55 protein-coding genes, 1 pseudogene and 1 riboswitch (2 of these 57 running past the window's edge) are annotated in these 54698 nt (G+C 72.5%); of the genes and pseudogenes, 27 read left to right on the top strand and 29 right to left on the bottom strand.

Annotated elements, in window-relative coordinates:
• The 3 genes in view from ACZ7DE_RS16835 to otsB are tightly spaced (at most 34 nt apart) and all read left to right on the top strand, a layout consistent with a single transcriptional unit that may run on beyond the window.
• Positions 1–1037, top strand: partial view of an ABC transporter substrate-binding protein gene (locus tag ACZ7DE_RS16835; RefSeq protein ID WP_470761780.1) — the 3' portion only. It extends 253 nt beyond the left edge of the window; the window shows 1037 of its 1290 coding nt (coding positions 254–1290); its start codon lies beyond the left edge, outside the window; it ends in the stop codon at positions 1035–1037.
• Between the two features lie 34 nt (positions 1038–1071).
• Positions 1072–1317: a DUF3263 domain-containing protein gene (locus tag ACZ7DE_RS16830; protein ID WP_470761779.1), complete on the top strand. Its 246-nt coding sequence runs from the start codon at positions 1072–1074 to the stop codon at positions 1315–1317.
• Positions 1318–1346: 29 nt separating this feature from the next.
• Positions 1347–2225, top strand: a complete 879-nt coding sequence (gene otsB, locus ACZ7DE_RS16825; RefSeq protein ID WP_470761777.1) for a trehalose-phosphatase — start codon at positions 1347–1349, stop codon at positions 2223–2225.
• Here otsB and ACZ7DE_RS16820 read toward each other — a convergent pair.
• A complete protein-coding gene (locus ACZ7DE_RS16820) occupies positions 2213–3628 on the bottom strand; it encodes an alpha,alpha-trehalose-phosphate synthase (UDP-forming) (RefSeq protein ID WP_470761775.1) in 1416 nt (471 codons plus the stop codon). The two genes, otsB and ACZ7DE_RS16820, sit on opposite strands and share 13 nt — an antisense overlap.
• Positions 3629–3757: 129 nt before the next feature.
• Positions 3758–4702 (bottom strand): glucosyl-3-phosphoglycerate synthase, encoded by a 945-nt coding sequence (locus tag ACZ7DE_RS16815; RefSeq protein ID WP_470761773.1) that lies wholly within the window; start codon positions 4700–4702, stop codon positions 3758–3760.
• A gap of 166 nt (positions 4703–4868) precedes the next feature.
• Positions 4869–5034, top strand: a riboswitch (SAM riboswitch).
• Positions 5035–5052: 18 nt separating this feature from the next.
• Here ACZ7DE_RS16815 and thrC point away from each other — a divergent pair.
• From thrC to groL, 4 genes are all read left to right on the top strand, one after another.
• Positions 5053–6354: a threonine synthase gene (gene thrC, locus ACZ7DE_RS16810; RefSeq protein ID WP_470761772.1), complete on the top strand. Its 1302-nt coding sequence runs from the start codon at positions 5053–5055 to the stop codon at positions 6352–6354.
• Positions 6351–6626 (top strand): MoaD/ThiS family protein, encoded by a 276-nt coding sequence (locus tag ACZ7DE_RS16805; RefSeq protein WP_470761771.1) that lies wholly within the window; start codon positions 6351–6353, stop codon positions 6624–6626. The genes thrC and ACZ7DE_RS16805 overlap by 4 nt, the downstream gene beginning before the upstream one ends.
• Positions 6627–7077: 451 nt before the next feature.
• Entirely contained in the window at positions 7078–7284 is a 207-nt protein-coding gene (locus ACZ7DE_RS16800; protein ID WP_007493268.1) for a cold-shock protein, read from the top strand.
• Positions 7285–7618: 334 nt separating this feature from the next.
• Positions 7619–9241, top strand: coding sequence for a chaperonin GroEL (gene groL / locus ACZ7DE_RS16795; RefSeq protein WP_079661499.1), 1623 nt, complete (start codon positions 7619–7621; stop codon positions 9239–9241).
• 135 nt (positions 9242–9376) lie between these two features.
• On the opposite strand, the gene ACZ7DE_RS16790 is transcribed toward groL, so the two are convergent.
• From ACZ7DE_RS16790 to ACZ7DE_RS16775, 4 genes are all read right to left on the bottom strand, one after another.
• Positions 9377–9685, bottom strand: coding sequence for a type II toxin-antitoxin system Phd/YefM family antitoxin (locus ACZ7DE_RS16790; RefSeq protein ID WP_470761769.1), 309 nt, complete (start codon positions 9683–9685; stop codon positions 9377–9379).
• Between the two features lie 22 nt (positions 9686–9707).
• Positions 9708–10559, bottom strand: a complete 852-nt coding sequence (locus ACZ7DE_RS16785; RefSeq protein ID WP_470761767.1) for a hypothetical protein — start codon at positions 10557–10559, stop codon at positions 9708–9710.
• Between the two features lie 278 nt (positions 10560–10837).
• Complete coding sequence (locus tag ACZ7DE_RS16780) at positions 10838–11029, bottom strand: DUF397 domain-containing protein (protein ID WP_470761766.1); 192 nt, start codon at positions 11027–11029, stop codon at positions 10838–10840.
• Positions 11010–11852: a helix-turn-helix domain-containing protein gene (locus tag ACZ7DE_RS16775; RefSeq protein ID WP_470761765.1), complete on the bottom strand. Its 843-nt coding sequence runs from the start codon at positions 11850–11852 to the stop codon at positions 11010–11012. Before ACZ7DE_RS16775 ends, ACZ7DE_RS16780 begins: the two co-directional genes overlap by 20 nt.
• Positions 11853–11964: 112 nt before the next feature.
• Here ACZ7DE_RS16775 and ACZ7DE_RS16770 point away from each other — a divergent pair, with 112 nt between their 5' ends.
• Positions 11965–12192 (top strand): hypothetical protein, encoded by a 228-nt coding sequence (locus tag ACZ7DE_RS16770; RefSeq protein WP_470761764.1) that lies wholly within the window; start codon positions 11965–11967, stop codon positions 12190–12192.
• Positions 12189–12413 carry a hypothetical protein gene (locus ACZ7DE_RS16765; protein WP_470761763.1) on the top strand — a complete coding sequence of 75 codons (225 nt, stop codon included), beginning with the start codon at positions 12189–12191 and terminating at the stop codon, positions 12411–12413. The genes ACZ7DE_RS16770 and ACZ7DE_RS16765 overlap by 4 nt, the downstream gene beginning before the upstream one ends.
• A 16-nt stretch (positions 12414–12429) precedes the next feature.
• Here the strand turns inward: ACZ7DE_RS16765 and ACZ7DE_RS16760 are convergent, their stop codons facing one another.
• A complete protein-coding gene (locus ACZ7DE_RS16760; protein WP_470761762.1) occupies positions 12430–13338 on the bottom strand; it encodes a glycerophosphodiester phosphodiesterase in 909 nt (302 codons plus the stop codon).
• 275 nt (positions 13339–13613) lie between these two features.
• On the opposite strand from ACZ7DE_RS16760, the gene ACZ7DE_RS16755 reads away from it, so the two are divergent.
• Positions 13614–14789 carry an NADH:flavin oxidoreductase gene (locus ACZ7DE_RS16755; protein ID WP_470761761.1) on the top strand — a complete coding sequence of 392 codons (1176 nt, stop codon included), beginning with the start codon at positions 13614–13616 and terminating at the stop codon, positions 14787–14789.
• Between the two features lie 563 nt (positions 14790–15352).
• Here the strand turns inward: ACZ7DE_RS16755 and ACZ7DE_RS16750 are convergent.
• The 5 genes from ACZ7DE_RS16750 to ACZ7DE_RS16730 all read right to left on the bottom strand — a co-directional run bounded on the left by ACZ7DE_RS16750 (position 15353) and on the right by ACZ7DE_RS16730 (position 19675).
• On the bottom strand, positions 15353–15922 hold the full coding sequence (locus tag ACZ7DE_RS16750) for a hypothetical protein (RefSeq protein ID WP_470761760.1): 570 nt from the start codon (positions 15920–15922) through the stop codon (positions 15353–15355).
• Between the two features lie 66 nt (positions 15923–15988).
• Entirely contained in the window at positions 15989–16321 is a 333-nt protein-coding gene (locus ACZ7DE_RS16745) for a hypothetical protein (protein WP_470761759.1), read from the bottom strand.
• 15 nt (positions 16322–16336) lie between these two features.
• Entirely contained in the window at positions 16337–17740 is a 1404-nt protein-coding gene (locus ACZ7DE_RS16740) for a PTS transporter subunit EIIC (protein ID WP_470761757.1), read from the bottom strand.
• Positions 17741–17756: 16 nt separating this feature from the next.
• On the bottom strand, positions 17757–18692 hold the full coding sequence (murQ, locus tag ACZ7DE_RS16735) for an N-acetylmuramic acid 6-phosphate etherase (protein ID WP_470761756.1): 936 nt from the start codon (positions 18690–18692) through the stop codon (positions 17757–17759).
• An 89-nt stretch (positions 18693–18781) separates the two neighbouring features.
• The gene (locus ACZ7DE_RS16730) at positions 18782–19675 is read right to left on the bottom strand and encodes a MurR/RpiR family transcriptional regulator (RefSeq protein WP_470761754.1); all 894 of its coding nucleotides are present in this window, start codon (positions 19673–19675) and stop codon (positions 18782–18784) included.
• 55 nt (positions 19676–19730) lie between these two features.
• Between ACZ7DE_RS16730 and ACZ7DE_RS16725 the strand changes: the two genes are divergently transcribed.
• Both ACZ7DE_RS16725 and ACZ7DE_RS16720 read left to right on the top strand, forming a co-directional pair.
• The gene (locus tag ACZ7DE_RS16725) at positions 19731–20111 is read left to right on the top strand and encodes a hypothetical protein (protein WP_470761753.1); all 381 of its coding nucleotides are present in this window, start codon (positions 19731–19733) and stop codon (positions 20109–20111) included.
• Positions 20112–20118: 7 nt separating this feature from the next.
• A complete protein-coding gene (locus ACZ7DE_RS16720) occupies positions 20119–20391 on the top strand; it encodes a DUF4031 domain-containing protein (RefSeq protein WP_470761752.1) in 273 nt (90 codons plus the stop codon).
• Here ACZ7DE_RS16720 and ACZ7DE_RS16715 read toward each other — a convergent pair.
• The 3 genes and pseudogenes from ACZ7DE_RS16715 to ACZ7DE_RS16705 form a co-directional block, all read right to left on the bottom strand.
• Positions 20381–21175, bottom strand: a complete 795-nt coding sequence (locus tag ACZ7DE_RS16715) for a hypothetical protein (protein ID WP_470761750.1) — start codon at positions 21173–21175, stop codon at positions 20381–20383. The genes ACZ7DE_RS16720 and ACZ7DE_RS16715 overlap by 11 nt on opposite strands.
• A 112-nt stretch (positions 21176–21287) precedes the next feature.
• Positions 21288–21782 (bottom strand): annotated as a pseudogene (locus ACZ7DE_RS16710) (GNAT family N-acetyltransferase); the annotation flags it as partial.
• 29 nt (positions 21783–21811) lie between these two features.
• Positions 21812–22456 carry an HD domain-containing protein gene (locus ACZ7DE_RS16705; RefSeq protein ID WP_470761748.1) on the bottom strand — a complete coding sequence of 215 codons (645 nt, stop codon included), beginning with the start codon at positions 22454–22456 and terminating at the stop codon, positions 21812–21814.
• 88 nt (positions 22457–22544) lie between these two features.
• On the opposite strand from ACZ7DE_RS16705, the gene ACZ7DE_RS16700 reads away from it, so the two are divergent.
• The gene (locus ACZ7DE_RS16700; RefSeq protein ID WP_470761747.1) at positions 22545–23255 is read left to right on the top strand and encodes a copper homeostasis protein CutC; all 711 of its coding nucleotides are present in this window, start codon (positions 22545–22547) and stop codon (positions 23253–23255) included.
• Here the strand turns inward: ACZ7DE_RS16700 and ACZ7DE_RS16695 are convergent, their stop codons facing one another.
• Positions 23256–25307, bottom strand: a complete 2052-nt coding sequence (locus ACZ7DE_RS16695; RefSeq protein ID WP_470761745.1) for a HelD family protein — start codon at positions 25305–25307, stop codon at positions 23256–23258.
• Positions 25308–25585: 278 nt separating this feature from the next.
• Between ACZ7DE_RS16695 and ACZ7DE_RS16690 the strand changes: the two genes are divergently transcribed.
• Both ACZ7DE_RS16690 and ACZ7DE_RS16685 read left to right on the top strand, forming a co-directional pair.
• Positions 25586–25765 (top strand): hypothetical protein, encoded by a 180-nt coding sequence (locus ACZ7DE_RS16690; protein WP_470761743.1) that lies wholly within the window; start codon positions 25586–25588, stop codon positions 25763–25765.
• Between the two features lie 97 nt (positions 25766–25862).
• The gene (locus tag ACZ7DE_RS16685) at positions 25863–26222 is read left to right on the top strand and encodes a hypothetical protein (protein WP_470761741.1); all 360 of its coding nucleotides are present in this window, start codon (positions 25863–25865) and stop codon (positions 26220–26222) included.
• A 25-nt stretch (positions 26223–26247) separates the two neighbouring features.
• Here the strand turns inward: ACZ7DE_RS16685 and ACZ7DE_RS16680 are convergent, their stop codons facing one another.
• The gene (locus tag ACZ7DE_RS16680; RefSeq protein ID WP_470761739.1) at positions 26248–27894 is read right to left on the bottom strand and encodes a DNA repair helicase XPB; all 1647 of its coding nucleotides are present in this window, start codon (positions 27892–27894) and stop codon (positions 26248–26250) included.
• Positions 27895–28077: 183 nt separating this feature from the next.
• Between ACZ7DE_RS16680 and ACZ7DE_RS16675 the strand changes: the two genes are divergently transcribed.
• Positions 28078–28632 (top strand): hypothetical protein, encoded by a 555-nt coding sequence (locus ACZ7DE_RS16675; RefSeq protein ID WP_470761737.1) that lies wholly within the window; start codon positions 28078–28080, stop codon positions 28630–28632.
• Positions 28633–28674: 42 nt separating this feature from the next.
• Here the strand turns inward: ACZ7DE_RS16675 and ACZ7DE_RS16670 are convergent, their stop codons facing one another.
• On the bottom strand, positions 28675–31323 hold the full coding sequence (locus ACZ7DE_RS16670; RefSeq protein WP_470761736.1) for a helicase-associated domain-containing protein: 2649 nt from the start codon (positions 31321–31323) through the stop codon (positions 28675–28677).
• Positions 31324–31437: 114 nt separating this feature from the next.
• On the opposite strand from ACZ7DE_RS16670, the gene ACZ7DE_RS16665 reads away from it, so the two are divergent.
• Both ACZ7DE_RS16665 and ACZ7DE_RS16660 read left to right on the top strand, forming a co-directional pair.
• The gene (locus ACZ7DE_RS16665) at positions 31438–32430 is read left to right on the top strand and encodes a hypothetical protein (protein WP_470761734.1); all 993 of its coding nucleotides are present in this window, start codon (positions 31438–31440) and stop codon (positions 32428–32430) included.
• Between the two features lie 195 nt (positions 32431–32625).
• Positions 32626–33243 (top strand): HAD family hydrolase, encoded by a 618-nt coding sequence (locus ACZ7DE_RS16660; RefSeq protein ID WP_470761732.1) that lies wholly within the window; start codon positions 32626–32628, stop codon positions 33241–33243.
• On the opposite strand, the gene ACZ7DE_RS16655 is transcribed toward ACZ7DE_RS16660, so the two are convergent.
• Positions 33240–33491, bottom strand: a complete 252-nt coding sequence (locus ACZ7DE_RS16655; RefSeq protein WP_470761730.1) for a hypothetical protein — start codon at positions 33489–33491, stop codon at positions 33240–33242. The two genes, ACZ7DE_RS16660 and ACZ7DE_RS16655, sit on opposite strands and share 4 nt — an antisense overlap.
• 186 nt (positions 33492–33677) lie before the next feature.
• On the opposite strand from ACZ7DE_RS16655, the gene ACZ7DE_RS16650 reads away from it, so the two are divergent.
• Positions 33678–34061, top strand: coding sequence for a cold-shock protein (locus tag ACZ7DE_RS16650; protein ID WP_470761728.1), 384 nt, complete (start codon positions 33678–33680; stop codon positions 34059–34061).
• Positions 34062–34081: 20 nt separating this feature from the next.
• Here the strand turns inward: ACZ7DE_RS16650 and ACZ7DE_RS16645 are convergent, their stop codons facing one another.
• The 4 genes from ACZ7DE_RS16645 to ACZ7DE_RS16630 all read right to left on the bottom strand — a co-directional run bounded on the left by ACZ7DE_RS16645 (position 34082) and on the right by ACZ7DE_RS16630 (position 37664).
• Positions 34082–34945: a 1,4-dihydroxy-6-naphthoate synthase gene (locus ACZ7DE_RS16645; protein ID WP_470761727.1), complete on the bottom strand. Its 864-nt coding sequence runs from the start codon at positions 34943–34945 to the stop codon at positions 34082–34084.
• Positions 34932–35633 (bottom strand): futalosine hydrolase, encoded by a 702-nt coding sequence (locus ACZ7DE_RS16640; protein WP_470761725.1) that lies wholly within the window; start codon positions 35631–35633, stop codon positions 34932–34934. Before ACZ7DE_RS16640 ends, ACZ7DE_RS16645 begins: the two co-directional genes overlap by 14 nt.
• 23 nt (positions 35634–35656) lie before the next feature.
• A complete protein-coding gene (locus ACZ7DE_RS16635) occupies positions 35657–36169 on the bottom strand; it encodes a DUF2771 domain-containing protein (RefSeq protein ID WP_470761723.1) in 513 nt (170 codons plus the stop codon).
• Positions 36170–36230: 61 nt separating this feature from the next.
• Positions 36231–37664: an MFS transporter gene (locus ACZ7DE_RS16630; RefSeq protein WP_470761721.1), complete on the bottom strand. Its 1434-nt coding sequence runs from the start codon at positions 37662–37664 to the stop codon at positions 36231–36233.
• Positions 37665–38382: 718 nt separating this feature from the next.
• Here ACZ7DE_RS16630 and ACZ7DE_RS16625 point away from each other — a divergent pair.
• The 4 genes from ACZ7DE_RS16625 (at position 38383) to ACZ7DE_RS16610 (ending at position 44815) form a co-directional block, all read left to right on the top strand.
• The gene (locus tag ACZ7DE_RS16625) at positions 38383–39345 is read left to right on the top strand and encodes a DUF3027 domain-containing protein (RefSeq protein ID WP_470761719.1); all 963 of its coding nucleotides are present in this window, start codon (positions 38383–38385) and stop codon (positions 39343–39345) included.
• A gap of 299 nt (positions 39346–39644) precedes the next feature.
• On the top strand, positions 39645–42815 hold the full coding sequence (locus tag ACZ7DE_RS16620; RefSeq protein WP_470761717.1) for a sacsin N-terminal ATP-binding-like domain-containing protein: 3171 nt from the start codon (positions 39645–39647) through the stop codon (positions 42813–42815).
• 198 nt (positions 42816–43013) lie between these two features.
• Complete coding sequence (locus ACZ7DE_RS16615; protein WP_470761715.1) at positions 43014–43943, top strand: hypothetical protein; 930 nt, start codon at positions 43014–43016, stop codon at positions 43941–43943.
• A gap of 68 nt (positions 43944–44011) precedes the next feature.
• Positions 44012–44815, top strand: coding sequence for a hypothetical protein (locus ACZ7DE_RS16610; protein ID WP_470761713.1), 804 nt, complete (start codon positions 44012–44014; stop codon positions 44813–44815).
• Positions 44816–44899: 84 nt separating this feature from the next.
• Here the strand turns inward: ACZ7DE_RS16610 and ACZ7DE_RS16605 are convergent, their stop codons facing one another.
• Positions 44900–47266 (bottom strand): HAD-IC family P-type ATPase, encoded by a 2367-nt coding sequence (locus tag ACZ7DE_RS16605; RefSeq protein WP_470761712.1) that lies wholly within the window; start codon positions 47264–47266, stop codon positions 44900–44902.
• 152 nt (positions 47267–47418) lie between these two features.
• Entirely contained in the window at positions 47419–47685 is a 267-nt protein-coding gene (locus ACZ7DE_RS16600) for a DUF2530 domain-containing protein (protein WP_470761710.1), read from the bottom strand.
• Positions 47686–47802: 117 nt separating this feature from the next.
• On the opposite strand from ACZ7DE_RS16600, the gene ACZ7DE_RS16595 reads away from it, so the two are divergent.
• The gene (locus tag ACZ7DE_RS16595; protein ID WP_470761708.1) at positions 47803–49254 is read left to right on the top strand and encodes an NCS2 family permease; all 1452 of its coding nucleotides are present in this window, start codon (positions 47803–47805) and stop codon (positions 49252–49254) included.
• Positions 49255–49410: 156 nt separating this feature from the next.
• Here the strand turns inward: ACZ7DE_RS16595 and ACZ7DE_RS16590 are convergent, their stop codons facing one another.
• On the bottom strand, positions 49411–49593 hold the full coding sequence (locus tag ACZ7DE_RS16590; protein ID WP_057600791.1) for a ribbon-helix-helix protein, CopG family: 183 nt from the start codon (positions 49591–49593) through the stop codon (positions 49411–49413).
• Between the two features lie 152 nt (positions 49594–49745).
• Here ACZ7DE_RS16590 and ACZ7DE_RS16585 point away from each other — a divergent pair, with 152 nt between their 5' ends.
• Entirely contained in the window at positions 49746–50183 is a 438-nt protein-coding gene (locus ACZ7DE_RS16585; protein WP_328481230.1) for a MarR family winged helix-turn-helix transcriptional regulator, read from the top strand.
• Positions 50184–50207: 24 nt separating this feature from the next.
• Positions 50208–51566: an MFS transporter gene (locus ACZ7DE_RS16580; RefSeq protein ID WP_470761705.1), complete on the top strand. Its 1359-nt coding sequence runs from the start codon at positions 50208–50210 to the stop codon at positions 51564–51566.
• 159 nt (positions 51567–51725) lie between these two features.
• Here the strand turns inward: ACZ7DE_RS16580 and ACZ7DE_RS16575 are convergent, their stop codons facing one another.
• Complete coding sequence (locus tag ACZ7DE_RS16575) at positions 51726–52244, bottom strand: GNAT family N-acetyltransferase (RefSeq protein ID WP_470761703.1); 519 nt, start codon at positions 52242–52244, stop codon at positions 51726–51728.
• A 51-nt stretch (positions 52245–52295) separates the two neighbouring features.
• Between ACZ7DE_RS16575 and thpR the strand changes: the two genes are divergently transcribed.
• Entirely contained in the window at positions 52296–52868 is a 573-nt protein-coding gene (thpR, locus tag ACZ7DE_RS16570) for an RNA 2',3'-cyclic phosphodiesterase (RefSeq protein WP_470761701.1), read from the top strand.
• Positions 52869–53259: 391 nt separating this feature from the next.
• Here thpR and ACZ7DE_RS16565 read toward each other — a convergent pair whose 3' ends face one another.
• Positions 53260–54252: an aldo/keto reductase gene (locus ACZ7DE_RS16565; protein ID WP_470761699.1), complete on the bottom strand. Its 993-nt coding sequence runs from the start codon at positions 54250–54252 to the stop codon at positions 53260–53262.
• 48 nt (positions 54253–54300) lie between these two features.
• Positions 54301–54698: the 3' portion of a Uma2 family endonuclease gene (locus tag ACZ7DE_RS16560; RefSeq protein ID WP_470761697.1), read on the bottom strand. Its footprint extends 166 nt past the window's final position; 398 of the gene's 564 nt are visible here — the last part of the coding sequence; its start codon lies off the right edge, out of view; the stop codon is at positions 54301–54303.

Raw genomic sequence — 54698 nt, 5'->3', positions numbered from 1 at the left:
ACGTCGACGCCAAGGTCAAGGCGCTGGTCGACGCGGGCGACGCCCCCGACATGGCGCAGATCGGCGCGTACTCCGACTACGCGGCCGCCGACCAGCTCTACAAGGTCGGCGACGTGGTCTCCATCCCCGTCGAGGCCGACTTCGTGCCCCGGCTCGCCGACGCGGGCAAGGTGCGCGGCGTGCAGTACGGCATGCCGTTCGCCTCCTCCACCAGGCTGCTGTTCTACAACAAGACCCTGTTCGAGAAGGCCGGCCTCACCCCGCCGACCACCTGGGCCGAACTCGCCAAGGACGCGAAGGCGCTCAAGGCCGACGGCGTGAAGTACCCGTACGCGCTGCCCCTCGGCCCCGAGGAGGCGCAGGCCGAGACCCTGCAGTGGCTGCTCAGCGGCGGGGGCGGCTACACCCAGACCGTCAGCAGCTACAGCCTCGACTCCGTCCAGAACGTCGACACCTTCACCTGGCTGAAGGACGAGCTGGTCGGCAAGGGCCTCACGGGGCCCACCGCGCCCGGCAAGCTGAACCGGGCCGCCGCCTTCGCCGCGTTCGCCGCCGGCGACGTGGGCATGCTCAACGGGCACCCCTCGCTGATGAAGACGGCCGAGAGCAAGGGCGTGAAGTTCGGCATGGTGCCGATGCCCGGCCTCGACGGCCCCAGCAAGACCTCCCTGGGCGTCGCCGACTGGATGACGGCCTTCAAGCAGAACGGTCACGGCGAGCAGATCGGCGACTTCCTCGACTTCGTCTACAGCGAGGAGAACGTGCTCGACTTCTCCCGCGAGTACGACCTGCTGCCGGTCACCAACTCCGCCTCCCTGGTGATGGGCGCGGCCGAGCAGGACGCCGACCTCCAGCCGTTCCTGCAGGAGCTCCCGCTCTCCGAGAGCTACCCCGTCGGACGGACCTCCTGGGCGAACGTCAGCGCGGAGATCAAGAAGCGCATCGGCCGGGCCGTGGCCGCGAACGGCAGCCCGGCCGACGTGCTGGGCGACCTGGAGACCAAGGCCGTGGCACTGGAGAGCGCCTCCGGCGAATGAGCCGGATGTCGGTGGCGGGCGCTACCGTGCGGGCATGGAGCGGCGAGCGGAAGCGGACGGGCTGGGGGCGCGGGAGCGGGGCGTCCTCGCCCTGGAGCGACGCGGGTTCCCCGGACCCGGCGCGAAGGAACGGGCGATACGCGAGGAACTGGACCTGTCGCCGGTCCGCTACTACCAGCTCCTCAACGCCCTGCTCGACGACCCCCGGGCGCTGGCCCACGACCCGGTCACGGTGAACAGGCTGCGCAGAGTGCGTGAGGCACGGCGGGCGGAGCGGTAGCCGGACCGCCCGTTGGCTATGGTCGCCGTATGGGCACCCAAGAGACGCACCACGAGACGCACTCCACGGCACCCGGACCCCTCCCCGTCCCCGTCACGGCGGCGGGCCGCGCCGCACTCGACGCGATCCTCGGGCGGCCGTCGACCGCCCTCGTCGCCCTCGACTTCGACGGCACCCTCGCCCCGATCGTCGAGAACCCCGAGGACGCCCGGGCGCACCCCGACGCCGTCCCCGCGCTCGCGGCCCTCGCGCCGAAGGTCGCCGCGGTGGCCGTCGTCACCGGGCGGCCCGCCGAGGTCGCCGTGCGCCACGGCGGGTTCGCAGGGGTCGACGGACTGGCGCACCTCGCCGTCCTCGGCCACTACGGCGCCGAACGCTGGGACGCCCGCACCGGCGCCCTCAGCGCCCCCGCCCCGCACCCGGGGGTGGCCGCCGTCCGCGCCGAGCTCCCGCAGGTCCTGGCGGCGGCCGGGAACCGGCCGGGGGTGTGGATCGAGGAGAAGGGCGGCCGGGCGGTCGCCGTCCACACCCGCCGCGCCGACGACCCCCAGGCCGCCTTCGACGCCCTGCGCGCCCCCCTCACCGACCTCGCGACCCGGCACGGCCTGATCGTGGAACCCGGCCGCATGGTCCTGGAACTGCGCCCACCGGGCATGGACAAGGGCGTGGCCCTGCTCGAGCACGTCCGCGAGACCGGCGCCGGGTCCGTCCTCTACGCCGGCGACGACCTCGGCGACCTCCCGGCCTTCGCCGCCGTGGAGAAGCTGCGCGCCGACGGCGTCCCCGGCCTGCTGGTGTGCAGCGGCAGCACGGAGGTCGGCGAGCTGGCGGAGCGCGCCGACCTCGTCGTGGACGGACCGGCCGGGGTCGTGGAGCTGTTGCGCAAGCTCGCCGCTCAGCTGGGCTGAGGCTCGCGCAGGGCGTTCAGCTGGTCGAGGAACCACTGGGCCGGGGGCAGCGCGGTCGCCGCGGCGGACAGCCGCTTGGTGCGTTCGGTCCGCTCCTCCGGCTTCATGACCAGCCCCTCGTGCAGGGCGCGCGCGGTCTCCAGGACGTCGTACGGGTTGACGACGATCGCATCGTCGCGCAGCTCCCAGTACGCCCCGGCCTCCCGGGACAGCACCAGCGCGCAGCCCTCGTCGGAGACGACCGGGACCTCCTTGGCGACCAGGTTCATGCCGTCGCGGATCGGGTTGACCAGAGCCACGTCGGCCAGCCGGTAGGCGGCCAGGGAGCGGGCGAAGTCGTCCTTGAGGTTCAGCAGGACCGGGGTCCAGCCGGGCGTGCCGTAGGCGGAGTTGATCTCCTCCGTCACACGCTGGACCTCCGTCATGTAGTCCCGGTAGACGGCCAGGTCCTGGCGGGAGGGGTAGGCGAAGGCCACGTGGACCACCCGTTCGCGCCACTCCGGGTGGTCGTCGAGCAGCTGCCGGTAGGCCAGCAGGCCGCGCACGATGTTCTTGGACAGTTCGGTGCGGTCGACGCGGACGATCGTCCTGCGGCCCTCGCCGATCTCCTCGCGCAGGGCCGTCATCCGCTCGTCGACGTCCGGCCGGTGCGAGCGCTCCCGCAGGAACTCCGCGTCGGCGCCCAAGCCGTGCACGCCCACCCGCGTCCTGCCCAGGCCGCCGACGAACTCGCTGCAGCAGGCGGTGAACGCGTCCGCCCAGCGGCGGGTGAGGAAGCCCAGGCGGTCCGCGCCGAGCATGCCCGTCAGCAGCTGTTCGCGGATGTCGTCGGGCAGCAGGCCGAAGTAGTCCACCGGCGCCCACGGCGTGTGCGAGAAGTGGCCGATGCGCAGGTCGGGGCGGAGCGCCCGGAGCATCCCGGGGACCAGGCACAGGTGGTAGTCCTGGACGAGGACGGCGGCGCCGTCCGCCGCCTCCTGCGCCAGCGCCTGGGCGAAGGCCCGGTTGTACTCCTCGTACGCCGCCCACTGACGGCGGAACTCCGCGTCGAAGGCCGGTTCCAGCGGGGTCTGGTACAGCAGGTGGTGGACGAACCAGAGCACCGAGTTGGCGATGCCGTTGTAGGCGTCGGCGTGCACGTCGGCCGGGATGGGCAGCATGCGCACGCCCTCCTCGCCGACCCCGCGCGAGACCGCCTCGCGGTCGCCGTCGGAGAGCGCCGAGCACACCCAGAGGGCGCCCGATTCGGGGCCGATGGCGGACAGACCGGAGACCAGCCCGCCGCCGCCGCGTTTCGCGTGCAGCGAGCCGTCCTCGCGCAGCTCGTAGGAGACCGGGCCGCGGTTGGACGCGACCAGTACCTGAGCAGTGCCCCGAGCGACCGTTTCGTGCGTGGTAGCCATACGCCTCAACCTAGCCCGGCCTCGAAACGCCCAAACGTTCGCACGGGGACGCCCCCGCGCCATTTTCCGGGATCGCCGACCCACGACGTAGGCCCGGACCGCCTCGCCGGCCCGGGCCCGTCGCGGGCTTCAGGCCACCTTGCGGGTCGCGTACTCCGTGATCTCCGTCATCGGCGGGCGTTCCTCGGTGTCCACGGAGTAGGTACGCGGCTCGAAGCCGTCCGGGCTGCGCTCGAACTGGGTGAGGGCCGGACGGATCATGTGCCCGCGGGCCAGCCGGAGCTGAGCGGTGCGGTAGATCGCCGCCGCCATCCGGCCCAGGGCCTGGCCGTCCTGGTGGCGGTGCTTGCGCACCCCGACGTCGACCTGGGCGAGCGCGTCGAGGCCCACCAGGTGCAGGGCGTCGACCAGCATGCCGAGCTCCACGCCGTAGCCGACGGGGAAGGGCAGCTGTTCCAGCAGGCTGCGGCGGGCCGCGTACTCGCCGCCGAGCGGCTGCACGAATCCGGCCAGCTGCGGCCAGTGCATGTTGAGCAGGGGGCGGGCCATCAGCTCGGTGACCCGTCCGCCCTGTCCGGCCGCACCGCCCAGCGGACGGTCGTACATGCCCTTGACCAGGTCCACGTCCGGGTCGGTGAGCAGCGGTCCGACGATCCCCGAGACGAAGTCGGAGGAGAACTCCTTCAGGTCGGCGTCGATGAAACAGACGATGTCCCCGCTGGTGACCAGCAGGGAGCGCCACAGGACCTCGCCCTTGCCCGGCACGGCGGGTATGCGCGGCAGGATGTCGTCCCGGTGGACGACCCGCGCGCCCGCCGCGGCGGCGACCTCGGACGTGCGGTCGGTCGATCCCGAGTCGACGACGACGATCTCGTCGACGAGCGGGACCTGGTGCATGAGGTCGTGACGGATGACGGCGACGATCTCGCCGACCGTCTCCTCCTCGTTGAGGGCGGGCAGGACGACGGACACCGTCTGGTTCGTGGCGCGTTTCGCGGCCAGGATCCGGTGCAGCGGGCGATCGGTCACCGACCAGGAGCGGGTGGCCAGCCAGCGCTCGACTTCTTCCAGCACAGTCCGCGGCTCCTCACTGTCGTGATCACACCGGGTGCACGGCAGGTGACCGTGTGATCCATCTCGCGGTTCGGACGACTCTCTCAACTGTCCTGGCCTTCGGTTACAGTCTTGAACAACGCGGATGACCATCGCATGTCCGAGGTCGCCGTCGACAACTTCATACCGCTCATCCAGAGGGGCAGAGGGATACGGCCCGATGAAGCCCCGGCAACCCTCCAGCCGGTCTCGTAGCGATCACTGATCCACCAGATGATCGTTCCGCGAGGCTCCCGGCTCGGGAAGGTGCCAAATCCGTCTCACGGCGAAATGCGTCGTGAGGAAGATGAGGAGAAAGGGCCTCGCCTCACATGGCTGCGCAGACTGTTGCAAGCACCACCGACTCTACGCCGACCTCTTCCGTGGACCTCGGTCCCGCCGCGGCGCTGAGCTGCCGGGAGTGCGGTCACCGCGTCCCCCTCGGCCCGGTCTTCGCCTGCGAGGAGTGTTTCGGCCCGCTCGAGATCGCGTACGACTTCTCCTCCTACGAGACGGAGGAGCTCCGCAAGCGCATCGAGGCGGGACCCGCGAACATCTGGCGCTACGCGCCGCTGCTGCCCGTCCCGGCCGACGTGGCGGACAAGCCGAACATCAACCCGGGCTGGACCAAGCTCGTCCAGGCCGACAACCTCGCCCGTGAGCTGGGCGTCGACGCCGGAAAGCTGTTCGTCAAGGACGACTCCGGCAACCCGACGCACTCCTTCAAGGACCGGGTCGTCGCCCAGGCCATCGAGGCCGCCCGCGCCTTCGGCTTCACGACCCTCTCCTGCTCCTCCACGGGCAACCTGGCCGGCGCCGTCGGCGCCGCCGCCGCCCGCGCCGGCTTCCGCTCCTGCGTGTTCATCCCGCACGACCTGGAGCAGGGCAAGGTCGTCATGGCCGCCGTGTACGGCGGTGAGCTCGTCGGCATCGAGGGCAACTACGACGACGTCAACCGCTTCTGCTCCGAGCTCATCGGCGACCCGGCGGGCGAGGGCTGGGGCTTCGTCAACGTCAACCTGCGGCCGTACTACGCGGAGGGTTCCAAGACCCTGGCGTACGAGATCTGCGAGCAGCTCGGCTGGCGGATCCCCGACCAGCTGGTCGTGCCGATCGCCTCCGGCTCGCAGCTCACGAAGATCGACAAGGGTCTGCAGGAGCTGATCAAGCTCGGGCTCGTCGAGGACCGGCCGTACAAGATCTTCGGTGCGCAGGCGGAGGGGTGCTCCCCGGTGTCCGTCGCCTACAAGGCCGGGCACGACGTCGTGCGCCCCCAGAAGCCGGACACCATCGCCAAGTCGCTGGCCATCGGCAACCCGGCGGACGGCCCGTACGTCCTCGACATCGCCCGTCGCACCGGCGGTGCGGTGGAGGACGTCACCGACGAGCAGATCGTCGACGCGATCAAGCTGCTGGCGCGGACCGAGGGCATCTTCGCGGAGACCGCCGGCGGGGTGACGGTGGGTGTGACGCGCAAGCTGATCGGGAACGGGCTGCTGGACCCGACGAAGACCACCGTCGTCCTGAACACGGGCGACGGCCTGAAGACCCTGGACGCGGTGGCCGGCACCGGCCTGACCGCGACCATCCGCCCGAACCTGGACTCCTTCCGAGAGGCTGGCCTCGCGTCATGAGCGTCAACGTCCGCATCCCCACCATCCTGCGCACCTACACCGGCGGTCAGGCGGAGGTCACCGCCGAGGGGGCGACTCTCGGCGAGGTCATCTCCGACCTGGAGAAGAACCACACCGGCATCGCCGCCCGCGTCCTGGACGACCAGGGCAAGCTGCGCCGGTTCGTCAACGTGTACGTGAACGACGACGACGTCCGCTTCGAGCAGGGCCTTCAGACGGCGACCCCGGACGGCGCCGGAGTCTCCATCATCCCGGCCGTCGCCGGTGGCTGACCGCTGGTCAGTACCCGCCGGTAGTAACCGTCGGTAACAGCGATTACCGAGAGTTCATCGAATTGCCCTCTCCGCGATAGAAGCGGAGGGGGCAATTCAGTGTGGTTGAGCGCGGTACAGTTGGGGAACCCGATCCGGATCACCGGATCAGGAGCCTTTTATTTCCACCTCAGCCCGATGAGAAGCAGCCAAAGTGCGCGCTCCTTCTGTGGCTTTTGCGGCTTTTGCAGGGCCCGACTTGCCCTGAATTCAGGCGAATTCTCGCCACATTCCGGATCCCCTGCGTCCAGAATTCTCGTCCGACTGACCTGTTGCAGACGGCAGTTGGACAGATACATTCAGCCGCGGTCGACGCGTTCCGGCGCACGCCCCCAACCAACTGGGGGGTGAGGTCTGACCCGGATCCGCGAAGTGTGGATCTGTGCAAGGGCCAGTAATAGGGGAGTTAGGCATGGCTCAGGGCACCGTCAAGTGGTTCAACGCGGAGAAGGGGTACGGCTTCATCGCGGTCGACGGTGGTGCGGATGTTTTCGTCCACTACAGCGCGATTCAGATGGACGGCTACCGCACCCTGGAAGAGGGTCAGCGGGTCGATTTCGAGATCTCGCAGGGCCAGAAGGGGCCGCAGGCGGACATGGTCCGTCTCGCGACCGGCTGAAGCACGCGCCGACTGACAGCGTCGTTCTTCTGTACATCTGTCGAAGGGCTCGCACCTCCTGGGGGGTGCGAGCCCTTCGGTCTGTCCGGGGGCGTCCGGGAGGCGTCCCGAGGGGTGTCCGGAAGGGCACCGGTCCGGCGGAGGCGCTTGCACTCTCATGGGTCGAGTGCTAATCATTGCGTTAGCACTCTGAAGGTGAGAGTGACAACGAAGGACCGGGTCGGTGAGGCCCGCAGGCCAGGTGGGGCAAGGAACCACGAGGCCGGCGAGCCGTCCGTCGCGGGCGCCAGCGCGGTCCGGAGCAATCCACCCCAGTCCGGGAGGACCACTTCACATGGCCAAGATCATCGCGTTCGACGAGGAGGCACGGCGCGGCCTCGAGCGCGGCATGAACCAGCTCGCGGACGCCGTCAAGGTGACGCTCGGCCCCAAGGGCCGCAACGTCGTCCTCGAGAAGAAGTGGGGCGCCCCCACGATCACCAACGATGGCGTGTCCATCGCCAAGGAGATCGAGCTCGAGGACCCGTACGAGAAGATCGGCGCCGAGCTGGTCAAGGAAGTCGCGAAGAAGACGGACGACGTAGCCGGTGACGGCACGACGACCGCGACCGTCCTGGCCCAGGCCCTGGTCAAGGAAGGCCTTCGCAACGTCGCCGCCGGCGCCAACCCGATGGCCCTCAAGCGCGGCATCGAGAAGGCCGTCGAGGCCGTCTCCGGCGCCCTGCTCGAGCAGGCGAAGGATGTCGAGACCAAGGAGCAGATCGCTTCCACGGCCTCCATCTCCGCCGCCGACACCCAGATCGGCGAGCTCATCGCCGAGGCCATGGACAAGGTCGGCAAGGAAGGCGTCATCACCGTCGAGGAGTCCCAGACCTTCGGTCTGGAGCTGGAGCTCACCGAGGGTATGCGCTTCGACAAGGGCTACATCTCGGCGTACTTCGCCACCGACATGGAGCGTATGGAGGCCGTCCTCGACGACCCGTACATCCTGATCGCGAACTCCAAGATCGCGAACGTCAAGGACCTGCTCCCGCTCCTCGAGAAGGTCATGCAGTCGGGCAAGCCGCTGCTGATCATCGCCGAGGACGTCGAGGGCGAGGCCCTGTCGACCCTGGTCGTCAACAAGATCCGCGGCACCTTCAAGTCCGTCGCGGTCAAGGCCCCGGGCTTCGGCGACCGCCGCAAGGCGATGCTGAACGACATCGCCATCCTCACCGGCGGCGAGGTCATCTCCGAGGAGGTCGGTCTCAAGCTCGAGAACACCTCCCTGGACCTCCTGGGCAAGGCCCGCAAGGTCGTCATCACCAAGGACGAGACCACCATCGTCGACGGTTCCGGCTCCTCGGACCAGGTCGCGGGCCGTGTGAACCAGATCCGCGCCGAGATCGAGAACAGCGACTCGGACTACGACCGCGAGAAGCTGCAGGAGCGCCTGGCGAAGCTCGCCGGCGGTGTCGCGGTCATCAAGGCCGGCGCCGCCACCGAGGTGGAGCTCAAGGAGCGCAAGCACCGCATCGAGGACGCCGTCCGCAACGCGAAGGCCGCCGTCGAGGAGGGCATCGTCGCCGGTGGTGGCGTGGCGCTCATCCAGGCGTCCGCCGTCTTCGAGAAGCTGGAGCTCGAGGGTGACGAGGCGACCGGCGCCAACGCCGTGCGCATCGCACTGGAGGCCCCGCTCAAGCAGATCGCCGTCAACGGTGGTCTCGAGGGTGGCGTCGTCGTGGAGAAGGTCCGCAACCTCCAGGTCGGCCACGGCCTGAACGCCGCGACCGGCGAGTACGTCGACATGATCGCCGAAGGCATCATCGACCCGGCGAAGGTGACCCGCTCTGCCCTGCAGAACGCCGCCTCCATCGCCGCGCTGTTCCTCACCACCGAGGCCGTCATCGCCGACAAGCCGGAGAAGGCCGCCGCGCCCGCCGGCGGCGGCATGCCGGGCGGTGACATGGACTTCTGATCGACCTCGCGGTTGATCGCCTGTCCTTCAAGTCCGAGGGCGGCACCCCTGTTCGACGGGGGTGCCGCCCTCGGGCGTTTTTCCGGGGTGTCCCCGGGGCGCCGCCCGAGCGGCGTCAGGTGCTGCGTCCGACCTTCAGGACATGGACGCTGACGGTGTCGCCGTCCGGCCGGTACAGCACGCGCCGGCTGCCGACGCCTCCAGCTGGTCCATGAACGCCTCGTGGGACATCGACGGGCCGGACGGAGCCGCCTCGCGAGCCCGCGCTTCGGCGATGTCCGCTTCGTCCCGCAGCCGCTGAAGTTCTTCCAGTTCGCCTATCGGGATGAGCGCCGCAGGGGGTCTGCCGTACGCAGTGATCAGGATGCGTTCCTGGCCGTGTCGGACACGGCCGACGAGCCGGCCGAGCTGATTGCGGGCTTCCACGAGCGGATACGTGTCCATGGGCAAACACCTGCCGGTGTGTTCAATGGGGCCATTGGGGATTCAGCTCCCTTTCCGGGCGCTGCTGGGACATCGCCGCACGAATTCCGGCCGCGCGAGTGTGAACAGCGACGGCGGGGAGGGAAGCATGCGGATTCACGGGCGCGTGTTCGTCTCGGCAGCCGCGACACACGCCTCCGGGCAGGGCTTCCGGGCGCCCCGGCACCCCGCACTCCGTGCACTCCAGCCGGCGGCGGGGCGGGGTCGGAGACGGTCGCGGCGGCGGGAGCTTGTCCGTCAGCCGGCGGTGCAGCAGGGCCGCCGGGCTGTGGACGGGGGTGGGCAGGCCCGCGGTGAGCGCGGCGAGGAGCGTCTCCTCCGTGGCTCCCCGCGCGAACCACTCCTCCACCAACGGCGCGAGCCGCGCGCAGTCGGCGGAGGAGAGGGACAGGGCGGGGGCCGTGCGGCCGAGGGCGGCGAGGAGGATGTGGGCGCGCGAGCGGGTGTGCCGGGCCGCGCCGGGCGGCTGGTCCGGCGGCCGTTCCGGCTCCGGGACCTCCCCCCGGGTGAAGCTCGCCCACCAGCCGTCGTCACGTGCGGTGCGGGTGAACCACGTTCGGGTGATCCAGCGCAATTCGCCCGAGGCGGTTTTCAGCCGTTCCCGCCCTCGCCTCAAGTGGCCCGCCCGCTGGATGCGGTTGAGGGCGGTGCGCAGCGCGCACTGGCCGTACGGGAGTTGCTTGGCCAGCGACTTCACCGAGATGTCGGCGCCGTCGGGCAGGCGGTCGATGTACGCGGCGATGGCCGCTTCGCGGGGCGGGAGGTGGGTGAAGTCGTTCCTCCGGCGCGGAAGTTGGCCCGCCGCGGCCCGCTTTCCGTAGCCCGGATTGGCCATCGGGTGCGGGGACGCGTGTGGGGGCAGGGGGGCAGTACTAGGCTTGGTCTCAGCCACAGGTCGATGCTCTCGATCGATCGCGTAGGTCAGGCCCCCGTAGGTGTTGGCGCACCGGCGGGGGCTGTTTCGTTGTGCGCACGCTAGAGCGTGGTGACCTTCCGTGGCAAGTCGGTCGCTCCGCGTCAACTCTCCGGGTGGGAGGGCGGGTTGGGACCCTCCACCCGTTCCCTGGAAAGGGCGCTCGGGGCTGGGCGCTTGAGCTTCGGGGCCGGTGCGGATCAGCCGGCCTTGAGGTTCTCCACGAACGCCGACCACGCCTCGGCCCGGAACACGAGCCTCGGGCCGAGGGGCGCCTTGGAGTCACGGACGGGGATGAGGGTGGGGTGACCGGGGGCTACTTCGAGGCAGTCGCCGTTGTCGGCGCCGCTGTAGCTCGACTTGTACCAGGACTCATGGCTGTGTCGCTTCATGTGCGTAATCCTCTGCCACGGATCCCAGCAGGGCCAGGGAATCCTGCGGAGACAGTGCGCTGGCTCTGATCAGGTCGAATGTCAGCTCATGGCGGGCGACGGTTGCCGGGTCGTCCATCAGCCGTCCCACGTCGATGCCCTCGACGTAGGAGAGCGGAGGCGCATCGGGAAAGTACATGAGCTTGATGCCGCTTACCTGAGATCCGATGGCGCCTGCACTGAACGGGAGCACCTGCAAGATGATCCGCCGTCGCTGGGCGAGGTTCGCCACGTGTTGGAGGGCCACCGCCATGACGGCCGTTCCGCCGACAGGCCGACGCAGGGCGGCTTCGTCGAGGACCGCCCACAACAACGGGGTTGTTGGATCGTCGAGGAGGCGGGTTCGTGCCATTCGCATGGCCACCAGTTCGTCGATCCTTACGTCCGGTTCTGTTGGCCAGTAGGCGCGGAACAGGGCCTCCGCGTAGCCCGGCGTTTGCAGAAGCCCGGGAAGCAGGGTGGGCGTGAACTGTCTGATCGACTTGGCGAGCTCCTCCGCTTCCACTGCCTGGGCGAAGTGGTGCGCGTACTTGGAGTTCGTGGAGGCAGTGCAGTTGCGCTCGAAGAAGCCGTTCGCGCCCAGGATTTCGTCGATCTTGACGGCGTACTCCAGGAGCATCCGTCGCGTCCCGGCCTCCAACTGCCCGATGAACGAGCCGCTGACGAAGAGCAGCTCGCCCAAGTTCGCCTGACTCAGGCCCTTCTTCTCGCGCGCGTGCCGTAACTCCGCACCCAGCAGCGCGCGTGGCGACGACGACGGGTCGAGGTCCTTCGGGCCTGACACGGGCAACCCCCTGTCCTACAGACGTGGTTGTTGGGACGCCGGCTCTGGCCAGGTTAGAAGCGGAGCGACCACGCTGTGTGGTGAACGTGAACACTCAGCGTGGAGGATGGGCATGGCGGAGACGACTACGGGTGACCGGCCCGCACGGACGGTCCAGGAGGCCGTCGAGCAGTTGCGGGCCGCTCTCGGCGAGGCGGGCATCGTCCTGCCGTCGCTGCGGATCGACCCGGTCTCGGGCGCGCACGGTGACCCGTACGCCCTGGTGGACCTGGGCCGTTGCAACCTGGGTGTGGCCTCGCGGCTGGCCGCGGCTCTGCGCGCGGCGGGGGGCGACGCGTGAACGGGGAGTACGTCCTGGACGCGAGGAGCGGGCGGATCGGGGAGGTCATGGAACGGCTGGAGGGCCGGGTGGTGCTGCGGCCGGTGGGCGGCGGGCGGGAGTGGGACTGTCCGCCGGAGGACGTGGGGGAGGCGTCGGCGGGCGACGTGCTGAGGGAGCGGGTGCGCCGGTTGAACCACGCCGCCCGCTCCCGGGCGATCGTCGGTCAGGAGACGGTGTAGGAAGGGTCGGCTGTGGTCATCGCCCGAGTGTCTTCCGCATCCTGTCGGGGACGTCGCTGGTGAAGCCGTCCACGTGCAGGTCGCGCAGGCGGCGGGCCTGGGTGGGGGTGTTCACCGTGTACGGCCAGACTTTCAGGGGCTTGCCGTGCGGGCCCTTGAGAGCGTGGGCTCGGCGTACGAAGCCCGCGGTGGTGGCGCGGTGTTCGGGGTTGATGACGTCGACGAATTCGGCGTAGGAGGCCAGTCGGGTGCCCGACGCGCCCTCGTCGCAGATGCCGAGCCTGATGTCGGGGCGCCGGGTGTGGACGTCCCGGAGGGCCGAGGCCAGGAAACTGATCATGTAGAGGCGGCTGTTGACGTGGTGGGGGTCCAGCCAGCCCTTGCGGTCGAGGACCCTCAGGATGTCCTTCGTGATGCCGGGGTGGTCGGCCGGCCACTTCACCTCCAGGACCAGGCCCTGGTGGTTGCGCTCCAGGCGGTCCAGTAGCTGTCCGAGGGTGGGGATGCGGGCGGCCTCGTACCCGGAGCCCTTCCACTGGGGGGAAGCGCCTGCGCGGAGTCTGCTCAGCTCGGCCATGGTGAAGGCGCCGACCTTCCAGGGGGCGCGCTTCGGGAAGACGGTGCGGGCGTCGGTCGTACGGACCAGGTTCTGGTCGTGCATGACGACCAGTACACCGTCCTTGCTGCGCTGCACGTCCACCTCGACCCAGTCGATTCCCGCCCGGTCGGCCCGGTCGACGGCCTCCAGGGTGTTCTCGGGGGCCAGCCCCGCGGCTCCGCGATGACCGATGACGACGGGGGCGGCGGTGTCCGCGTGCGCGACGGGGGCGGCGGTGTCCGCGTGCGCGACGGGGGCGAGGAGGGAGAGGAGGCAGGGGGACAGGGCGAGGACGGCGGACGTCGTGGTGAGCGCGTTGTTGGGCATGGGTGTGGTGCCTTTCAGGGCTTTCGGACCGGTGTCACCACGAGCTTTGGCAGGTCGGCGGGGGTGTGCCCAGCGCTGGTGCTCCATGTGAGGAGCCGCGGGAACTGCTCGGAACGGGCGGCGAAATCTTCATGAAATGTCAGGGAACGGGCGGAGTGCCGCGGGGGGCGGAGTCGCGGCCGGCGGCTCCGGAGTGGGCTGGATCACAGGGAGTTGCCCGGGGTGGTCGGAATGGTGACGACGCCCAGGAGGTTGTCGTACGAAGTGCTTGATGCATGTGCACATACCACTCGGTCCACCTCGCGAGGAGCCCCCAAGTCGTGACTGCCACCCCCGCCCCCGTCCCCTCTCGCGCCGCCGAGATCCTGTCCCGGCCGGTCTCCATCAACGGACTGACCGTCCCGAACCGCATCGCCATGGCGCCCATGACGCGCATGTTCTCGCCGGGCGGCGTCCCGGGCGAGGACGTGGTGTCGTACTACGCGCGGCGCGCCGCCGCCGGTGTCGGCCTGATCGTCACCGAGGGCACGTACGTCGGGCACGAGTCCGCCGGGCAGAGCGACCGGGTTCCCCGGTTCCACGGCGAGGAGCAGCTCGCGGGCTGGGCGAAGGTCGCCGAGGCCGTGCACGCGGGCGGCGGGACGATCGTGCCGCAGCTGTGGCACATCGGGATGGTGCGCAAGCAGGGTGAGCCGCCCTACGCCGACGCTCCCGCCGTGGGCCCCTCGGGGCTGCGCGTCGACGGCACCGAGGGCACCGGCAAGGCCATGACCCAGGGTGACCTGGACGACGTCATCGGCGCGTTCGCCGAGGCCGCGGCCGCTGCCGAGCGCATCGGCTTCGACGGCGTCGAACTCCACGGCGCCCACGGCTATCTGATCGACCAGTTCCTGTGGGCCGGCACCAACCGACGCACCGACGCCTACGGCGGCGACCCGGTGGCCCGTGCCAAGTTCGCGGCGGAGATCGTCGCCGCCGTCCGGGAGACCGTCTCGCCCGAGTTCCCGGTCATCTTCCGCTACTCGCAGTGGAAGCAGGAGGCCTACGACGCCCGTCTCGCCGAGACCCCGGAGGAGCTGGAGGCCATCCTCGCCCCGCTCGCCGCGGCCGGCGTCGACGCCTTCCACGCCTCCACCCGCCGCTACTGGCTCCCGGAGTTCGACGGCTCCGACCTCAACCTCGCGGGCTGGACGAAGAAGCTCACCGGCAAGCCCGCCATCACGGTCGGCTCGGTCGGTCTCGACGGTGACTTCATCAAGGGCTTCATGGGCGAGGGCTCCCCGGTCAAGGGCATCGACGACCTCCTCGACCGCCTCGAGCGCGACGAGTTCGACATGGTGGCCGTCGGCCGGGCGCTGCTCCAGGACCCGGAGTGGGCCGCCAAGATCCTCGGCGGGCGTCTCGACGAGCTGAAGCCCTACGACGCCGCTGCGCTGAAGAGCCTCAGCTGAGCGCCAACTCCCGCGTGTGGTCCGGGAGATGAGGGTCATTCATCTCCCGGACACCCGCAACCCACGCGTCGACGGTCCAGCCCGGCACGGCTGATCCGCCACCGAGGCGGGGCGCCGGCCGGGCGCGGGGTCGGCCGCAATGCCGGCCGCGGGACCGGATGGAGGACCGGCCGCAAAACCCGCCGCGGGACCGGATGGAGGACCGGCCGCAGGGTCGGGTGGAGTACCGGGCGTAGAGCCGGTGGGAGGCCCCGATTTAGCTTGCTTAACTCAATCAATCTGCATTAGCTTGCTTGAGTCAAGCAGTTCATTCTTCCGCGTGCATTCGACGGAGGCCCCGTCATGTCCGATGCCCTCGCCCCGCCCCCCGCGGCCGGGACGTCCGCCCCGCCGAGGCCGAACGCCGTGGTGGCGGTGCTGGCCCTGGCCGGGATCGGTCGTCATGGCCATCGGCGCGGGCGCGGCGCTGGCCGCCTTCCTCCTCGCCCTGTTCATCCCGGGCCGCGGGTCCGAGCCCGGGCCCACGGGCGCGGCGGGGGCGGACGAGGCCGTCCGGTCGAGGCCTAGAGATTGCCGAGGGGCTCGATGTCGACCTTCACCGGCGTGCCCCAGATCCGCAGCACCTCGTAGTCGGTGAACTCGTGCACCAGCCGGTAGGCCATCGCGGGGCGGGAGCCGCGGCGCAGGGCGGCGATGTACAGCTCGGCCTCGCGCCGGTCCCGCCTGGGCGTGCCGCACAGCTGCCACTCCTGGCCCGTCCACAGCTCCGCCAGCCAGCGCTGCTGGGGCTGGGGGCGGTCGGCGCGGGTGCCGTAGCGGGAGGGGGCGGGGGAGGTGTGCGGCGCCTGCGGGGCGGGGCCGTTGAACTCGGCGCGCCGGGCCGCCCGGCGGCGCGTCTCGCACAGCAGGCACAGGTCGTGCGCCGCCTCGTCGACCGGGCCGCCCGGATGCTCGGCGCAGCGGGTGGTGGGCGCGGCTCCGACGACGCTGTCGTCCAGCAGGTCCAGGGCGCGCCGCAGATCGGCCTTCACCTCGTGCAGCCGGGTGTCGGGGGTGTCGGCGGTCAGGGCCTCGCCGTGCTCCCCGAGCAGTCGGAGGGCGCGACCGAGAGCGGTGAGCTGGGCGTGGTTCATGGCACCAAGGGTAGGGCGGGGCGGCAGACGGCCGCTGTCGGCCGGTGCGCGGGCCCCGGGCGGGGGTCAGGAGGCGGTCGGCGGCAGCCGTTCCACCCGCCGTCCGGGCCCGGCCCCGCCCTCCGGGTCGTCGCTCACGACGGCGAAGGCCCCGTCCGGCACCCCGGGCAGACCGGCCGCCCGGGCCGCCGCCGCCAGCAGGGCCGGCTCCTGCGCGCCTGTCACGAAGAAGACGTAGGAGTCCCCGAACTCCACGCCCTCGTCGAAGACCTCCGCCTCGCCCGACTCCTCCAGCTCGGCCAGGAAGTCCTCGACGTCCTCGATCCAGGGGTAGGGGTACGCGCCGTCCGGCAGGTCCGGCGCGGGGGACAGCGGCACGTGGATCTCGACGACGAGCATGGGTCCATCCTCCTCTCAGGAACCGTGCGCGTCCCGGGCCGCGGCCGCCGCCGTCAGCCCGCCGAAGGCGTAGGTCGCGGCGAATCCGACCGCGTACCCCGTCAGCAGCCCGCCCGCGTAGATCGCCGCCGTCGCGCCCAGCCCCCGGTTCCCGTCCAGCAGCGGGAACAGCGCCCAGCCCGACGGGCCGATCGCCGTCGCCCCCACCCGGTCGCCGAGCATCGCGAAGAACCCGACGAACGCCCCGCCGGCCGCGCCGCCCGCGCACGCGGTGAGGAAGGGACGGCCCAACGGCAGCGACACCCCGTAGATCAGCGGCTCGCCGACGCCCAGCAGTCCGGCGGGCAGCGCCGACCTGATCGTCGTGCGGAGGGACCGGTCATGGCGCAGCCGGACGTACACCGCCATCGCCGCGCCGACCTGGCCCGCGCCCGCCATCGCCAGGACCGGCAGCAGCACCGTGTAGCCCTGCTGCTCGATGAGGGTGGCGTGGACGGGGATGAGGGCCTGGTGCAGGCCGAGCATCACCAGCGGCAGGAACAGGCCGCCCAGCACGAGACCGGCGAACGCGCCCGTCGTCGCCAGCAGCCAGTTCGCCGCCGCGCCGATCGCCGAGGACACCGCGCCGGCCGCATACATCAGGCCGTACAGCGTGCCGAGGCCCGCCACGAGGACCGTCAGGGCGGGGGTGAGGAGCACGTCCAGCGCTTCCGGCACCCGGCCGCGGCACCACTTCTCGACGCGGGTCGCCAGCAGCGCGGCCGCCAGCGCGCCGAGGACCCCGCCCTGACCGGGGGAGAGCGTCACCCCGAACGCCGTCACCTTCGCGACCCCCGGGTGGACGACGATCGCCGCGACCGCGCCGCCCAGGACCGGAGTGCCGCCGAACTCCTTCGCCGTGTGGTAGCCGACGAAGACGGCGATCAGGGCCATGAAGCCGGAGGCGACGGCGGTGAGGGCGGGGGTGAGGCCCGGCAGCCAGCCCGCGTTGAGCAGCAGTCCGTTGACGCCCGCGAGGATCCCGCAGCCGATGAGGGCGGGGATGAGCGGGACGAACACGGCGGCCAGCCGGCGCAGACCGGACTTGAACGGGGTCGCGTTGCTCCGGCGCCGCTCCTCCCGCAGTTCGGCCCCCCGCGCGCCCAGCGCCTCGGCGGTGGACGGCCCGGCGACCAGTTTCTCGAACTCGGCCGTCACCCGCGCCACCGCACCCGGCCCGAGGACCACCTGGTAGGAGTCGCCGGCCACGACGAGCCCGAGCACCCCGGGCACGTCCCGCAGCGCCTCCTCGTCCGCGCGGGACGGATCGGCGAGGCCCAGTCGCAGCCGGGTCATGCAGTGGGCGACGGAGGTGACGTTCGCGGGGCCGCCGACCAGCGGCAGGATCGCGGCGGCTGTGGAGGAGGAGTCGATGCGCACCCGTCGAGCGTGCGGCTCAGTCGCCCGCCGCGGCGAGCGCGGCACGCAGATGTCCCCCGGACTCCTCCAGAAGGCGGGCGGCCGTCGGCCCGTCCACGCCGGCCAGCACCACCAGGACGGCGTTCTTCACCTCGCCGCCGGTGGCCGCGAGGGCCGCGTCGACCGCGTCGTCCGCCGCACCCGTCGCCAGGGCGACGATCCGCCGGGAGCGGGCGCGCAGCTTCTCGTTCGAGGCGCGGACGTCGACCATCAGGTTCCCGAAGGTCTTGCCCAGCCGGATCATCGTCACCGTCGAGATCATGTTCAGCACCAGCTTCTGCGCCGTGCCCGCCTTGAGCCGGGTGGAGCCGGTGAGCAGTTCGGGCCCCACGACCACCTCGATGGCGTGCTCGGCCGCCGCGGCCAGCGCACTGCCCGGGTTGCAGGCCAGAGCCACGGTGAGCGCGCCCCGGGAGCGCGCGTACTCCACGGCGGCCACGGCGTACGGGGTGCGGCCCGAGGCGGAGACGCCGACCACGGTGTCGTCGGGTGTGAGGGAGAGGGCGGCGAGGTCCGCCTCGGCGAGTTCCCGGGAGTCCTCGGCGCCCTCCACGGACGTCGCCACGGCCCGCGGCCCGCCCGCGATCACCCCGACGACCTGGCCGGGCGCGGTGCCGAAGGTCGGCGGGCACTCGGAGGCGTCGAGCACGCCGAGCCGCCCGGCGGTGCCGGCGCCGGCGTAGACGAGCCGCCCGCCGCGCGCCATCCGTTCGGCCACGGCGTCGACGACGGCGGCGATCCGGGGCAGCTGTGCGGCCACGGCGGCGGGCACGGTGGCGTCCTCGCCGTTCATGAGCCGGGCGATGTCGACGGTGGGCAACCGGTCGATCTCGGCGAGGTCGGGACGGAACGCCTCGGTGGTCAGCGTCTCGAGCGCGGCGCGCAGTTCCTGGGGGTCTGGGCTGGAGGTCATCGGCAGAACGCTCTCTTCCGGTGCGGGGCGGGGCGGCTGACGTCCGGGGTCACGGATCCGTGCCCCCGGCGAACGGGCACCCCTACGGTCTACCGGTGCCGGTGGGCCAACGCCTCGTACGACGCGGCCAGCGCCGGCGCGGCGGTCGTGTACGTCCGCTGGACCACCCCCACGAACAGGCAGTCGACCACCAGGAGCTGGCTCGTGCGTGAGGACATCGCGGCGGGCCGCAGCTCGCTCTCCCGCGCGGTCGACGTGGTCAGCACGTGGTCCGCGTACCGGGTCACCGCGCTGCGCGGCCGCCCGGTGATCGCCACGGTCGTGGCTCCCCGCCCGAACGCCGTCCGCAGGGGTTCGATGACGTCCCCGGTGGCCCCGGAGTGCGTGACGGCCACGGCGACGTCGCCGGCGGCGAGCTGCACCGCGGTGGTCACCGCGAGGTGGGTGTCGCTGTGGGCGTGGGCGACGATCCCTATCCGCAGCAGCTTCTGGGCGAGGTCCTGGGCGACCAGCCCGGACGCCCCGACGCCGTACACGTCGACGCGCCGCGCGGCCGCCGTCGCGGCGACCGCCGCGCCGAGCTGGACGGTGTCGAGGGCGGCGGCGGTGTCGGCGAGGGTCTGCCGCTCGTCGTGGGCGAGTTTGGCGACGACGTCCGCCAGCGAGTCGTCGACCGCGATGTCGGTGGTGAGGGCGGGCGCCCGCCCGGACTGCCGGTGGGCGGCCAGCCCGGCGAGGGCGAGGCGCAGGCCGCGGTAGCCCGGATAGCCGAGGAGACGGGCGGTGCGTACGACGGTCGCCTCGCTGGTGCCGGTGAGTTCGGCGAGGCCGGTGACGGTGAGCGCGGCGCAGCCGGCCGGGTCGTGGGCGACGGCCTCGGCGACGCGCTGCGTGGAGCGGGTCATGGAGGGGGCGAGCGTGCGGACCTTGGCGGCGAGGGCGGCGGGAGCAGGGCTGAAGGTTTCCTTCACGTCCTTGGGCACGGGGGGAACGTATTTTCCGGTCGGGGACGGGTCAAGAGTGCGCACAATAGGAGGCATGGACCCCATCAGCCCCCTGGAACGAACACTGCACGCGGCGCGCGCCCTCGTGCTGGCCGACCTGGCCTCGGGCGAGGTCGCCGCGGCGGACGTGGTGTCGATGGTCGAGGAGTCCGTCGTGCAGCGCCGCTGGTGGGTCGAGCAGTGGCCGGAGGGCGCCGCGTACGTGGCGGGCCTGGTGGCTCAGGACGTGCAGGACGCGCTGCTGGAGCGGTACGGGCGCTGGCCGCTGTGCCCGGTCTGCGGTTCCGGCGATCCGCACGCCCTCGACGTCGAGCCCGAACTCGGCCCCGACCCGCACTGGGTGTGCCACAAGGCCGGTGTGAAGGTCGCCTCGGTGGGCTCGCTGGGGGCGGCCCTGGGCGGCACGTCGTCGTGAGGCGCGCATGACCGTCTACATCGACCCGCCGAACTGGCCGGGGCACGGCCGGATGTGGTCCCACCTCGTCAGCGACGTCTCGTACGCCGAACTGCACGCCTTCGCCGAGCGGTCGGGCGTCCCGCGGCGCGCCTTCGAACGCGATCACTACGACGTCCCGTCGCATCGCTACGCCGAGCTGGTGGCGGCCGGCGCGGTGGAGGTCGGCAGCCGTGAGGTGGTCCGGCTGCTGACGGCGGCCGGCCTGCGCAGACGCAAGGGCGGCGACGTCAGTCGGTGAAGACCGGCTCCATCGTGTGCCACCAGGCGACGAGACCGGCCCGGTCGGTGCCGCTGATCTGGACCAGCGCCGGGCGGTCGTAGTAGCTGCACAGGAAGACGTACTGCCCGGCCTCCGACAGGAAGCAGACGACGTCCCCCGCGGAGTCCCCGGTGTTGTTCTCGCGCCAGGTGCCGTACACGCCGGTCTCGGTCTCGCAGTTGCCCGGCCGGAGACGGCCGGCGTAGGACTGGAAGACGACGTCTCGGTCGTACTTGGTCTCGTACATGACGACGCTCGCCTTGCCGGCGCCCGGCACGCCGTACGCGTCCGCGGTCGTCACGGTGCAGTACAGGGCGGCGTCCGCGCCCTGCCATTCGGTGTGCGAGCAGCTCTCGCGCGACCACTGGGCGGTGTTGAGCGAGTCGCGCAGCTCGTGCTCGGCGCCGGTCAGTCCGTCGGAGCCGCCCTCGTCGCCGGAAGCGCCGTCGTCGGGCGTCCCGCCGGAGCCGGGGGCGTCGGTGGGAGCGGGACCGGAGCTCATCGGCGAGGCGGTCACGGGCTCGGGGCTGGGGTCGGGCTCGGGGCCGGGGCTCCAGGGGGAACCGGAAGGCGAACCGCCGCCTTCCGTGCCGCCCCCGCCACCGTGGGAGGACTGGTACAGCCCCGCCAGCGCGAGCAACGAGCTGACGACGACCCCGATGACGGCCCATCGCACGCTCTGCCGGGCCAGCCGGTGGGTGTCGGGGTCGGGCCGCGGCGGATCGGGCGGCACCGGTGGCGTGGACGGGCCGTTCCTGCTCATGACGCTCCCCCGTTTCCCCCGGCGCACGCGACCGCGTGAGGCACGGCCGTGCCCGAATTATCCGAAGCGGGGGACCGGCCGCGGGAGGCGAAGGAACGAAGATCGGCCCCGGCTACGTCAGGTGAGGTCGGCCGCGCAGCTCATACGCGTATTCGCCCTCGCCTTCGCCGACCCTGACGAAGCCGGCCCGTTCGAGCACGGCCCGGGAGGGGGCGTTGGCGTGTTCGACGACCGCGAACAGGCGTCGCACGTCGTCGCGTGCGAACGCCCAGTCGGCCAGCGCGCGCAGCGCCTCGGTCGCGTAGCCGAGACCGCGGGCGGCCTCCACGAGGTCGTAGCCGATCTCCGTGCGGCCGTCCTCGTCGGGAGCGGCGTGGAAGCCCATGCTGCCGACGGCCCGGCCGTCCGCCCGCCGCACGAGGACGTAGAGGCCGAACTCCGGTCGGTGCACCCCGGACACGTACGCCTTGACCAGCATTCCGGCGGCTTCCCGGGTCCCCTCGAAGGGGCCGCCCCCGAGCCATTCGAAGCCCCCGCCGCCGCCCGCCCGCAGGCCGGCGGCGGCGCTGGGGGAGACGCCTTCGAGGGTGAGACGTCCGGCGGGGATGCGCGGGGCGGGGATGGGCGGGGCGGCTGTCATGAGGTCAGCAGCTCCAGCTCGCCCCGCAGGTTGTAGCGGGCGGTCTCCTCCCACCGCTCGCTGCCGTACGGCGTCCTGAACAGCCTTGGCAGGGCAAGGAGTTGACGCAGGACGTCCGCCCGGCCGACGCGGAAGGCGTCGTTCGGGACGAAGTGGTACTCCTCGCGGACGGCGGTGGTGTAGGCGGCGTACGCGGACGGCGGCGCGGCCAGGATCGCGAGGTCGGCGTCGCACAGGACCTGCCCGTCGGGGTCGTCGTCGGCCGGGTCGTGGGTGACGGTGAGCCGGACCAGCCGGGCGACCTCGGCGGTCCGCTCCGGCCCCACCCCGGCCTCGGGCAGGGCGCGTTCGGCGAGCCGGGCGGAGCGCTCCTCGTTCTCGGAGCGGTCGGGCAGGTAGACGGCGTCGTGGAACCAGGCGGCCAGCCGGACGACGTCCGGGTCGGCGGCGTGCGCCGCGAGCACGTCGACGCGGTCGAGGACCTCGGTGAGGTGGGTGAGCGTGTGGTAGCGGCGCTGCGGCTCCTGCCAGCGGGCGAGCAGCGCGTCGGCGTAGGGCGCGGGGTCGGGTCCGCCCGCGGGGGCCCGGGCCCCCGTCAGGGCGTGGCTGAAACGGGTGCGCAGGGCGTCGAGATCGGCCATGCCTCATTGTCGCGCCGACCGGCGTAAACTTAAATTGGACTAGACCTGTAGCCGAAGAGCGTCGATGAACGCCGACGAATGGGGTCCCATGAGCAAGCGTGCAGTTCTGGAGGTGATCGCCCTCGGCCCCGAGGACGCGGTCGCCGCCCAGGCCGGAGGCGCGGACCGCCTCGAACTGGTCACCGACATGGCCGCCGACGGGCTCACCCCGACGGTCGCCGCCCTCACCGGGATCCGAGCCGCCGTCGACCTCTCCCTGCGCGTGATGATCAGGCTCGCCGACGGCTTCGCGGCCGGCGCCGCCGAAGACGTCGACCGCCTCGTGCGCACCGCCCACACGCTGCGGGAGGCCGGCGCCGAGGAGTTCGTGCTCGGCTTCCTCGACGCGCAGGGCGCGGTGGACCTGGCCGCCGTGGAGCGCGTCGTCGCCGAGCTGGACGGCTGCCGCTGGACCTTCCACCGCGCCCTCGACCACGCCGCCGACCGCGACGCCGTGCGCAAGCAGCTGGACGGCCTGCCCGGGCTGGACACCTACCTCACGGCCGGTTCCGCGGCCGGCGTCGACGCCGGGCTCCCCACCCTCCTCGCCGAGGCGGCGCGCCGCGCCGAGCCCGGCTACGAGCAGCAGCTCCTCGTCGGCGGCGGCCTGCGCCTCGACCACGTGCCCCTCCTGCGGTCCGCCGGCCTCGACGCCTTCCACATCGGGGGCGCGGCCCGCCCCCTGGGCTGGACCGGGCCGGTCTCGGAGCAGGCGGTACGCGCGTGGCGGCGCGCGGTGGACGACGAACGGGCGGAGTAGTCAGCCGAGCTGGGGCGGCAGGGGGGCCGTGTGCGTCACGATCAGCCCCGACACCGCCCGGGTCAGGGCCACGTACAGCCGGCGCAGACCCGTTCGCTCGTCGGGCTCGCCGTCGACCACCGCCCGGGGCTCGTCCAGGACCACGTAGTCGTACTCCAGACCCTTGGCGAGGGAGGCCGGGACGAGGGTGAGGCGGCTCTCGGCCGTCGTCTCCTCGCCGGGGGACAGATGGGGGACGCCGGCCGCCGCCAGGGCCTCGGCCAGGGCCGGGATCCGGGCGTCGGCCGCGATCAGACCCGTCGAGCCCTCATGGCGCAGAGACTCCTCGCACGCCGCGACGATCTCGGCGTCCCCGGAGACCGGCCGCAGGTCGAAGAAGCCGGGGTTCTCACGGACCGACGCGACGGGAGCGAGCCCCGGGGCGATGTGCGGCAGGAGGCGGGAGGCGTAGGCGATGACGTCCGTCGGGACGCGGAAACCGGCCGTCAGCTCCTCGACCACCGCGTCCGCCTTGCCCAGGTGGGCGAGGGCCTCCTGCCAACTCCGCGTCGCCCAGGGAGTGGTGCCCTGCGCGAGGTCGCCCAGCACGGTCGCCGACCCCGTCGTGCAGCGGCGGCCGACCGCCCGGTACTGCATCGGGGACAGATCCTGCGCCTCGTCCAGGACCACATGGCCGAGGGAGTGCGTGCGCTCGACGAGGTCGGTCGCCTCGTCGATCAGCACCGCGTCCGCCGCCGACCACCTGGCCGACCTCACCGACCGCACCGGCTTCGCCCACAGGATCGCCTTCTGCTCGTCCTCGCTCAGCACGCCCCGCGCGTGCGTGGCGAGGAACTCCGCGTCGGTGAGCAGCCGCAGCACCAGCTTCGCGGGTTCGACGACCGGCCAGACCTGCTTCACGGCCGCCTTGACCGCGCTGTTGCGGGCGACGGCGTCCTGCACCCGGTCGTCCGGGGCCTCGCCCGAGCGCTCCATCTGCACCAGCACGGCGTGCGCGATGCGCTGCGGCAGCGCATCGCGGGCCGCGCCGTAGCGGATGTCCCGCTCGAGCAACTCGCCGACCATCTCCTGCAGTTCGTACGCGGCCACCCGCCAGCGCCGGGATCCGCGCACGACGACGACGGGCTCGGCCGGCATGCCGACGTGCGCGTACAGCGCCCGGCGCAGCACCTGCGCCATCCTCGCGTCGCCCTTGACGGTCGCCGCCGCCGCGTCGTCCGCGCCCCGCACCTCCACATGGGCCACCAGGTCGTCGACCGTGCCCTGGCGGACCGTCAGCTCTCCGAGCGCGGGCAGCACCTGCTCGATGTAGTGCAGGAAGGACTTGTTCGGCCCGATGACCAGCGTGCCCGTGCGGGCGAGCCGCTCACGGTGGGCGTAGAGCAGATACGCCACCCGGTGCAGACCGACGGCCGTCTTCCCGGTGCCCGGCCCTCCCTGGACGCAGACCGTCCCGCCCAGCCCGCTGCGCACGATCTCGTCCTGCTCGGGCTGGATGGTGGCGACGATGTCGCGCATCGGGCCGACACGCGGCCGCTCGATCTCCTGCTGGAGCAGCTTGCTGGTGGCGGCGGCCTCGGTGGGGTCGGAGAGGTGCTCGTCCTCGTACGCCGTGATGTCCCCGCGCGTGTAGCCGAAGCGACGGCGCAGTGCCACGTCCATCGGATCCTTCTTCGAGGCCCGGTAGAACGGCTGCGAGACCGGCGCACGCCAGTCGATGACCATCGGGTCGCCGTCGGAGTCGTGGACGTGCCGCCGTCCGATGTAGAAGCGCTCGCCCTCGGCCCCCTCCGCCCGGTCCGCGCCGGGGGCGTGCAGGTAGTCGAGCCGGCCGAAGAACAGCGGGGTGTCGCTGAGGTCGGCGAGCGCCTTGATGCGCTCCCCGATCTGGCGCTCCAGGATCTGCGCGTTGACCCAGTTCGCGGTCACGTCGCTGATGTCGAGGGCCTCGACGTCCTCGCGCATGGCGCGCAGGGCGGCGCGCGAGGAGGAGAGGTGGGAGCGCTCGCGGGCGAGCGGGTCGTCGTCGACGGGCGTGGACGGCGTGGACAAGGGGGTGCCTCCGGGCCGGCTCAGGGGGTGCTGCGGTGAGACCGTCCGGTTTCCGTCCGGACGGCGGCGCTCCGGCGAGGGAGGCGGGCAAGAGCGGAGATTGTAGGTGAACGCCGCGGACGGACGCCAACGGATTTCCCGCCCGCGGCCGCGGCCCCCTACGGGGTTGCCCTCCTTCCCGCAGGGGAGACTCCACCCCCCGGGAATACTCAGGTAGTACACGGATCGGGGACCTGGGACCGATGCCCTCCTTACGCCGCGGATCCCATCATGGAGACATGAGTGCAGCGACCCTCACCCCAGCCCCCGGTCGCCCGTCCGGAGCGACCCCCCTGTCCGACGGGCACCACCACCGCCTCGGCGACGCCCTGCGCGCGATCAAGGTCTTCGCCGTCGCCGCCTTCGACGTGATCATCCTCGGCGAGTACGGCGAGGAAGCCGGCGTCCACCGCAGATGAGCCGCCGCGGCCCCGGCCCGGTGTGAGTACCCGCCGGCGCCCGGATGAGTATCCGAGCCCATGCCCGGCGCCCCTCCCCGACGGTTCACTCGGGGACATGACGACACCGCACCGCCCGCCCCACGACCACCGGGACCCCCGCGCCCGGGTGGCGCCCCTCGTCGCCACGGTCCTGCTCGTCCTGCTGTCCCCGTTCGCCTTCCTCTTCGGCTGCCTGTCCCCGATGGCCACCGACGGCTGCGGCCCCGACCACTGCTCCTCGGCGCTGACGACGTCACTGACCCTGATCTACGTGCTCCTCGTGTACGGCGGGCCGTTCACCCTCGTCGCGTACGTCGCCATGTGGGCCCTGCCGCGGACGCGGCGCTGGGCGGCCCTGCGGGCATGGCTGGCGGCCGCCGCCGTACTGCCGCCGGCCGCCGTGCTGCTGCTGGTGTTCACCCTGCCCGCGCCGTAGACCGCGGCGGGCAGCGCTCAGGCCCTCAGGCCCCCTCGGCCAGCAGTTCGTCCGCGTCCATGATCCGGTACGCGTAGCCCTGTTCCGCCAGGAACCGCTGGCGGTGCGCCGCGAAGTCCTGGTCGAGGGTGTCCCTCGCCACCACCGAGTAGAAGTGGGCCTGGTGGCCGTCCGCCTTCGGCCGCAGGACCCGCCCGAGGCGCTGCGCCTCCTCCTGCCGCGAGCCGAAGGTGCCCGAGACCTGGATGGCGACCGTCGCCTCCGGCAGGTCGATCGAGAAGTTGGCGACCTTCGACACGACCAGAACGCTGATCTCGCCCTCCCGGAACGCGTCGAAGAGCTTCTCGCGCTGCGCGTTGGAGGTCTCGCCCTTGATGACGGGCGCGTTCAGGTGCTCGCCCAACTCGTCGAGCTGGTCGATGTACTGCCCGATGACCAGGATCTGCTGGCCCGCGAAGCGCCGGACGATCGCCTCCGTCACCTTCCGCTTCGTCGCGGTCGTCGCACAGAAGCGGTACTTCTCCTCCGCCTCGGCGGTCGCGTACGCCAGCCGCTCGGAGTCGGTCAGGTTCACCCGGACCTCCACGCAGTCCGCGGGCGCGATGTAGCCCTGCGCCTCGATCTCCTTCCACGGCGCGTCGAACCGCTTCGGCCCGATCAGCGAGAACACGTCCGACTCGCGGCCGTCCTCGCGGACCAGGGTCGCGGTCAGGCCGAGGCGCCGACGCGCCTGCAGGTCCGCCGTGAACTTGAAGACCGGCGCCGGCAGCAGGTGCACCTCGTCGTAGAGGATGAGCCCCCAGTCCCGGGAGTCGAACAGCTCCAGGTGCGGGTAGACGCCCTTGCGCCGGGTCGTCAGCACCTGGTAGGTCGCGATGGTGACGGGCCGGATCTCCTTGCGCGTCCCGCTGTACTCGCCGATCTCCTCCTCGGTCAGCGACGTCCGCCTCACCAGCTCGTGCTTCCACTGCCGGGCGGAGACGGTGTTCGTGACGAGGATCAGCGTGGTCGACTTCGCCTGGGCCATCGCCCCGGCGCCGACCAGGGTCTTGCCCGCGCCGCACGGCAGGACCACGACCCCGCTCCCGCCGTGCCAGAAGTTCTCCACCGCCTGCTTCTGGTAGGGCCGCAGCGCCCAGCCGTCCTCGGCGAGCTCGATCGGGTGCGCCTCGCCGTCGACGTACCCCGCGAGGTCCTCGGCCGGCCAGCCCAGCTTCAGCAGCGTCTGCTTGATCTGCCCGCGCTCGGAGGGGTGCACGACGACGGTGTCCGGGTCGATCCGGGCGCCGACCAGCGGAGCGACCCGCTTGGAGCGCAGGATCTCCTCCAGCACCGGCCGGTCGGTGGTGGTCAGCACGAGGCCGTGCGCCGGGTGCTTGCTGAGCGTCAGCCGGCCGTAGCGGTCCATCGTCTCGGCGATGTCCACCAGCAGCGCGTGCGGCACGGGGTAGCGGCTGTACTGCACCAGCGCGTCCACGACCTGCTCGGCGTCGTGTCCGGCGGCCCGCGCGTTCCACAGGCCCAGCGGGGTCAGCCGGTAGGTGTGGATGTGCTCCGGCGCACGCTCCAGCTCCGCGAACGGCGCGATGGCCCGGCGGCAGTCGTCGGCCTGCTCGTGGTCGACCTCCAGGAGCAGAGTCTTGTCCGACTGGACGATCAGCGGTCCGTTCACGTACGCCATCCCTTCCGCACGGGCCAAACCTCCAGTGTGCCGTACGGCGTGCCGAAACGGAGGGCCGCTGTCCGGCCGCGGGCCCGGGGGAGCGCTCCCGCCCGCCGGGCAACCCTGCACGCCTTCCGGGTGTCTGACCGGGGGAGCAGCGCGATGGGCGCGACGCGGTGAGGAGTTCACGGTATGTCGGTCCTGTCGTTCCGCAGAGGCGCGGCCGGCGTCGGAGCAGCGGCGGTGCTGGCGGCCACGGGAACCTGGGTGATGTGGCCCGCGGACGTCGACGAGGAGCTGTGGGCCCAGGTGCGGCCGGTGATCGAGGCCCGCACCGCGGCGGAGTCGCTCGGCGGCGGACTCGGCGAGGACGGGTCCGCCCGCGAGGCGCGCTGGTTCTGCCAGGCCGAGGCGGTCGAACTGGAGGAGCACGCCGGCGACGTACGGGCCGGCGTCAACACGCTGTGCGTGGCGTACGGGGTGCGGAACGACAGCCTGGTGGAGTGCAGCGCGGGCCAGTATCCGCAGGTTGTGCGGCTGCAGCGGGACGACGCGGCCGACGGCGGCTACCGGGTCGTGGCGCGGGAGGAGCCGCCGGACGGCGAGGGGTACGAGCGCTGGACCCGGTCCCGCTTCGGTGTCTTCGGCAGGTCCTCCCTCCGGGACCCGATGTCCTCCGCCGGGCTGGAGAGCCGGGCCCGCGCCCACTTCGGCCTGCCCGCGGACGCCTCCGTGGGGGAGTGCTGAGCGCAGCGGCCGGGGCGCGGGCGCCGGGGGCGCCGGGCGCGGTCAGTCGTCGGCGAGCTCCGCCACGCCCGTGATCCGGTGCAGCGGGTACGTGCGGACCTCGTCGGCCGTGTGGTCGTACGCCGTCACGAAGCCGCCCTCCACCCGGACCGGGGCGATGACCCGCTGGCTGGCGGCGCCCTCGGCGTTGACGTAGCCGATCCACAGGGCCTCGCCGGTCAGGACGGCCGCCTGCATCGTGGCGAGCGTCTCGGCGGAGCTGGTGCGGGGGAGTTCGCCGGGGGCGAGCGGGGCGGCGTCCTCGACCGGTTTGCGTGGCGCCGTGGCGGCCAGGTCGCCGGCCCGGATGGCACGGATCGCCGCCGTCAGGAGGGTGCCCTCGGGCACCGGAGGTCCGTCCGGCACCGGCTCGGGGGCCGTGCGCGGCGGGGTGCGGTGGGCGTGGGCGCGGGTGATCAGGACGTCGCCCTCGGCGGACTCGGCGGCCGGCGCGAAACCCATCGCGCGCAGCCCGTCGAGGAGCGTCGCCGGGTCGGCCTGGGCCGCGAGCACGGTCGGCGCCAGCCGGCGCAGACGCAGGGCGACGGCGCGCTTGTCGGCGAGGATCTCGTTCAGCATCGTCTCGTCGTCGCAGCGCACGTACGCCGAGGCCGCGCCCACCCGCAGATGGCCGTGCCGGCGTGCCACGTCGTCGATCAGGTACGCCAGCGGCTGCGGCACCGGCGTGCGCGCGTGCTCGGCGAGAAAGGCGTGCAGGTCGGATGCGCTGCGGCCGGCGTCCAGGGCCCGGCGCACCGAGCCGGGCGTGAAGCGGTAGACGGTCGCGCCGCCCTTGGACTCGACGTCCGCGAGGACGCTCAGCACGTCGGCCAGCGGGCGTCGCAGCGGGCCGGGGGCGACCGCGGTCAGGTCCGCCTGGAGCAGGACGTGGTCCAGCGGCTCGGGCAGCAACGGGGTCAGCAGCCGGGCGGCGGCCGCGGTGGCCACGGCCTGCTCCGGGGGTGAGAGCGGGGTCGCGTCGGGGACGGCGGACCGGTGGTGGGCGGGCAGCTTGTCGCCGGGGCCGGACGGCGCGGGACCGGCCGCGGCCGCGTCGACCGCCGGCTTCGCCGCGGCCCTCGCCCCCAGCAGCGCCCGCCCGTGCGCCGACAGCGCGCCCCGGCCGGTCACGCCCAGCAGCTCGGCCTCGGTCAGCGTCCAGCGGGCGAGCCGTGAGCGCAGGTCGTCGTCGTGGCCGTCCCGAGAGCCGTGAGCGCCCGGGGAGCCCTGAGTGCCCTGGTGACCCTGCGGAGCCTGGTGACCGGGGGAAGCCTGAGCGCCCGGGGAGCCCTGCGGCCCGCGCAGCGGGCGCTCCCAGCGCAGCCGGGCCAGCACCGCCTCCGCGTCCGGCGCCGCGCCCTCCGGCAGCCCGGCCAGCAGCGTCAGCACCCGGTGACGCACCTCGGGCGCGGCCGACCGGTCCAGGCCCGGACCCAGCGCCGACAGCGCCCGCTCCTTGAGGTCCCGCCCGCCCACCACCCCGGACGTCCGGGTCGCCGCCAGCCACGCCTGCGCGAGCTGCGCCCACCGCTCGGCCGGCGGCCGCTCCAGCCACTCGTCGTACTCAGGGGTCGCCGCGTACCGCTCGTCGGCCTCGCCGTCGGAGGCCAGCAGACCGGCCGCGTACGCCAGTTCCACCCAGAACGCGGCCACCGGCTCGGACACGTCCAGCGCGACGGCCGTCCGCTTGAGGTCGCGCACGCTCAGCCCGCCGGCCCGCAGCACCGCGGGACCGCCCTCGTCCCACTCCTTCAGCAGTTCCTCGACCGTCGTCAGCGCCGTGTACGCCTGCCCGGCCGCCGTCGCGTCCACAACCTGTGGACGATGCGTCACGAGCGGCTGCACGGCGGGCGGCACCGGCTCCACCGCGCGGTGGGCACGGCCCGCCCGCAGATGCAGGGCGACCTCGCGGGGCAGCACGACGGTCCCCGGCGCGGTCGGCAGCAGCAGCCCGCGGTCCAGCAGCCAGCGCAGATGCGCCGCCGGATCGGCCGTCACCTGCCCGTACGGCGGCCCCCACACCAGCCGCTCCAGGACCTCGAGCGAGCCGGCGGGCGCCTTGGCGAGCAGGGCGGCCATCTTCCTGCGGTGCGAGAAGAGGGAGGTGAGCGCGGAGACGGCGGACACCGAGTCATGCGTGGACGGCAGCCCGGCGGTCGCCACGATCTCCTGGATCCGCCCCGGCGACATGCCCGCCGTGGCCTCCCGCACGCTCGGCCCGAGCCCCGTCGGGGACGGGTGCTGCGGGGACGGCGCGAGCAGCTCGCGAGCGGTGCGCACCAGACGCAGGCGGTCGTCGGCGCCCCAGACCAGCGCCTGTGCGCGCAGCGCCGCCAGGGCGCCGGGGAGCGCGGCGGCGACGGCCGGGTCGCGGTCGTCGCCGGCCATCAGCCCGAGCAGCTCGTCGTGGCCCGCCGGCTCGCCGGCCACGGCCAGCGCCTCCGCGGTCTGCAGTGCGAACCGGTCGAGCCGCTCCAGCGCGCGCACGACGGAGGCACGGGTGCCGGCCCGGGTGGCGAGCTGGGTGAGGTCCGTGGGGACCGGCGTGATGAGATCGGGGCGGGCGCGCAGAAGCGCGGCCAGGAAAGCGTCGTCCCGGGCGCGGAGAGCTTCCGCCAGGGAGCGGGGGGCCGGCGGGTCCTCGGTGCTCATCTTGCCCACGGTAGCGGGTGGCGTCCCTGGTGGCTGCGCCCGCGGACCCGGCCGACGGCCCGGGCCGTGAGCCGCCGCACCGGCGTCCGGGAACAGAAGCGGTAGCTTCTTCCCGTGGGGATCGAGAGCGACCAAGTCGTCTACGAGTATCTGAGCCGCGTCGGCGACGTCGCGCAGCAGCGGCAGTTGTCGTCGGCCACCCGGATGAGACTCGTCTCCGAGCTGCGCAACGAGATCGACCGGCGCCGGGCCAAGGCGGCCGTCGACTCTCCCGCCGCAGTCCGCCGCATCATCGACCGCCTCGGCAGCCCCGACGACATCGTCGCGGCAGCGGCCGAGGCGGGCGGAGCAGGGGCGCCGCAGTCGCCCACGCCCGCCGTGCCCGTGCAGCGGGACCGCGAGGAGCCGCCGCAGCCGTCCAGGGGGATCCGGCGGGCCGTGCCCCGGCCCCGCACGGGCGCGCCGCCCCCGGCCGCTCCCTCCGACGTGCCGTCGCCGCCGCACCGCGCGCCCGCGCACGAGCTCGGCGACAGCCGCGCGACGCCCGACTGGTGGCTGAGCGAGCCGACCCCCTTCGGCCCCGGCGAGGACGTGCACGGGTTCGTCGGCGGCGTGGAGATCCCGGACCTGCTCAAGCCGCCGCCGCGCAGGGTCCCCGAGGAGGAGGCCGCCGAGCCGGCCGCCGGAAGCGACGAGCCGGCCGACGACGAGGCCGCCGCCCGTCCCCGCCGCCGGCTCCCCTTCCTCGGCGCGTCCGGCGCACAGCCCCGGCGCTGGAGCAATCCCCTTCTGCTGATCGCCGCCGGCCTTCTGGTCGTCGGCGCGGTGCTCGGGAACTGGTTCGGGCTGATCCTGGGGTGGCTGATCGCCTACGCCTCGCGCCGGCTGACCGACCGTGAGACGAAGCTGGCGGTCGTGTGGCTGCCGGGGCTCGCGCTCACGGCCGGACTCGTCTGGCTGTGGGGACGCTCCGAAGGGCGCTGGGGCGACCCCATCGCCGAGGGCCACATGAACGACGCGGTCGCCCAGACCTGGCCGTGGGTGATCCGCGGCGCGGCCGTGGCGTCGGCGCTGTTCCTGGTCTGGCGGTCGCAGAAGCAGAGGTAGGCCCCGACGCGGTCGCGGACGCAGACACAGAGGACAGGGGCAGACGCGGAGACGGCAGCGGCGGCAGGGTGGGAAACCGGGCCGGGAATCGAGGCCCGCAAGCCAGGCCCGGAGGCCAAGCCCCGAAGCCGGCCCGGAAGCCAGGCCCGCAAACCGGGCCGGGGTTCGGGTGGGGCCGCCGGGCAGAATGGGCGCATGACGTCACCCCAGCTCACCGTCGGCTTCGACCTCGACATGACCCTCATCGACTCCCGGCCCGGCATCCGCGCCACCTATGAGGCGCTGGCCGAGCGGACGGGGACGTACATCGACGCCGACCTGGTGGTCACCCGGCTCGGGCCGCCGCCCGAGACGGAGCTGGCCCACTGGTACCCGGCCGAGCGGGTGGCGGCCGTGGCCGACCTCTACCGCTCGCTGTACCCCGAGCACGGCGTCACCGGCGCGACCGCGCTGCCCGGCGCCCGCGAGTCGATCGCGGCCGTGCAGGCGGCCGGCGGGCGCGCGATCGTGGTCACCGCCAAGCACCAGCCCAACGCCAAGCTCCAGGTGGAGCACCTGCGCCTCGGCCCGGACGCGGTGATAGGCGACCTGTGGGCCGAGCAGAAGGCGCAGGCGCTGCGCGAGCACGGCGCGAGCGTCTACGTCGGCGACCACGTGGGAGACGTCCGCGGCGCGCACGCCGCCGGGGCGCTGTCCGTCACCGTGCCGACCGGGCCGATCGGCGCGCGGGAACTGCGGGCGGCCGGTGCGGACGTCGTCCTCACCGACCTCACCGAATTCCCCGCCTGGCTCGCCGAGCGCCTGCGCGGCTAGTTCGTCGCGCCCCGCGCCCTGCGGCGGCCCGCGGCGATCGACCGCAGCACGCCCGCGCCCGCGATCAGGAAGCCGACGCCCATCAGCATGCTCAGTCCGAACATGTACGTCGGAAAAGGCGTCGTGCCGAGGAGCAGCGGGGCGACCGTGACGAGTGTGGCCACGGCGCCGACGAAGAACACGACGGCGCCGGCACGGATCAGTCGGTCACCGGGAGCGGCGGAATTCGTTTGGGTTTTGTCACGCACCGGACCAGGGTAGTTCCCAGCCCTGAGGAACAACCGGGGGACGTCTTGTCACCGGCCCGCAGACCATTAGCCTTGGTACCGGCGGGTCATGGTCGACCCGCCCAAGTGCTATCCGGAGCCGTTCCGCAGCGGTTCCAGAGCTGTTTCCGAAGCAGTTTTCCGACGAGTACGAGGACGAGGACAGACGTGCCTACCGGCAAGGTCAAGTGGTTCAACACCGAGAAGGGCTTCGGCTTTCTCTCCCGCGACGACGGCGGTGACGTCTTCGTGCATTCCTCGGTCCTCCCCGCCGGAGTCGAGGCGCTGAAGCCGGGCCAGCGCGTGGAGTTCGGCGTCGTCGCTGGTCAGCGCGGCGACCAGGCGCTCTCCGTCGTCATTCTGGACCCGACCCCCTCGGTCGCCGCGGCGCAGCGGAAGAAGCCCGACGAACTGGCTTCCATCGTCCAGGATCTGACCACCCTCCTCGAGAACATCACCCCGATGCTGGAGAAGGGCCGTTACCCGGAGAAGACCTCCGGCAAGAAGATCGCGGGTCTGCTGCGCGCGGTCGCCGACCAGTTGGACGTCTGAGCCGTTTAATCGGCAACCGGTTACGCCGGTTTCGGGAAATCGAGCGCACCGGGGCCGAGGGGCGGCAGAAGTCCCTCGGCCGCGGCGCGGGTGAGCAGTCCGCGGACCGCCGCCCGGCCGTCCTCGCCCAGATCGGCCGTGAACTCGTTGACGTACAGGCCGATGTGCTGGTCGGCGACGGACGGGTCCATTTCCTGGGCGTGTTCCATGACGTACGGGCGGGAGACCTCCGGGGCGTCCCAGGCGGCGCGCACGGAGGCGCGGATCGAGTCGGCCAGCAGATTCAGCGTGGCCGCGCCCAGGGAGCGCTTGGCGATGATCGCGCCGAGCGGGATCGGCAGGCCGGTCGTGGCCTCCCAGTGCTCGCCCATGTCCGCGAGCTTGTGCAGCCCGTAGTTCCGGTAGGTGAAGCGGGCCTCGTGGATGACGAGCCCCGCGTCGACCTTCCCGTCCCGTACCGCCGGCATGATCTCGTGGAACGGCATGACGACGATCTCGCCGACGCCCCCCGGGAGCGTGTCCGCCGCCCACAGCCGGAACAGCAGGTAGGCCGTCGACCGCTCGCTCGGCACGGCGACCGTGCGGCCCGTGAGGTCGGCCCCCGGCTCGGCGGTGAGGACCAGCGGCCCGCAGCCCCGGCCCAGCGCACCCCCGCAGGGCAGCAGCGTGTACGTGTCGAGGACGTACGGCAGCACGGCGTACGACACCTTCAGCACGTCGAGCTCGCCGCGCTCGGCCATGCCGTTGGTGACGTCGATGTCCGCGAACGTCACGTCGAGCGCGGGCGCGCCCGGCACACGGCCGTGGGCGAGGGCGTCGAATACGAACGTGTCGTTCGGGCAGGGGGAGTACGCGATCTGCAGCGCCGGCTCACTGGTGGTCATGTGGGTTCCAACTCTCCAGGACGGGTGCGAGCTTCCCGAAGGCCTCGGTGAGCGCGTCGAGCGCCTCGCCGATGCGCCAGGCGGCGCGGTCGCGCGGGCCGACGGGGTTGGAGACGGCGCGCAGCTCCAGTACGGGCACGCTGTGCGCGGCGGCCGCCTCGGCGACCCCGAAGCCCTCCATGGCCTCGGCGAGGGCCCGCGGATGGCGCCCGCGCAGGGCGGCGGCCCGCTCGGCGGTGCCGGTGACCGTCGAGACGGTCAGGACGACGCCGGGGCGGGCGCCGGTGACGGCCGCGGTCTCTCGTACGAGGGACTCCGGCGGACGGTGGGTGACGACGCCGAAACCCAGCTCGGTCACCGGCAGGAAACCGTCGGTGGTCTCGGCGCCCAGGTCGGCGGCGGTGATCTCGTCGGCCACGACCAGACTGCCGACGGGGGCGCCGGGCGCGAAGCCGCCGGCGATGCCGGCCGACACGACCAGGCCGTAGGGGGCGTCCCGCAGGGCGGCGGCGGTGAGGGCCGTGGAGACGGAGGCGGCGGCCAGGGCGGGGCCCACCCCGGCGGCGAGGAGGTCGCAGGCCTCGCCGGCGCGGTGCAGCGTCATGCCGGGCAGCAGGTCCCGCGGGAGCGGCTCCCGCGGCCATGCCCGTGCCACCGCGTCCCGCTCGGCGGGGACCGCGGTGGCCACGAGGACGCGTGGGCGGGACGTGGTCAGTCGTCCTTCTTGAGCTTGAAGGACCACAGGCCGGTCGTCGCCTGGCTCTCCTTCTTGCCGTCGCCCGCCTTGATGGTGACGAGCGTGGAGTCGCCCTGGGCGCCGTACTGCGCGTTGAAGAACACGCTGCCCGGGATCGTCCGGTAGGTCTTGTCGCTGTCCTCGGTGAGCGGCTGACCGTTCATCAGGATCGTCCAGCGCTTGTCGGCCACGTCGGGGTCGACGCCGAAGCGGACGGTCTCGTCCGGGTCGACGCTGATGGACTTGATGTCCTTGTCCCCGAGGCACTTGGTCAGGGCCGCGGCCTGCAGGGTCTCGCCCTCGCCGCCACAGGTGGCCTCGGAGCTGACCGAGTCGCGGCCGACGGTGACCGTGGACAGCGGGGTCGGCTTGTCACAGGCCGACAGGACGAGCAGTCCGGCACAAACGGCGCCGGCGGCGGCGACGGCGCGGCGGCGTCGCACAACGCCGAATACATCAGCGGCTCCGCCGCGGGGCATCGTGGTCATGGCGGAAGGCTATCGGGCACGCCCGGCCGTCTCTTTACGCGGGGGGCGGCGTGGCTGTGTGTTACGCCACGCGAGGCTTCGCGCCGCCCCCGCGCCGCACCGAGGACAGCAGCCCGCGGACGGTGGTCACCCAGCCCAGCGCGACGACCGCGGCGGCCACCGACAGGCCCAGGGCGCCGTTCAGCGGCATCACGATGCCGACCGCGCCGCCGAACACCCAGCACACCTGAAGCAGCGTCTCCGAGCGGGCGAACGCCGAGGTGCGCACCAGTTCCGGCACGTCCCGCTGGATCAGCGCGTCCAGGGACAGCTTGGCGAGCGCCTGCGAGAACCCGGCGACCGCCGCCAGACAGGCCACCAGGAACGCGCCGAAGAACACGGCGGTCACCAGCACCGCGCCCAGCACGACGGCGACGACGGTCACGATGATCAGTTCCGGGGCCTTGGAGCGCAGCCACGCCCCCACCGCCGTCCCGAGCGCGTTGCCCACGCCCGCGGAGACGGCCACCATGCCCAGCGACACCGCCGCGCTCTGCCCGGTCAGCGGGTGCTCGCGCAGCAGGAACGCCAGGAAGAAGGTCAGGAACCCGGACAGCCAGCGCAGGGCCGCGTTGGCGCCCAGGGCGTGGGTGACCGCGATGCCGACCGTCCTGAGGCCGGGGCGCTTGACCGGCTTGCGGTGCGGGCCGTGCAGATGCTGTTCGTCGGCGGCGAGCAGCGCGCGGTCCTCGCCCTTGGCCGAGTCGACCTTGCGGGGCAGCGAGAACGACAGGAAGGTCCCCGCCACGAAGATCACGAAGGCGCCGTAGAGCGGGTAGCGCGGCCCGAGGGCCTGCAGCCCGGCGGCGACGGGCGCGGCCACGCCGGTGGCGAGCAGGCCGCCGAGGGTCACCCGCGAGTTGGCCTTGACCAGGGAGAACCCGGGCGGCAGCAACCGGGGCACGACGGCGCTTCTGACCACCCCGTACGCCTTGGAGGAGACCAGTACGCCCAGTGCGGCCGGGTACAGCTCGATGCTGCCGGTCGCCACGGCCCCCGACAGCACGAGCGCCAGCAGCGCCCGGGCGAACATCGCCCCGGCCATGGCGGCGCGCCGGCCGTGCGGGACCCGGTCGAGCAGCGGGCCGATCACGGGGGCGAGGACGGTGAAGGGGGCCATGGTGATGGCGAGGTAGAGCGCGACACGGCCGCGGGCCTCGTCGGTCGGCACGGAGAAGAAGACGGTGGAGGCGAGCGCGACGGTGATCATGACGTCGCCCGCGCCGTTCACGCCGTGCAGCTCGATCAGCTTGCCGAGGCCGGACTCGCCGGCTCCGTGCGCGTGCGTGGCCTTTCTGATACCGCGGGCGGCGCCGGTGAAGGGGTAGTGCAGGGCACGGCCCACCGCGCGGACGGACCCGCTCATCCGGCCCGAACCGCTCACCCGGCTCCTCCCCTTGTTCCCCTTCGTCGCACCGATCCCGGTGGCGCCCTGGGGTGTCCTTGCGGCTGCCACTCCGTCATAGTGCCCCGAGAACGCCGTGCATAGTGCGGTTACCGCGCGTATGGCGGTGTGATCGTCGGCGCGCCGCGCCGGTCCGGCAATGGCGGTGAAGCGATTCCACGGCGGCCGGCGGGAGGCCGACGGGTGGGTGGCGGGGGGTCCGTAGCCGGTCGGCGGATGGTCGGCGGGTGGTCGATAGCCGGTCGGCGGGCGGTCGGAGACGGTCGTGAAGGGGTCGAAGGCGGTCGTGGAGGGAGCCGGAAGCGGTCGCGGTGAGAGTCGTAGGCGGTCGTGGAGGGGTCGGAGGCGTTCGAAAGGCCGTCGGGAGATGGTCTGGAGGCGGTCCCGGAGGCGGTCGTACGCCGGGGGGAGCGCGGCCGGAGCGCGGCCGGAATGGGGGCTGAAGTCGGCCGTGGGGCCGTGGGGAGAGGGGGCGGTTGCGGCCCCGGGGCTTTTTTGAAGGGTGGGAAACGTCCCGTCGGTGTAGGCCGAGCGTCCGCGAGCAGGTAGCGTGCGTAGCGCGCCGTGGCGATTGTTCTCGGCCGCGCGCCTCCCGGTCATCCCGCAGAATGGATGACAGCAGGTGCGCCCGAGCGCGATCGGGCGCGGACGTCGACGCGGCCCTCCCCCAGTGCCTCAAAGGCCTGGGAGGTGCCCCCAGCCGCTCCGTCCGCACCCGCCGCCTTCAGGCCGGCGCACCGAGAGACGGCGTAGGAGAGAAGCGATACCTGTGAGCGCAGCGAGCACGCGAAGCCGCACCCCCGACCGCCTGTGCGCCGAGGCCGTCGACCTCGCACGCGCCGCAGCCGAGGAGGCCGCCGCCCCCGGTGTGGTGGGCGAGCATGCGGGCCTCCTCTCCGAGGGCGACCGTGTGGTCACCCACTACTTCGAGTGCAAGGAACCGGGCTACCGGGGCTGGCGCTGGGCGGCGACGGTGGCCCGGGCGTCCCGCGCCAAGATCGTCACCCTGGACGAGGTGGTCCTCCTCCCCGGCCCCGACGCGGTGCTGGCCCCCGAGTGGGTCCCGTGGAGCGAGCGGCTGCGGCCCGGCGACATGGGCCCCGGCGACCTGCTCCCCACGGACGCGGAGGACCTGCGTCTGGAGCCGGGCTACACCGGCGAGGACGATCCCCGCCTGCAACCGGGGTACTTCGACGCGGACGAGCCGACCCCGAACTCGCCCCTCTCCGAGGAGATGGCCGAGCTGGTGGAGGCGGAGGACGCCGAGGTGACGGCCGCCCCGCCGACGGCCCTCCCGGCGGCTCCGCGCCGGGGCACGATCGCCGCCGTCGCGGAGGAACTGGGCCTGCGCCGGGCCCGGGTCCTGTCCCGCTACGGCCTGCACACCGCCGCCGACCGCTGGGAGGAGGGCTTCGGCGCCAAGACGCCGATGGCCCAGGCGGCTCCCGCGTCCTGCGTGAGCTGCGGCTTCCTCACCCCCATCGGCGGCTCCCTGGGCCAGGCCTTCGGCGTCTGCGCCAACGAGTTCTCCCCGGCCGACGGCCGTGTGGTCTCCCTGGCGTACGGCTGCGGCGGCCACTCGGAGGCCGCCGTGATGCCCAAGCCGCCGCGGCCCGCCCCGCCGGTGATCGACGAGACCCGGGTCGACCCGTTCCCGCTGCGCCCGGCGCCGGACTCGGGCTCGGTGCCGGCCGTCTCCGACGAGGACGCGGCGGAACTGGGCCACTCGTAGCCGCACCGCGGACCCGGCGGTCCGTCCGGCGGGCGCTGCGCCCGGGGACGGACGGTTGAGGTTCGGGTTCGGGCGCGGTTCGGGCCCGGCCCTGGGGGTCGGTGTCGGCCGGCTCCGGTGCGGATGGCGCGGAGCCGCTGACCGACGGTCTCGCGCCGCACGTCCCGCGTCCGCGCCGAGAGGTTCGGGACGGTGTGAGCGGAATCGGGCCCTCCGGGGGTGTGCGGCCCGGGCAGGGGGCGGCGGGGGCGACGAACATCTCGCGGTACCGTCGACTCCCGTCGACGAGGAGAGCCAACGTGAGCAAGTTCGTGCGGCCGGCGCCCGAGGGCGCGGATCCCTTCGGCACGGCGCGCCTGCGCCGCGGGGTCCTGGACGCCTGGGCCACGAGCCCGGCCCGGTTCCGGGAGGACGCCAACGCCGAGGAGGACCTCGTCCTCGGCGGATACCGGGACCGGCTCGTCGTCGAGCTCGCTCAGAACGCCGCCGACGCGGCCGCCCGCGGCGGGGTGCCGGGGCGGCTGCGGCTCACCCTCCGGGACGGCGTTCTCGTCGCCGCGAACACCGGCGCCCCCCTGGACGCCGCCGGCGTGGAGTCCCTGGCCACCCTGCGGGCCTCCGCCAAGCGCGAGGAGCGGCAGTCGGCCGTGGCCGTCGGACGGTTCGGCGTCGGGTTCGCGGCCGTTCTCGCCGTCACCGACGAGCCGGCCGTCGTCGGACGCCACGGCGGGGTCCGCTGGGACCTGGCCGAGGCCCGCGCGCTCGCCTCCGAGACCGCCCGGCACAGCCCAGGGCTGGGCGACGAGATCCGGCGGCGCGACGGCCATGTGCCGCTCCTGCGGCTTCCGTTCGCCGCCCAGGGCAGCGCCCCGGATCCGTACGACACGGCCGTCATCCTGCCCCTGCGCGACGCCGCGGCCGCCGACCTCGCCGAACGCCTCCTCACCGCCGTCGACGACGCCCTCCTCCTGGCCCTGCCCGGCCTGGAAGAGGTGGTGATCGAGGTCGGCGACGGCGCCGCCCGCACCCTGCGGCGGTCCGCCGAGGGCGCCCTCACCGTCGTCACGGACACCGAGCAGGGCACGACCCGGTGGCGGACCGCCGCCGCCCACGGCGCCCTCGGCCCGGACCTGCTCGCCGACCGGCCCGTGGAGGAGCGGCTGCGGCCGACCTGGTCGGTCACCTGGGCCGTGCCCGTCGACGACGACGGCGCTCCCGTGCGCCCCCGCACCACTCCCGTCGTCCACGCGCCCACCCCCAGCGACGAGCCGCTCGGCGTCCCCGCCCTGCTCATCGCGTCCTTCCCGCTCGACACCACCCGTCGCCACGCGGCCCCCGGCCCGCTGACCGACCACCTGGTGGAGCGCGCGGCGGACGTGTACGCCGAACTCCTCGCCGGCTGGCGGCCGGTGGGCGCCGGGATCATCGACCTCGTGCCCGGACCGCTGGGCAAGGGCGAGCTGGACGGAGCCCTGCGCCGGGCCGTCCTCGAGCGGCTGCCGCGCACCGCCTTCCTGCCGCCCGCCGTCGCGCCCGCGCCCGCTTCCGAGGACGCGGTCGGGGGCGTGGACGAGGACGAGGACGCGGTCGAGCTTCCCGAAGCCCTCCGCCCCCGCGACGCCGAGGTCGTCGAGGGCGCCGGCGCCGACACCGTACGGGTGCTGGCCGAAGTGCTGCCCACCCTGCTGCCCGCCGGGCTGGAGCGGCGCGTCGAGCTGCGCACGCTGGGCGTCACGCGGATCCCGCTCGCGGACGTCGTCGACCGGCTGGCCGGCCTGGAGAAGGACCCGGGCTGGTGGTACCGGCTCTACGACAGCCTGGCCGGGGTCGACCCGGACCGGCTCACCGGGCTGCCCGTGCCGCTGGCCGACCGGCGGACCGTCGTCGGCCCGCGCCAGGTGCTGCTGCCCACCCCGGACGCGGCCGGCCTCGACCCCGAGGTCCTCGCTCGGCTCGGACTCCGGGTCGCCCACCAGGACGCCGTGCACCCCCTGCTGGAGAAGCTCGGCGCGCTGCCCGCCAGCCCTCGCGCCGTCCTGACCACCCCTCAGGTCCGGGCCGCCGTCGCCGCCTCGCTGGACGACGACGGCGGCGCCTGGGACGACCAGGGCGGCCTGGACGCCGAGGAACTCGCCGACACCGTGCTCGCGCTGGTCCGCGACGCGGGTCTGGAGCCCGGCGACGAGCCCTGGCTCGGCGCCCTCGCCCTGCCCGACGAGGACGGGGAACTCGTCCCCGCCGGTGAACTGGTGCTGCCGGGCAGCCCGTTCGCCTCCGTCATCCGTGAGGGTGAACTGGCCGCCGTCGAAGTCGACTTGGCGGAGAAGTGGGGCGAACAGCCGCTGGCCGCGTGCGGCGTGCTCGCCGACTTCGCGCTCGTGCGCGCCACGGACGTCGTCCTCGACCCGGACGAACTGGAGCCGCGCGAAGGGGACTTCGCCGAGCCCGACGACGCGGGACTGCTGGACGCCGTGGACGTGTGGTGCGAGGACATCCTCGACCGCTTCCCCGACAGCCCCGTGCCTCCCGTCGCCACCGAGCTGGTCGCCGTCCGCGACCTCGACCTCGTCGACGAGGACCGCTGGCCGCAGGCCCTCGCCATGCTCGCCCGGCCGCCGCTGCGCGACGCCCTCACCCAGCCCGTCCGCGTCCTCCTGCCCGACGGCACCCACGAGGTCGTGCGGCCCTACACCGCGTGGTGGCTGCGCGGGAACCCGGTCCTCGACGGCCGCCGCCCGGCCGGCCTCCTGGCGGCCGGCGGCGACCCGCTGCTGCACGGCCTGTACGAAGAGGCCGACGCCACCGGCTTCGACGACGAGCAGGTGCTGCGCGCCCTCGGCGTGCGGACCTCGGTGGCGGCCCTGCTCGACGAGCCCGGCGGCGCGGCGGAGCTCCTGGAGCGCCTCGCCGACCCGGAACGCCCCGTAGGCCCCGCCCAACTGCACGGTCTCTACGGTGCGTTGGCCGAACTCGACCCGGAGCAGGTGACCCTGCCGGACGAGCTGCGGGCCGTCGTCGACGGGCGGGTCGAGGTCGTGGACGCGGCCGACGCGGTGGTGGTCGACTCACCCGACCTGCTCCCCTTCACGCAGGGCGTCCCGCTGCTCCCCGTACGCCCGTCCCTGGCGGCCGAACTCGCCGAGCTGTTCCAGGTGCGGCGGCTGAGCGAGTCCGTGACCGGCGACGTCGACTCCGAGGGCGCCGAGCACGACGTGCCGGAGTCGGTGCGGGCGCTGCTCGGCCCGCTCACGCCGGCCACCTACGTCGAACACGAGGAACTCGTCGTCGACGGCGTGGAGATCGACTGGCGGCTGACCGCCGACGGCGTCCTGCACGCGGCCACCCTGGAGGGCGTCGCGGCCGGCCTAGCCTGGGCGTCCCGCCAGTGGCCCCGCCGCTTCGAGGTCGCGGCCCTGCTGGAGGACCCGTCCCGCACGGCGGAACTGGCACGGGACCGCTGGTTCGACTGACGCGAGCGGCCGCGGGGGCGGGGTGGTGCGGAGCGTGTGAAGATTCTCCGCGTCAATTTCCACTGAACGTACAACCATTCGCCCCCGCCGGTCATCTGATCAGCTGAGTCAACAGACTCCACGATCACTTGGGCCCCGGGTGTGATGCGAGCCGTGCGAACGGCGACCGGCCGGGCCCCTTCCCGCAGGGGGAACGCAATGCGCATACGCGCCACTGTGGTCGCCGTCACCGGCGCCGTGGCCCTTTCCGCCCTCGCCGTGCCGGCCGCGCAGGCCGCCGACGACGGCTCGGTCAGTCCCTCCGAAGCACGCTCCGCGGTGCAGACCGCCCGTCTGGCCGCCTCCGGCAAGAGCCCCTTCACCGGTACCACCACCGGCACCCCTTACGAGCTGGCCGCCGCTTTCTCCGGCGTCAAGGTCAACAACGGGAAGCCGATCGTCGTCGGTACCACCAACAAGGTCACCGTCCCGGTCACCTTCAACGTCACCCACTCCGCGGACGTCGACGTCACCGCGGAAGACGTCTGGCTGGACGTCACGATCCACCGGGGCGCCATCGACGACCCGGAGGGCAATGTGCTGGTGGGTGACGACTGGCCGTTCTGCACCGACGTCTCGACGACGGTCGCCAGTTGCCGCGGGACCATCGACATCCTGCCGATGGATGAGCTGACCAACGTGGACGCCACCGTCTGGAAGGCGTCCGGGTACGTCATCGACTGGAACGATCAGGACCCGTTCGACGACAACGCCGACCTCAGCAAGGTCGGCTACGTCGAGCAGGACGCCCTGGCGACCACCAGGCTTCAGCGGTTCTCCAAGCTGACGGTCAACGCCTCGCCCGAGCCGGTGAAGAAGGGCAGGACCATCACCGTCACGGGCAAGCTGTCCCGCGCGAACTGGGACACCGGCCTGTACGGCGGTGTCTCCACGCAGCCGGTGAAGCTGCAGTTCCGCAAGAAGGGCAGCAGCACCTACAGCACCGTCAAGACCATCAAGTCCAGCACGACCGGCGGGCTTTCGACCACGGTCAAGGCGTCGGTCGACGGTTACTACCGCTTCTCCTTCGCGGGCAACACGACGACCCCGGCGGTCAACGCCGCCGGTGACTTCGTCGACGTGAAGTGAACACCTCTGTCACCTCTGACACCTCTGTCATCTCTGTGATTCGCACTTCTCTCCAACCGAGGAACATCATGCGCGTACGCGCTCTCGTCGTCGCCGCCACCGGCGCCGTCGCCATCTCCGCCCTCGCCGTCCCGGCCGCGCAGGCGGCTCCGGCGGGTCCCGCCGTCACCTTCTCCAACGTGAAGATCAACGGCGGCAAGAACGTCGTCGTCGGCCCGACCACGAAGGTCACGGTCCCGGCGAGCTACACCATCACCAAGCCCGCCGGCCTGGACGCGAACTCCTTCGTCACCTTCCCCGTCCTCTACCGGGGCACGACCCTGTCCGCCTCCACCCCCGACAAGGACGTCTGGGGCGGCGACGAGCCCGGCACCTGCACGGCGTCCTCCTCGACGGTCCTGAAGTGCACGGCCAAGATCCAGTTCCGTCCGTCGGGGAACACCGACTACGGCGACCTGACCAACGCCCTGGCGGGCGCGTGGAAGATCGGCGCCGCCGCGGTCAACGACAGCGGCCTCACCACGGGGAGCAACCTCGGCAGCATCAAGCTGCTGCGCCAGGCCACGCTCACCACCGACGCCACCCCCGAGCCGGTGAAGAAGGGCAAGACCATCACCGTCACGGGCAAGCTGGCCCGCGCGAACTGGGACACCAACAAGAACGCCGGTTACGCGGCCCAGTCGGTGAAGCTGCAGTTCCGCAAGAAGGGCAGCAGCGCCTACACCACCGTCAAGACCGTCAAGACGAGCTCCACCGGGACCCTGAAGACCACGGTCACGGCGTCCGTGGACGGCTACTACCGCTTCGTGTTCGCGGGCACCTCCACCACCTCGGCGGTCAACGCCGCCGGTGACTTCGTCGACGTGAAGTGACACCAGGCTGGTGAGAGCGGCCGGTTCCGGGCTTCCGGGCCGGCCGCTCCTGCTTTTCCCGGGACCGCCCGCCTCGAGCGGCGCTCAGTCGGAAGAGCGGCGGTCGACCCACTTCCAGGAGAACTCCAGGGCGACCGCCGCCACCGCCGCCACACCCACCGCGATCCACGGCATCGTCATCCCGACCAGCTTCAGCGCGAAGAAGTGCTGCAGCCACGGGACCACCAGCACGACCAGGAACGCCGCGCCCATCGAGGCCACCAGCAGCACCCGCCACCAGGTGTAGGGCCGGGCGATGATCGCCAGTACCCACATCGAGATCAGGAAGAGTGTGAGCGTGGCCGCGCTGGTCTCGGCCTCCAACGAGCCCGCGCCCGTGTAGTGGTGACGGGCCACCAGGTACGTCACGAAGGTCGCGGCCCCCGCGATCACCCCGCCCGGGACCGAGTACCGCATCACCCGTCGCACGAAGTGCGGCCGGGCCCGCTCCGTGTTGGGGGCGAGGGCCAGGAAGAAGGCCGGCGCGCCGATCGTGAGGGTGGACAGCAGCGTCAGGTGCCTCGGCAGGAACGGGTACTCCACTTGCCAGCAGACCACCAGCAGGGCCAGCAGCACCGAGTAGACCGTCTTCACCAGGAAGAGCGTCGCCACCCGGGTGATGTTGCCGATGACCCGCCGGCCCTCGGCCACCACCGACGGCAGCGTCGCGAAGCTGTTGTTCAGCAGCACGATCTGCGCGACCGCCCGGGTTGCCTCGGAGCCCGACCCCATCGCGACGCCGATGTCGGCGTCCTTCAGCGCGAGGACGTCGTTGACCCCGTCCCCGGTCATCGCGACCGTGTGGCCGCGGGACTGCAGCGCCCCCACCATGTCCCGCTTCTGCTGCGGGCTGACCCGGCCGAACACCGTGCCCTCGTCCAGGGCCCGCCCCATGCCGTCCTGGTCCGGCGGCAGCCGGCGGGCGTCCACCGCCGCGCCGTCGAGTCCGAGCTTCGCGGCCACCGCGCCCACCGACACCGCGTTGTCGCCGGAGACGACCTTGGCGTGGACGCTCTGCTCGGCGAAGTAGCGCAGGGTGTCGGCCGCGTCGGGCCGCAGCCGCTGCTCGAGCACGACGAGGGCGGCGGGCCGGGCCCCGCGCGCGAGCTCGGGATCGTCCAGGTCGCGGGCGGCGCGGGCCAGCAGCAGCACGCGCAGGCCCTGCTCGTTGAGCCTTTCGGTCTCGGCGAGGGCGGGATCGCCGTCGGCCAGCAGCACGTCCGGCGCGCCCAGCAGCCAGGTGCTGTTCTCCCCGTCGCCCTCGTTGAAGCTGGCGCCGCTGTACTTGCGGGCGGAGGAGAACGGCAGGGACTCGGTGCAGCGCCAGCCCTCGGCCTCCGGGTAGGCGTCGATGATCGCCTGGAGGGAGGCGTTGGGCCTCGGGTCGGACTCCCCGAGGGCGCCCAGCACCCGCCGTACGTACCGCTCGTCGCCGTCGTCGAGGGTGCGCAGCCCGGTGACGTCCATGCCGCCCTCGGTGAGGGTGCCCGTCTTGTCCAGGCAGACGGTGTCGACGCGGGCGAGACCCTCGATGGCGGGGAGTTCCTGCACCAGGCACTGTTTGCGGCCGAGCCGGATGACGCCGATCGCGAAGGCGACGGAGGTGAGCAGGACGAGGCCCTCCGGGACCATCGGGACGATGCCTCCGATGGTGCGGGCGACGGAGTCCCCGAGGTCGTTGTCCTTGACGAACAGCTGCGTGACGACCAGACCGATCGCCGCCGGGATCATCATCCACGTGACGTACTTGAGGATCGTGGAGATGCCGGAGCGCAGCTCGGAGTGGACGAGCGTGAAGCGGGACGCCTCCTCGGCGAGCTGGGCCGCGTAGGCCTCGCGGCCGACCTTCGTCGCCTGGAAGGCGCCGCCGCCGGCCACCACGAAGCTTCCCGACATGACCTGGTCGCCCGGCCGCTTCACGACGGGGTCCGCCTCGCCGGTGAGCAGGGACTCGTCGATCTCCAGCCCATCGGCCTCGACGCACACCCCGTCCACGGCGATCTTGTCGCCGGGCCCGATCTCGATGAGGTCGTCCAGGACGAGTTCGGAGGTGGAGACCTCGGTCGTCGTCCCGTCGCGGCGCACGGTGGGGCGGGCCTCGCCGACGACGGCGAGGGAGTCGAGGGTCTGCTTCGCCCGCCACTCCTGGACGATGCCGATGCCGGTGTTGGCGAGGATCACGAAGCCGAAGAGGCCGTCCTGGATGGGCGCGACGACGAGCATGACCAGCCACAGGACGCCGATGATCGCGTTGAAGCGGGTGAAGACGTTCGCCCGGACGATCTCGCCGACGGAACGGCTGCTGCGGACGGGGACGTCGTTGACCTGACCGCGCGCCACGCGGTCCGCGACCTCGGCGGCGCTGAGGCCGGTCGCCGTCGGCGCGAGGGCGGGAGCGTCGGTACGGGCCATGGAATCGACGGTACGTGCGGTTTTGGGGGTTCACCCCCCGAAGGCGCCGAAGATCCGACCTCGGGAGGAGGGGGATGGTCCGGCGGGCGTACGCCCGAGCGGCCCGAGTCGTAGCCCGCACGGCCCGGTCGTACGCCCGAGCGGCTGCGGGGCTACTCGGCGGCGGCCTGCCTGAGTGCGGCGTCCCGCTTGAGCGCGGCGTCCCGCTTGCGGACGTACCAGATGCCGATCAGTCCGAGTCCGGCGCCCGCGAGGCAGGTCCACAGCCACCACAGACGGTCGTGGTCGTCGAACCAGCCGTAGAAGGGGAGCTGGACGAGGAAGAGGACGAACCAGAGGATCGTGCCGCCGGTGATGGTGGCGACGACGGGGCCCTCCAGGGGCTCCGGCGCCTCGTGCTGGGGTGTCCACTTCGCCATGGGGACAGCTTACGAGGTGGTCACGTCTACGCGCGGAGATGGCCGATCCGAACGTTATATGTTCATACTGAAACGGTTTGTTGTTGACCACTTCTCTTCGTAGGAACCGCCAAACACATGCCCACCTCGGCCCCCGCCAAGACCCCCGCCCCTGATCAGCCGGGAGCCAGGTCCGCCCACGGCACCCTCGACCGCTACTTCAGGATTTCCGAACGGGGCAGCAGCCTGCCCCGGGAGATCCGCGGCGGCTTCGCCACGTTCTTCGCGATGGCGTACATCATCGTGCTGAACCCGATCATCCTCGGCAGCGCGAAGGACATGTACGGACACCAGCTGGACAACGGCCAGCTGGTCACCGCCACCTGTGTGACCGCGGCCTTCACCACGCTCCTCATGGGCGTGATCGGCAATGTGCCCATCGCGCTGGCGGCCGGCCTGGGCGTGAACTCCGTGGTCGCGCTCCAGCTCGCGCCCCGGATGTCCTGGCCGGACGCCATGGGCATGGTGGTGCTCGCGGGCCTCGTGGTCATGCTGCTGGTCGCCACCGGTCTGCGCGAGCGCGTGATGAACGCGGTCCCCTTCGGCCTGCGCAAGGCGATCAGCATCGGCATCGGCCTGTTCATCATGCTGATCGGACTCGTCGACTCCGGGTTCGTCAGCCGCATCCCGGACGCCGCCCACACCACCGTCCCGCTCCAGCTCGGCGCCGACGGTCACCTCACCGGATGGCCGGTCCTCGTCTTCATCCTGGGGGCGCTGCTGACGCTGGCCCTGATCACCCGCAAGGTGCCCGGCGCGATCCTGATCTCGATCGTCGCCATGACCGCCCTGTCGCTGATCATCAACGCGGTCGCCACGGTCCCCTCCTGGGGCCTGACCACCCCCGAGTGGCCCGGCAACCCCGTCGCCACCCCCGACTTCGGGCTCATCGGCGAGGTCAGCCTGTTCGGCGGCTTCGGCAAGGTCGGCGTGCTGACCGGCGTCCTCTTCGTCTTCACGGTCCTGCTGTCGTGCTTCTTCGACGCGATGGGCACGATCATGGGCGTCAGCGACGAGGCCAAGCTGACCAACGCCCAGGGCGAGATGCCCGGCATCAACAAGGTCCTCTTCGTCGACGGCCTCGCGGTCGCCGCCGGCGGCGCCAGCTCCTCCTCCGCCACCACCGCGTTCGTGGAGTCCACGGCCGGCGTCGGCGAGGGCGCCCGCACCGGCTTCGCGAACCTCGTCACCGGCGGACTGTTCACCGTCGCGCTGTTCCTCACGCCGGTCGCCACGATGGTGCCGTCCCAGGCCGCCACGCCGGCGCTGCTCGCGGTGGGCTTCCTCATCCTGGCCGGCTCGGTCAAGGAGATCGACTGGGCCGACCACACCATCGCCATCCCGGCCTTCATCACCATGGTGATGATGCCGTTCACCTACTCGATCACCAACGGCATCGGCATGGGCTTCATCACGTTCGTCCTGCTGCGCCTGGCGGCCGGTCGCGGCCGGGACGTCCCGACGCCGATGTACGTGGTGGCCGCGGTGTTCGCGTTCTACTACCTGATGCCCGCCCTCGGCCTCACCTGAGCCTGAGACTGGGCCTCAGCCGGTGTCTGGGCCTCAGCCTGGGCCCGGCCCCGGCCTTGGGCCTGAGCCCGCGAGCCGCGGGAGCGCCGACCGGGCTCGGGTCGTCCGGGCTCGGGTCGTCCGGGCTCAGGCCGACCGGGCTCGGGCCGACCGGGCTCACGTGAGCCCGTAGAACTTCTCCGTCTCCTCGACGGCGGTCTGGAACCGCTCGTCGAAGTCATCCCGGATGAGCGTCTGGACGACATAGTCCTGGACGCTCATTCCCCTTTTCGCGGCATGCTGCCGGAGCCGTTCGAGCAGCTCCCCGTCTATCCGCAGGCTGAGCACACTGGTCCCCATGGGACGAGGGTCGCGGGCGCGTACCGCAGTCCGGTCACTTTCCGCTGCCGACTCACCCGTTCGAGTGATGGCCGGGTTTCCGTGGCTCGGGTCACGGGAATCCCGGCGTGCCCCCGGCTTGTTTAGCCAGAGTAATGAGTTATCCTAAAGAGATGCCTGACCTCACCCATGGCGACGACGCTGCCGCCGTGAACTCCCTTCGCTCCGCCGTGATGCGACTGTCCCGCCGGCTCAAGCACCAGCGGGTCGACGAGTCGCTGAGCCCCACCGAGATGTCGGTGCTCGGCACCCTCTCCCTCTGCGGCAGCGCCACACCCGGCGAACTCGCCCGCAAGGAGCATGTGCAGCCGCCCTCGATGACCCGCATCGTGGCGCTGCTGGAGGCCAAGGGCCTGGTCCGGCTGGAGCCGCACCCCGAGGACCGGCGCCAGAAGGTCGTCACCAAGACCGAGCAGGCCGAGGCCATGCTCGAGGAGAGCCGGGCCAAGCGCAACGCCTTCCTGGCGACCCTGGTGGACGGCCTCGACGAGGACGAGTGGGCGAAGCTGCGCGCCGCCGCCCCCGTGCTGGAGAAACTCGCACACCTGTAAGCAGTTCCGAGGAGGCGAACCTTGTTGAGTACGGGACCCGGAGCAGACTCCGCACCCGCACCGGCCACCCACGACATCCCGCCCGCTCCCGCATCCGCCCGCAGGTCCTCGATGTTCAGCTCCCTGCGGGTCAGGAACTACCGCCTGTTCTTCGTCGGCCAGGTCGTCTCGAACGTCGGCACCTGGATGCAGCGCATCGCCCAGGACTGGCTGGTCCTCAGCCTCACCGGCTCCGCGACCGCCGTCGGCGTCACGACGGCCCTGCAGTTCCTGCCCATGCTGCTCTTCGGCCTCTACGGCGGAGTCCTCGTCGACCGCCTGCCCAAGCGGGGGGCGTTGCTGTTCACCCAGACCGCGATGGCCCTCACCGGCATCGCGCTGGCCGCCCTCACCCTGACCGGCCATGTCGAGGTCTGGCACGTGTACGTGGCCGCCTTCGCCGTCGGCCTCGCGACCGTCGTCGACAACCCGGCCCGCCAGTCGTTCGTCTCCGAGATGGTGGGCCCGGACCAGCTCCAGAACGCGGTCAGCCTGAACTCCGCGAACTTCCAGTCCGCACGTCTCGTCGGCCCAGCCGTCGCCGGTCTGATGATCACCGGCGTGGGCACCGGCTGGGCGTTCCTCGCCAACGGGCTGTCCTTCATCGCGCCCATCGCCGGCCTGCTGCTGATGCGGGCGCGTGAACTGCACGTCGTCGAGCGCGCGCCGCGCGGCAAGGGCCAGCTGCGGGAGGGGCTGCGGTATGTCGCCGACCGCCCGGACCTGATCTGGACGATCACCCTGGTCGGGTTCGTCGGCACCTTCGGCTTCAACTTCCCCGTCTACCTCTCCGCCTTCGCCGACGACGTCTTCCACGCGGGCGCCGGCTCCTACAGCCTGTTCAACACCCTGATGGCGGTCGGCTCCCTGGTCGGCGCGCTCCTCGCCGCCCGCCGGGGCACCGCGAGGCTGCGGGTGATGATCGCGGCGGCACTCGCCTTCGGCGCGATGGAGATCGTCGCGGCGGGTGCGCCCTCCCTGTGGCTCTTCGCGCTGCTCATGGCCCCGATCGGCATGTTCGGCATGACGATCAACGTCACCGCGAACACCAGCATCCAGATGGGCACCGACCCCGCCATGCGCGGCCGGGTCATGGCCCTCTACATGATGGTCTTCCTGGGCGGCTCGCCGGTCGGCGCGCCGATCGCCGGCTGGATCACGGACGCGTACGGCGTCCGGGCCGGCCTCGCGGTGGGCGGCGTGATCTCGGCGGCCGCGGCCGTCACCGTCGGCCTGGTCCTGGCCCGCGTCGGCGGCCTGCGGCTCGCGGTCCACTGGAACGGCGGCCACCCGAGCGTGCGGTTCGTGCCGCGCAAGAGCCGAGAACTCACGGCAGCGGCGTAAGCGCGCCGGCGCTGTCCGCGCGCCGCGCCGTCCGCGGCCCCGCGGCGAGCAGGGTCCCGCCGTCCGCGCCCCGCGCCGACCGGGGTCCCGCCGTCCGGACGTGCGGTCGGCTCGGGGCGGCGGGTGCTGTGCCCGGCTCCGGCAGGTGCCTACACCCGCCTACACCCGCCGGGCCAGGACCTGGCCCGGCCAGCCGGTGCCCGTGGTGTACGGGTGCGTCGCGGTGAAGCCGTTGGCCTCGTAGTAGGCGACGAGCTTGCGGTCGTCGCCGGCGTAACAGTCGACTCGGAGCAGGGAGACGCCCGCCTGCCGGGTCGTCTCGGCCGCGTGCGCCAGCAGCGCGCTGCCGATGCCGTGGCCCTTGAAGCGGCGGTCGGACGCGAGCCAGTGGATGAACCGCTCGGGCTCGCCGGGCGGCGGAAGGTGGGCGAGGTAGGCGCCGGGCGCGTCGGTGAGGGTGAGGGTGGCGGCCGGCACGCCGTCGGCCTCGGCGACGAACACATCGCCCTCGCCCACGTAACGGGCGACCGACTCCACCGTCCTCGTGTGCCCGGACAGGGGCTGCGTGCCCCACTGCCCGGTGCGCCCCTGCGCGACCAGCCACGCGACGCTGCTGTCGAGCATGCCGAGTATCACGGGGACGTCGTCGGGCCCGCCTGCTCTGATCGTGATCCGCATGACGTCCATCATGGCGGGCGTCCGGCCGCGCCGACGGGGAAAATCGGGGCCATGAGACTCTTCGCCGCCGTGCTGCCCCCGGATGACACCGCCGACGAACTCGCCGCCGTGGTGGCCGGGTTGCGTGGGCTGCCGGGTGCGGACGGGCTGCGCTGGACGGAGCGCGCCGGCTGGCACTTCACCCTCGCCTTCTACGGAGAGGTCGACGACGACCTCGTACCGGAGCTGTCGGCGCGGCTGAAGCGGGTCGCACACCGCAGCGCGCCCTTCGCGCTGGCGGTGCGCGGCGGGGGCCGGTTCGGGCAGGGACGGGCGCTGTGGGCCGGGGCGGCCGAGGACGTGCCGGCGCTGCGGCTGCTGGCCGACCGGGCGGAGGCCGCGGGGCGCAAGGCGGGCCTCGACATGGGGGAGCACCGCCGCTACCAGGCCCACCTGACGCTGGCCCGCAGCCGGGACGCGGCGGACGTACGGCAGTACGTCGAGGCGCTGGACGCCTTCGAGGGCCGGGCCTGGACCGTGGAGGAGCTGGTGCTGGTGCGGAGCAGCCTGCCGAGGTCCGGGGTGCCGGGCGAACAGCCGCGTTACGAGCCGGTCGGGCGCTGGGCGCTCGGCGGGGCCGGTTAGTCTCGATGCGTGGACCCGAAGACCCGAAACCTGATCATGGCCGGTGCCCTCGTGCTGATGTTCGTGGTGGTGGCGGTGGCAGCGGCACTCGGCAAGTAACCGACCCCGACCGCCACCCCACCCCCTCGACCCCGGTCGCCACCGCCCCGCGTCGCGTCCGTCGACACCGGTGGCCACCGCCTCCCGGCGACCCCGTCGGCCCGGGTCGCCACCGCATCCCGACGACCCCGACGACCCCGACGACCCCGTCGGCTCGACGACCCCGTCGGCCCGGCGACTCCGGTCGCCACCGGGCCTGCGAGCCGCCGAGCCCTGTGAAACCCTCGGCCTGCTGAGCCGCCTGGGTCCAGCGAACCGCCCGGTCTGCCGCGTTCCTCCGACCTGCGGCTTGTTACCAGGCGAAGGCCTCCGGTGACGGGCCCGGGCCCGGGAAGATCGTCTCCAGGCCCTCCAGCAGTTCCTCCGACAGTTCCAGTTCGACGGCCCGCAGCGCCGAGTCGAGTTGCTCGGCGGTGCGCGGTCCGACGATCGGGCCCGTCACGCCGGGACGGGTGAGCAGCCAGGCCAGCGCGGCCTCGCCGGGCTCGATCCCGTGCTTGTCGAGGAGGTCCTCGTAGGCCTGGACCTGCGCGCGGGCGGAAGGGGTGGCGAGGGTGTCGGCGGCCCGGCCGGAGGCGCGGCGTCCGCCCTCGACCTCCTTCCTGATGACCCCGCCCAGCAGCCCGCCGTGCAGCGGCGACCACGGGATGACCCCGAGGCCGTACTCCTGCGCGGCCGGCAGGACCTCCATCTCGGCGCGCCGCTCGGCCAGGTTGTACAGGCACTGCTCGCTGACGAGCCCGATCGTGCCCCCGCGGCGGGCGGCGATCTCGTTGGCCTGGGCGATCTTGTACCCGGGGAAGTTGGACGACCCCGCGTAGAGGATCTTGCCCTGCTGCACCAGCACGTCGATGGCCTGCCAGATCTCCTCAAAGGGAGTGCTGCGGTCGACGTGGTGGAACTGGTAGAGGTCGATGTGGTCGGTCCGCAGCCGCTTGAGGCTGGCGTCGACGGCCCGCCGGATGTTCAGCGCGGAGAGCTTGTCGTGGTTGGGCCAGGCCTCGCCGTCGGCGGCCATGTTGGCGTACACCTTGGTGGCGAGGACCACCTTGTCGCGGCGCTCGCCCCCCTTGGCGAACCAGTTGCCGATGATCTCCTCGGTGCGGCCCTTGTTCTCGCCCCAGCCGTACACGTTTGCGGTGTCGAAGAAATTGATGCCCGCGCCGAGCGCCGCGTCCATGATCGTGTGGGAGTCGGCCTCGTCGGTCTGCGGGCCGAAGTTCATGGTGCCGAGGACGAGTCGGCTGACCTTGAGTCCGGTACGTCCGAGCTGCGTGTACTTCATGGAACTCAAGCCAACGACTTGGAGTGCGCTCGACGCAAGGGGATCCGGTCAGTCGCGGGGGAACTCGTCGGTCTTGAGGGTGAGGCCGACCACCGTCCCGGTGAGGTCGACGTCGTCGCCGTACTCGCCGTTCTTGGGCTGCGTGTAGACGTGACAACGGCGCTGGTAGGGATCGGCGATCAGGTAGACGGGAACCTCGGCGGTCGCGTAGGCCTCCATCTTGGGGCCGTAGTCGTTGGCGGCGGTTCCCTTGGAGATCACCTCGGCCACGAACTCGACGTCCTCGTGGCTCCAGCGGCCGTCCTCCGACTTGACGGCCCCGTCCGTCATCACCGTCACATCGGTCGCGAACCCGTTCAGATGCCCCGGGTAGTCGATGCGCACGTCGGACTTCACGCGCTTGCGGGGGTACTTGGTCCGCAGCTGCTCGTAGATGTCCGCGATGA

The organism is Streptomyces sp. NPDC037083 (genome assembly GCF_055606485.1).
The sequence above is the reverse complement of the archived record's forward strand: the minus strand, read 5'-3'. Positions and strand labels throughout refer to the sequence as shown.

Excerpts from the sequence above, each read along its gene's own strand:
- thpR (WP_470761701.1), top strand. The coding sequence starts at position 52,296 with ATGAGACTCTTCGCCGCCGTGCTGCCCCCGGATGACACCGCCGACGAA.
- ACZ7DE_RS16575 (WP_470761703.1), bottom strand. The coding sequence starts at position 52,244 with ATGCGGATCACGATCAGAGCAGGCGGGCCCGACGACGTCCCCGTGATA.
- ACZ7DE_RS16720 (WP_470761752.1), top strand. The coding sequence starts at position 20,119 with ATGACCGTCTACATCGACCCGCCGAACTGGCCGGGGCACGGCCGGATG.
- otsB (WP_470761777.1), top strand. The coding sequence starts at position 1,347 with ATGGGCACCCAAGAGACGCACCACGAGACGCACTCCACGGCACCCGGA.
- ACZ7DE_RS16760 (WP_470761762.1), bottom strand. The coding sequence starts at position 13,338 with ATGCCCAACAACGCGCTCACCACGACGTCCGCCGTCCTCGCCCTGTCC.
- ACZ7DE_RS16675 (WP_470761737.1), top strand. The coding sequence starts at position 28,078 with ATGTCGGTCCTGTCGTTCCGCAGAGGCGCGGCCGGCGTCGGAGCAGCG.
- ACZ7DE_RS16790 (WP_470761769.1), bottom strand. The coding sequence starts at position 9,685 with ATGGACACGTATCCGCTCGTGGAAGCCCGCAATCAGCTCGGCCGGCTC.
- ACZ7DE_RS16685 (WP_470761741.1), top strand. The coding sequence starts at position 25,863 with ATGACGACACCGCACCGCCCGCCCCACGACCACCGGGACCCCCGCGCC.
- ACZ7DE_RS16585 (WP_328481230.1), top strand. The coding sequence starts at position 49,746 with ATGCCTGACCTCACCCATGGCGACGACGCTGCCGCCGTGAACTCCCTT.
- thrC (WP_470761772.1), top strand. The coding sequence starts at position 5,053 with ATGGCTGCGCAGACTGTTGCAAGCACCACCGACTCTACGCCGACCTCT.
- ACZ7DE_RS16700 (WP_470761747.1), top strand. The coding sequence starts at position 22,545 with ATGAGCAAGCGTGCAGTTCTGGAGGTGATCGCCCTCGGCCCCGAGGAC.
- ACZ7DE_RS16725 (WP_470761753.1), top strand. The coding sequence starts at position 19,731 with ATGGACCCCATCAGCCCCCTGGAACGAACACTGCACGCGGCGCGCGCC.
- ACZ7DE_RS16755 (WP_470761761.1), top strand. The coding sequence starts at position 13,614 with ATGTGCACATACCACTCGGTCCACCTCGCGAGGAGCCCCCAAGTCGTG.
- ACZ7DE_RS16785 (WP_470761767.1), bottom strand. The coding sequence starts at position 10,559 with ATGGCCAATCCGGGCTACGGAAAGCGGGCCGCGGCGGGCCAACTTCCG.
- ACZ7DE_RS16645 (WP_470761727.1), bottom strand. The coding sequence starts at position 34,945 with ATGACCACCAGTGAGCCGGCGCTGCAGATCGCGTACTCCCCCTGCCCG.
- ACZ7DE_RS16745 (WP_470761759.1), bottom strand. The coding sequence starts at position 16,321 with ATGCTCGTCGTCGAGATCCACGTGCCGCTGTCCCCCGCGCCGGACCTG.
- ACZ7DE_RS16635 (WP_470761723.1), bottom strand. The coding sequence starts at position 36,169 with ATGACCACGATGCCCCGCGGCGGAGCCGCTGATGTATTCGGCGTTGTG.
- ACZ7DE_RS16615 (WP_470761715.1), top strand. The coding sequence starts at position 43,014 with ATGCGCATACGCGCCACTGTGGTCGCCGTCACCGGCGCCGTGGCCCTT.
- ACZ7DE_RS16715 (WP_470761750.1), bottom strand. The coding sequence starts at position 21,175 with ATGAGCAGGAACGGCCCGTCCACGCCACCGGTGCCGCCCGATCCGCCG.
- ACZ7DE_RS16770 (WP_470761764.1), top strand. The coding sequence starts at position 11,965 with ATGGCGGAGACGACTACGGGTGACCGGCCCGCACGGACGGTCCAGGAG.
- ACZ7DE_RS16805 (WP_470761771.1), top strand. The coding sequence starts at position 6,351 with ATGAGCGTCAACGTCCGCATCCCCACCATCCTGCGCACCTACACCGGC.
- ACZ7DE_RS16565 (WP_470761699.1), bottom strand. The coding sequence starts at position 54,252 with ATGAAGTACACGCAGCTCGGACGTACCGGACTCAAGGTCAGCCGACTC.
- murQ (WP_470761756.1), bottom strand. The coding sequence starts at position 18,692 with ATGACCTCCAGCCCAGACCCCCAGGAACTGCGCGCCGCGCTCGAGACG.
- ACZ7DE_RS16605 (WP_470761712.1), bottom strand. The coding sequence starts at position 47,266 with ATGGCCCGTACCGACGCTCCCGCCCTCGCGCCGACGGCGACCGGCCTC.
- ACZ7DE_RS16820 (WP_470761775.1), bottom strand. The coding sequence starts at position 3,628 with ATGGCTACCACGCACGAAACGGTCGCTCGGGGCACTGCTCAGGTACTG.
- ACZ7DE_RS16660 (WP_470761732.1), top strand. The coding sequence starts at position 32,626 with ATGACGTCACCCCAGCTCACCGTCGGCTTCGACCTCGACATGACCCTC.
- ACZ7DE_RS16830 (WP_470761779.1), top strand. The coding sequence starts at position 1,072 with ATGGAGCGGCGAGCGGAAGCGGACGGGCTGGGGGCGCGGGAGCGGGGC.
- ACZ7DE_RS16590 (WP_057600791.1), bottom strand. The coding sequence starts at position 49,593 with ATGGGGACCAGTGTGCTCAGCCTGCGGATAGACGGGGAGCTGCTCGAA.
- ACZ7DE_RS16800 (WP_007493268.1), top strand. The coding sequence starts at position 7,078 with ATGGCTCAGGGCACCGTCAAGTGGTTCAACGCGGAGAAGGGGTACGGC.
- ACZ7DE_RS16610 (WP_470761713.1), top strand. The coding sequence starts at position 44,012 with ATGCGCGTACGCGCTCTCGTCGTCGCCGCCACCGGCGCCGTCGCCATC.
- ACZ7DE_RS16600 (WP_470761710.1), bottom strand. The coding sequence starts at position 47,685 with ATGGCGAAGTGGACACCCCAGCACGAGGCGCCGGAGCCCCTGGAGGGC.
- ACZ7DE_RS16690 (WP_470761743.1), top strand. The coding sequence starts at position 25,586 with ATGAGTGCAGCGACCCTCACCCCAGCCCCCGGTCGCCCGTCCGGAGCG.
- ACZ7DE_RS16670 (WP_470761736.1), bottom strand. The coding sequence starts at position 31,323 with ATGAGCACCGAGGACCCGCCGGCCCCCCGCTCCCTGGCGGAAGCTCTC.
- ACZ7DE_RS16595 (WP_470761708.1), top strand. The coding sequence starts at position 47,803 with ATGCCCACCTCGGCCCCCGCCAAGACCCCCGCCCCTGATCAGCCGGGA.
- groL (WP_079661499.1), top strand. The coding sequence starts at position 7,619 with ATGGCCAAGATCATCGCGTTCGACGAGGAGGCACGGCGCGGCCTCGAG.
- ACZ7DE_RS16780 (WP_470761766.1), bottom strand. The coding sequence starts at position 11,029 with ATGAAGCGACACAGCCATGAGTCCTGGTACAAGTCGAGCTACAGCGGC.
- ACZ7DE_RS16705 (WP_470761748.1), bottom strand. The coding sequence starts at position 22,456 with ATGGCCGATCTCGACGCCCTGCGCACCCGTTTCAGCCACGCCCTGACG.
- ACZ7DE_RS16750 (WP_470761760.1), bottom strand. The coding sequence starts at position 15,922 with ATGAACCACGCCCAGCTCACCGCTCTCGGTCGCGCCCTCCGACTGCTC.